Here is a 55,747-nt window from a genome sequence, read left to right as displayed (position 1 = left end):
CGCCGTTCTGGATGTCCATTTCCTTGACGAACTCCTGCGAGTAGCGCATAGCCTGTTTGATCTGGCCGAGCTGGGCGGCCATGTCCTGCGCTACTCGGTCGGTGGCGAGGTCGAAGAAATACTTCTTGTCGGGGTCGCCGCGCAGGATGTTCATGGCGGCCCGCATGCCGGAACTGGTGCGTTTTACCAGCGTGTATTCGTCTTTCAGCAAGCTGACCTTGAACTTGCTGTTGTCGATTTGGCGCAGGGCGGCCTTCAGAATCTGGCGCATCACGAGGCTCACGTTGGCCGTGGTGGTGAGCATGGGCGTGAGGCGGTAGTTATACTCCTGGAGCTGGGCGGCGCGGGAGGCGTAGCTTTCGGCGGCGTCTTTCTCGCCCTGGCGGGTAGCCGAGGCCGCCAGCGCCAGGTACTCCTGCATCTGATTCTGGTTGTCGGTGAGCTTGCGTTTCACCAACTCGTGTGCCCCTTCAATGTGGCCGACTTCGCCCTCCATGTTGCGGGCTTCCTTCTCGGTGTTGCGGATGTAATCTTCCATGATACCGATGGGGTCGGTATTAACGAAGATGCCCGCCGCCGTGCGGAAGATGCGCTGCCCGGCGTACCACAGCCCCGCCTTCACGCGCCGGTTGGTGACCAGCAGGAACAGGGCGAACAGCACTCCAAGCCCAATTCCGAGCTTCACGGTGTCGAACACGATGTCGACGAGGTAGGGCACGATGATGCCCCAGCTATACACGCCGGCCCCCACAAGGCCAGCCAGAAATATCCACCCCGCCACTTTTTCGGGCTGCTGCCACTTCGGCAAGCTGGTCGGTTGATCGGTAGGAAGTAGCGTGTTCATCGGGGAAAAGGTGTTTTGGTGATTGGAAAAGTGGTTGCGCCTTCCTCAAAGGCGATGCGGACCAGAATCCAAGACCAATGCCGATTCCCGATATTCGAGTTAACTTGTGAGTAACTAATTGATAATCATACAGAAGAAATAAAATAAGCCCTCGGATATAGTATCCAAGGGCTTTGGTAACCCTTCCAAAACGGAAGGGTGCTTTCCAGAACGGTGAAGTGCAGGGGAATAGAAGCTCTACTAGGGAAGTAGACTTCTAGCGTTCTAAGGCGTTAATTTTAAAGGCCAGTGTGAGCACGCGAGGTAGTTGATACGAACGTCTTGCATTCGGTCCTCCTCAAACAGCACAACCGGGTAGAGACGTCCTACCTGGCGTTTCGGCGTTGAACGACCGGTACTACCTTGAACCATCCGGTCGAAACAACGTCAGCAACGCCGGGACGCCAGGTATGGCGTCTCTACTCCGTTGCAATAATTGAATTAGCTACGCTTGCAGTGGATTTTTACCGTCCAATGTGCCCTCGCTGCGCAGCACTTGAAACCGGGCAAATAGCTCCTCACCGTACCAATTCTCCTGGCGCGTTAGCTTGATGACGTCGCGGTGAGTAGCGTCGCGGTAGGCGTACTGCTGCATCTTTTGGGTTGATTCCCACACGCTGAAGGTGGCTTGGCGGATGATGGGCAACTCGCCGAGGCCAATGGCGACGCGCACGCCGTCGGCGCGGGCCAGGGCCGCGCTGGTAGGGGCCACGTATTGCCAGAAGCGCCAGGTTTTCTGCCACCGGATAGAGGCGCGGGTTAGCACGGCCACGGGCGCATCGTCGGGCACGACGGTGCCGGGGGTAAGATAATCGAACGGCTTCACGCCGTCCCAAAGGCCGTGCGACTTCAGGGGCAGCAAGTCCAGCGTCCAGATTTCAGCGCTTCGCTCGCGGTACTCTTGCCAGAGCGGATGTTCGGCAAAGAAGGTGGCAGCAGTTTCCGCCGAGTCCCATACGGCTAGTAGGCCATAGCGGTGCAGGTTAGGCCACAGCCCAAAACCGTTGGCCGCTCCACTGCCCGCCAATTTGAAAAACTGCAAGCCGGCCACGCGCTGCAACTGAGGGGGTGAGGTACCCATCTGGGCTAGTCCCCACCGTTTCTGATTGGGACGGAGCGTGAATAAAGTGAGAGTGGTAAGCAAGTAAAGTAGCTTTAATCTGGCAGTAGCGGCGTGCATCGGATACCACTGGGTTTTCGACGCCTATCAGTGACAGCGCCGCCGTAATTCCTGCACCCCGGACGAGCCCCATAACAACAAAGAAGGGGCGGAATTGCTTCCACCCCTTCACAGATAGCTCAGAAAGACACTTAGGGTTAGGTTGTTGGTGGGTTGGGTTGGTCAGACAACGCATTCCTTTTACTCGCTTCTACAATTAGGTAACCTATCCTAGAGGCGGTAGCAGGGCGGCGTTTCGGGTTGATGATCGAAATTTATTAGGGCTTTACCTGGACATGCTCATCACCGCTAGGCTGATACCGCTCGCCAGTGGCTACTGCTTTCACGTAGCCGAAGGCCCGTACCAGCACATTGCTCGGCTGGTCCCAATACTCGCCCCGCACAATATCGATGCGCAACAAGGCAATGTTGGGATCTTCGGGGCCCTTCGGGAACCACGCCCGCAGTCCTTCCGACCAATACTTTTTGATAAGCTCGGAGTTGGTGGTGACGGTTGCCGTGCCGGAAACCGACACGTAGAGGTTATCGTCGGGCTTGGAATAATTAAGGCTTACGTGCTGGTCTTTTTTGACCTCGTAAATTTTGGCTGAATCTTTTTCGGTGTAAAACCACAGCGTGCCGTCGTTTTGCGGCTCTTGGGTGTACATGGGGCGGCTGTGGAGAGTGCCATCTTGCTCGGCAGTAGTCAGCATGGCAATCTTGATGTCCTTGATGCGCTTGATCAGCTCAGTTACATCGTGACTAACGGCAACTTGCTCGGCCATAATTTCAGGGTTTTGGTAGTGTAGGTTGGAGCTAAGGAATACGGCTCTACCGTACGAAGGTTCCCGCGCAGCGCTTCATATAACCCTGGCGGCGTACTTTAGGCGCTATATGAACTTCCTGGCCCACTTGCTGCTCTCCGGTTCGCCTGCCACTACCCCCAATTACAACGACATAGTAGTTGGCAATTTCGCCGCCGAAGCCGTGCGCGGCCGCACTGCGCTTGCCACGTATCCGCCGGCCGTGCAGCGCGGCATCCGTCTGCACCGCTTCATCGACTCGTTCACCGATGCGCACCCGCTCGTGCGCCGCACCACCGCCCGCCTGCGTACTGCCGGCCTCGGCAAATGGGCCGGCGTTGTCTCCGATGTCGGCTTCGACCACTTACTGGCCCGCGACTTCGCTCAGTATCACTACGATGCCACCGAACCGCTGCCTGCCTTCGCCGAGCGCCAATACGCGCTGCTTCACGCCCGCCGCGAGGAACTGCCGGAGCGCCTGCAACACCTGCTCCACTACATGCGCCGCGACGACTGGCTCAGCGGCTATGCCCATCCGGCCGGGCTGGAGCAGGCACTAGTAGGCTTAAGCCGCCGCGTGCCAGCCGGGGCCGTGCTGGCCACGGGCGCCGCCGCGTTTTTGGCTGAACTGCCCACCTATGAGGCTGATTTCAAGGAGTTCTGGCCGGAGCTACGGGCGGCGGTGGAAATCGTGCTGGAGTAGTTTTCTCTATTTTTGAGTGGTCTCGTTAAGAGAGGTACACAACGTGTATGCTTTAAAACAAGACCACTCCAAACTAGGAATAAAAAACGGGGCCAAGTGGTCCCGTTTTTTATTCCTAGTAAGTACACAAACCTTAGTGACCCTCGTGGCCGCCTTCGCCGTGCACGTGGCCGTGGTCTAGCTCTTCTTGGGTGGCTTCGCGCACCTCGGCTACTTTGCCGTCGAAGTGCATCACCATGCCAGCTAGGGGATGGTTGAAGTCCATTTTGACAGTGTCGGAGCCGATTTCCACCACTTTGCCTTGCATGTGGTGGCCTTGGTTGTCGGCCATGGGCAGGAAGTTGCCGACTTGCAGCATCTCCTGGTCTACCTGGCCGTCGATTTCAAATACATTCTTCGGGATATCGACTACGGCTTGGTCATCGTACTCGCCGTAGGCTTGCTCCGGGGTGAGCGAGAAGGTGAACGAGTCGCCGGCTTGCTTACCGTCGAGTTGGCGCTCAAACTCCTCGGGGAGGCCGCTCTGGCCGAACAGGAACACCATGGGCGCATCCGCTTCGGCCGATTCTACGAGCACTTTTTCCTGGTTGTCATCGGTCACGCTCAGGTCGTAGGTGATGGTGACGACTTTGTTTTCGCTGATTTGAGCCATACTGCAGGGGACGGGTGAGTCCTGGTGTGGGTTGGAAAATAGGGTTCGGGCGGCTAGTTACGGAAATGACCCGAAATTCTAGCCCTCTACGGATGATACTCGAACCTGAGCGAATGGGTTTTAAGCAAGCAAAATTTTGGCATCCGCTAACGACCTTATCGGTAGCTCGTTAAGCTTAGCAATGAAATCGTTCTACGCTGATAGCCTGCCTTTGCAGTAACCGCAACATGAAAACCAACTTCCTTCCCCTGCTTCTTAGCGGCGCTCTGCTAGCCGGCTGCCAGTCCAATACCAGCCCCGAAACGCCCACCACGCCCGAACTGCCCGCCATGCCCGGCGACTCCACCACAACTCCGGCGGCCCCCGACACCATTGCCAAAATTGGTAGCCCCAAGCTGCTGCACACCCTCGACGACGCCCACAACACCCCTGATGGGCTGGCCCTGGCCCCCAACGGCAACCTGATTCTGTCGGTGCCCAATCTAGCCGACAATTCCAAGCCGGCAGTGCTCATGGAAATGACCGATACCAGCCTCAAGCCCTACCTCAGCAACCTGCCCGTAGAGCCCACCACCAAAAAAGCCGCGCCCATGGATCTGGCGTTCGGCCCTGATGGCAACCTCTACTACGCCGAAAATCAGTATGAAAACAGCAAAGATTTCAAATCTAGGCTGATGCGGGTGCGGGTAACGAACGGCAAACCCGGCGCCGTAGAAACGGTGGTCGATAACTTTGCGCTGGCTAACGCGGTGGTTTGGAAAGGCAACAAAATCTACGTGACCGACAGCCAATGGGACCTGCCCGACAACGACAAAGGCAGCGCCGTGCTGGCCTTCACCCTGGCAGAGCTCAACAAAGGCACCGTGCACCTCAAGCCCAAAACCATGGACCCGCACGTCCTCACCACCTTCACCACCCAAGTCAATGAAACCGGCGTGGATAACGGCGCCGACGGCCTCGACTACGACAGCCAGGGCAACTTCTATACCGGCTCGTTCGGCGACGGTACGTTCTACAAGATGACGATGAAGCCTGATGGCACGCTCGCCAAAAAAGAAGCCCTGACGCTCACCGGCAAGAAAATCCCCTGCATCGATGGCCTTGTCATCGACCGCAAAACCAATAAAGTTTACGTCTGCAACTCCCGCGAAAACGCCATCAACGTCATCAACCTGAAAGACAACTCCGTCACAACCCTGGCCCAAAATGGCGACACCGACGGTACCAACGGCCTCCTCGACCAACCCGCCGAAGTGCTCCTGAAAGGCAACCGCCTCTACGTCTCCGACTTCGACAAACCCGAAAAGAACTTTATCAACAAGAAGTCTGATGCCCCGCACACCATGTCCGTAATAGAGGTAGCGCAGTAGTTATTCTTGATATAATTGAAGAACTAAAAGGGATTTGGAACTAGAAATGCGTAAAGAAAGGCCCGCTGAAGATTCAGCGGGCCTTTCTTTGTACACCACACATTAACTGTGTTAGAGCTTAAGGTTATTGCAGCTCCCAGGCCGTGCGGTACGCGCCAATACTTTCGGTATAATCCAGAAACGCCTTGTAGAACGGGTGCGAGCCGAGCGTGGAGGAATCGCCGACGATGAGAAGCTTCTTGCGGGCGCGGGTCATGCCGACGTTCATGCGGCGGATGTCGCTTAGGAAACCAATGTCGCCTTGGGCGTTGCTGCGGGTGAGGCTGATGGCAATGATGTCGCGCTCCTGGCCCTGAAACGAATCGACGGTGCCCACGCTCAGCATGCGGTGCTCCATGAGGCCGGCCAATTCGTTGTTTTGCTCAACGGCATCCTTGAGGTAGTTGATTTGGGCGCGGTAAGGGGCAATAACGCCGATGGTCAGCAAATCCTCGGTGTGGTCGGCCGCGTCATAAGGCTCTAGTAGCTGCGCCAGTCGCTTAAGCAGCAGGTCGGCTTCCTCGGGGTTGGCAATGGAGCGGCTTTCGGCAATGCCGAGCTCCTGGAAGCCAAAACCGGCCGTATCCAAAAACTCTACGGCTTGGTCGGGCGCGAAACGGATGTCGTAGTCGGGCAAGTCGGCGTGGGCCACGGTGGGAGCGGCGCGCAGCTGGCCGTCGTAGAACTGCTCGGAGCTGAACTCCATGATTTGCTCGTGCATGCGGTACTGTACTTCGAGCATGCGGGCAGTTTCGGGCTGGCGCAGTATGCACTTCTCGAACAGCGTTTCGCGCAGGCCATCACGGGCGGCTTTCTCGCTTTTGACGGTGGGCGGCAGCTGCTGGTGGTCGCCGGCCAGTACCACGCGGTTGCCTTTGGTTATTGGAATCCAGCAGCCCGGCTCCAGCGCTTGAGCGGCTTCGTCGATGAAGATGGTTTCGTAGGTAAGATGGCGAATGGCGCGGTTGGAGGCGCCCACTAGCGTGCAGGTAATGACTTGCACCTTGTCCAGCAAGTCCTCGGTGATATAGCGCTCCAGGTTGTCGGAATCCTGCAGCATCAGGTGAGCCTGTTCTTTCAGTATGCGGCGCTGCTCCCGTTCTTCCCACCCAAAATGACGCTTGAACTTGCCGGCCATTTCGCGGTACTGCTCGGCGGTCTGGCGCATGCTTTTCAGCTCGCCGTAGCTTTTGTGCTCCATGATCTGCGCCTCCAGCGTGTGGTGCAGCAGCAAGTCCGACACCCTGGACGGGTTGCCCATCCGAATCACGTTCACGCCGCGCTCGGCCAGCTTTTCGGTCAGCAAATCCACGGCCGTATTGCTCGGGGCGCACACCAACACCCGCCGCTCGCGCCGAATGGTTTCCAGGATGGCCTGCACCAGCGTGGTGGTTTTGCCGGTGCCGGGCGGGCCGTGGATGATGGCCACATCCTTGGCCGCCAGCACGTGCCGCACCGCCGCCAATTGCGACTCGTTGAGGGGACTTGGGTAGTAGAGCGTGGCTTCGTTTTGGGGGCGGAACTGCGCAGGTTTGGCGCCGAGCAGCACGTCGCGCAGTTCGGCTAGGCGGCCGTCGAAGGCGCCCATCACCTTGCCCAAAGCGTACTCCATCTCGCGGTAGCTGACCTCGTCGAAAGTCAAATCCACGCCGAGTTTACCTTCTTCCACCCAATCGGGGAGGTCTTCTTTGGTGGTGGCGAGCAGGATTTTATTGCGCTTGACGGCCGTAATCACGCCGTTGAGCGTAGGCCGGTCGGAGCCGGAACGGCCGGGGATATTACCAAACAAGGCCGCGTTTTTGCCTACCTGAAACAGGTGCAGGCCGTTTTGCGAAGCCGGGCGTTCCAACTCAATCACGAGCTTGCCGCCGAAGCCGATGTCTTCCTTGATGATTTTGACGGGATACCAGGTCAGGCCGCGCTGCTGGCGCTCAGCAATGCTGGCCTTGGCGTTCTTGATTTTGAATTGCTCGAGGTCCTCTTGCTGTTCCAGCTTCATGAGGGCCTGCACCTTACGCAGTTCTTTCTCTAGGGCGTACGGGTCGGTATACGTAGGTTGTTCAGTCAACAGAGTGGTCGTAGATATTCGTTGATAACAACGAAAACGGCAAATTGGTGGCTGAAGGTCAGAGAGATTTTTGGAATAAGCCGTTAGTTGTAACTCACTAGCTCTGTATGATACCGCTGTACTCTCCCATCAGCACATCACAATGAAGCTTCATGCCCCCGCCAGCAACACTTCCGTCGAAAGACCTAAGTGTTCGTGTAAGGCTTTCCATCGTTTTGGCGGTGAGCTCACGCTTGCGACTCAGAACTTCACTTACCCGGAAGCCACTGCGCTAAGTCACGCTGGCGCAGGCCCTGCTCCTGCATTTTGTATTTAATGTATTCGAGCTGACAAGTCTTACGGAGGAGCCAGCAGAACAGTGTAGAGACGCCACACTTGGCGTCTCGTCGTTGCTGACGTTGTTGGTGCAGTCACAGTCGTTCAACGACGAGACGCCAAGTGTGGCGTCTCTACACTGTTCTGTCAGGCAACTGAAAAAGCTTTTTTAGAAGTTGAGCTGCCTCACGGCCGTGGCTGTGGCGTGTAGGTCGGGCCGACGGCGCGGGGGCCCTGCGGCGTCCAGGAAAGCCGGTCGATGCAGAGTTGCCGCTCTTTCATGCCCTTGTTCCAGGCGTGGTAAACCAGGAACTCGGTTTTGCCGTCGGGGCCCATGATGTGGGAGTGGTGGCCGGGGCCGCGCACTTTGCCGGGTACCTGGTGCAGCACCCGGGCCCCGTTTTCGGCCCCGGCGTCGGAGTAGGGCCCCAGGATGGAATCGGCCACGCAATAATCAACGCCGTACCGGTCGGTGAGGAAGTTAGCGCCGCTGTAGAAGCAGTAGTATTTGCCTTCGTGGCGGCGCAGGAAAGGGCCCTCCAGCGTGTGCCACTCGGCGAAAGTGCGGTTGTCATAGAGCGGCATCACCCGGTTTTTTTCGAACACCGTCCAGGGGTGGCGGGCCCGCATGACGGTGCGGCTCTCGCCGGCCAGGCGCGTCATGCCCACTAGCTTATCCACGGCCAAACCGGTGCCGGGGAGGTAGCCGTTGTCGGTGTCGGTGAAGTCGCGGGCGTAGAACAGGTACCACTGGCCGTCGGCGTCGCGGTAGGGGTGGGCGTCGATGGTGAACTTGCTTTCGGGCACCTCAAGCAACGCGGCCATCTGATAAGGACCCGCGGGGTTTTTGCTAGTGGCCACGTGCAGGCGGTGGCCCACGGTGGCCGCTATGGCGCCGCCGCCCATCGAGTAGTACATGTAGAACGTGCCCTCGTGAAATACCACTTCCGGCGCCCAAAAATCGGCCCCTTCCGCTCCGGCAGGCGGTACTAGTGCCCCGCCCGCCGGCTTCCAGTCCACTAAGTTCGGCGAGGTAAGCACCGTGAAAATCCGGTTGTCGGGGCGGGTACGGGCGTTTCCGGTGGTACCGAAAGCATAGTATACGCCCTCATGTTGCAGCACGAAAGGGTCGGGGAAGGAATGCGGGTACACCGGATTGGTGTACGTGCCTTTCTGGGCGGACTGAAGGGGAGAGGCTTCCAAGAACAAGGGTAGGGAAGCGAAGCCTAAAGCAGTGGTTCGCAGAAAAGAACGGCGGGAAGTTGGTGAATGAGGAGGCATAGCAGCTACAGGAAGTGATACTGCAAGCAAAGGTGAAAACTAATAGGATAAGACCAATAGCATTTAGAAGAGCACACGTAAACATGGAGAAATAATACTTGTTCAGGTGCAAAGCTTTATACTTGAAGAAATACTTATTAATAGTAAATATCCAATGCTTACCTTCTGATTGAGCTACAAAAAAGCTATAGGACAGTAAGTTCGATGCTCGAGTACGAGGCCTATTAGCAAGAATGAAATTATCATGGAGTTAATGCTTAGTAGCTAATTCAAGCGACTTGAGCACAATTGATAATTAGAATACCACTACATTTGGCTTGTATTTACTTGTTGATTACGTGTTAGCTCCGCAGTAGGGTTGCTAGTTGATGTGGGCGGTACGCTAAAAATTTTAATTGTCTTTTCCCAGCCTTTTCCTAGTTGAATCTGTTAAGGGCTCGCCAGTCGCAAACGTTTGTGGCTAAATGTTGATTTCTTTCCTAAACCCAATCCCTAAATTCCCATGAAATACCCTATACCTAAACCAAACCGCTACGCTTTGCCAGCCTTGCTGAGCTGCCTGCCTTTGGTAGCCGGCACCCCCTTGGCTCTGGGCGCTGAGCTGCCCGTTAGTACCTCTGAAACTACCCTGAGTGCCGACATAACGGTGACGGGCCGAGTAACCGATGAAAGAGGGGACGCCTTGCCCGGCGTGAACGTGCTAGTGAAAGGAACCTCTAACGGTGCCCAAACCGATGTAGAGGGCCGCTACACCCTCGCCGGCGTGCCCGACAACGCGACGTTGGTGTTTTCTTACGTGGGCTACACGGCCAAGGAAGTGGCAGTTGGGGGGCGTACCACCGTTGATACGCCGTTAACACCCGATACCAAGGCCCTCAACGAAGTGGTTGTGGTGGGCTACCTGACGCAGGAGCGTCAAAACGTAACAGGCTCGGTATCGTCGGTGACGGCGCAGGAGGTGCGCCGCGCCCCCGTGGCGAGCGTGGGCGAGGCCATTCAGGGCCGCTTGCCGGGCGTGACGGTAACCAACTCCGGCCAGCCGGGACAGGCGCCGAACATCAACATCCGGGGCCTGGGCACGGTAGCCAGTGGCAGTGGCCCGCTCTACGTTATTGATGGCCTGTGGGTGCAGAACCAAAGCGGGCATCGCGACTTCAACCCCGCCGATGTGGAATCGGTGCAGGTGCTCAAGGATGCGGCGTCGCTGGCGCCGTACGGGGCCTCAGGCGCCAACGGCGTTATTATCATCACCACCAAGAAAGGCAAGGCCGGCATCCCGAGCATCAGCTTCAGCGCCAACGGCGGGGTGCAAAACCTGGTGAAGCGCCTCGACCTAACCAATGCCCAGCAGTGGGCCGCCATCAACAACCAGGCCTACGACAACTCGGGGCAGCCGCGCCAGGCTTTCGCGGCCAACATTCCGGCCGGCGTCGATACCGATTGGCAGGAAGAGTTTTTCAAGCAGGGCTCCATTCAGGACTACAACCTGGGCTTTTCGGGCGGGGGCCCCAACTCCACCTTCAACTTGTCGGGCGGCTACTTCAAGCAGAACGGCACGGTGCAGGGGCCGAAGTTCGAGCGCTACACGTTTCGGGTGAACACCGGCTTCAACCGCGGCCGGTTCCGCATCGGCGAAAACGCCCTGCTCTCCCGCGCCAACCAGACGCGGCTAAACGTAATACCGTTTTACGGGTCGCCGTTTTTCAACGTGGTGCAGATGCTGCCCGTCAATACGGTCCTCGACCCAACCGTACCGGGCGGCTTTGGCATCGGCAACGGCAACGCCAACACGTTTGGCTTGAACCCGATTGCCGCGCAAAATTTGCTCAACGATACTGGCACCTCCAACCGGCTGCAAGGCAACGTGTACGGAGAAGTGGATATTTTCAGCTTTCTGCGCTACCGCCTCAACCTGGCCACCGAGTACCACGGCTTCCACGACCAGCAGCGGCGGAAATACGGCGTTTGGCGGCAAAACGACATCACCCAGCTCTCCAACTTCGGCGATAGCCAAGGCAATGAGCTGTTCGGTATGGCCGAAAACACGCTCACCTTCGATAAGAATATTGGCCAGCACAACCTGACCGCCGTGGCGGGCTACAGCCGGCAGCGTTTCCAGCAGGAATTTACGCGCGGCGTCAATTTCGGCTACGGCAACGGGCCCACCTATTTCTGGGCCTTGGATGCGGGCAGCCAAACGCCGCAGGCCATCGGCTCGTCCTACGTGTGGTCGAAAGAGTCGTTTTTCGGGCAGCTTACCTACGACTACGACCAGCGCTACCTCGTAACGGCCGCTTTCCGCCGCGACGGCTCGTCGCGCTTCGAGCCTAGCAACCGCTGGGGCAACTTCGGGGCGGCCTCGCTGGGCTGGCGGGTATCGAAAGAAGCGTTTTTCGCGGATGTAACGGCGGTTTCCAACCTCAAGCTTCGGGCCTCGTACGGCCGGCTCGGCAACGACCAAATCAACACCGCCTACGGGGGCTCGTATCCGTCGCAGGGTTTTCTGAACACCAACGCCAACTACGGCTTTGGGGGCGTGGTGCAGAACGGCGGCATTCAAACCAACTACGCCAGCACGGGCATTCAGTGGGAAGACCGCCGCACCACCAACGTGGGCCTAGATGCGGGCTTCCTGGAAGATCGGCTGACTTTGTCGGCCGACTACTACGTGTCGCAGACCTTCAACGCGCTGATCAACCCCAACTTGCCCCAAACCCTCGGCAATGCCGGCGACAACCCGTTCCGCAACCTGGGCAAGCTCGAAAACAAAGGGTTTGAATTGCAGCTCGGCTACTCGGAAACCAAAGACAAGTTCCGGTACGGCGCCACAGCCAACCTAACCACTATCAAGAACACGGTGCTGGATTTGGGCACCACCGGCGCCGAAGGCGCAGGCGCTTCCAACTTCTTCAACGGGGGCTTCGGCAACGCTACCCGCACCGAGGTCGGCTACGAGATTGGCTCGTTCTACCTCTATCAGTTCGATGGCATCTACCAAACCGGCGAAACCAACATCCCGGCTGATTTGCAAGCCGGCGACGTGCGTTACCGAGACACCAACAACGACGGCCAGATCAGCGACCTGGACCGGGTGCATGTGGGCCGGGTATTCCCCAAACTTCAGTACGGCTTGAATTTGAGCGCCGGCTACGGCGGCTTCGACCTGACCGCCTTTTTCCAGGGCGTGCAAGGCAACGACGTGCTGAACCTAACCAAGTACCTGCTCGACCGCACCAGCGACAACAGCAACTACCGGGCAGATTTCAGCCCCTGGACGCCGACCAACCCTTCCACCACTACGCCCCGCGCCATTAAATCGGGCGGTTCGGTGAGCAGCTTTGCGGCGGGCTACAACGCGCGGGTGAACTCGACGCGCTGGCTGGAAAACGGCTCGTATCTGCGCCTGAAAAACGTGCAGATCGGCTATACGTTCCCCAAAACCCTGCTGGAGCGCTCGAAGTACATCGGCTCGCTGCGGGTGTTTGCCACCGGCCAAAACGTGTTTACGGTGACCGACTACACCGGCTACGACCCCGAAACGGTGGGCAGCGGCACATTCGGCACGCTCAACAACAACCTGGCGCGGGGCATCGACGAGGGTTCGTACCCCAACCTGCGCTCGTTCACGCTGGGCATTCAGGCGGGCTTCTAGGGCCGCTTTTCCTCTCATCTTGATTAACTCCTGATATGAAATCCTCATTAATAACGCGGCTGGGTTTGGCGGGAACCTTGTTGCTGAGTGCCACGGCCTGCGAGAAAAACCTGCTCGACCAAGTAAACCCGAACCTGCCCCTGGTTGAACTCTCGTGGCAAACCAGCGACGACGCCATAAAAGGCTCCAACGCCTGCTACGCGGGCTTGCAAGGGCTGGGTATGTACCGGCGCTGGCTGAACTTCGCCTTCGATTTGCGCGACGACACCGGCTTCAGCCAAAGCCCCTGGGGCGAGCTGGCCGACTTCACCAAGTTTGTGCAGTCCAACTACGATTTCGAGGTGTCGAGCAACATCTGGCGCGACCATTACCGCACTATTTTCCGCTGCAACCAGGTCATTGACCGGGTGCCTACCATTCAGGGCATGGACGCCACGCTGCAAAAGCGCATTGTGGCCGAGGCAAAGTTTCTGCGGGCCTTGTCGTACTTCAATCTGGTGTCGCTCTACGGCAAAGTGCCGCTGGCGCTGCAATACTCCACCGAGCTAAACCAGACCTTCCAGCAGGGCACCGAAGCGCAGATCTGGGACCAGGTCATCAGTGACTTGCAAGCCGCCCAAACCGATTTGCCCGCTACCTATCCGGCCAGCGAAGCCGGCCGGGCCACCAAAGGTGCCGCTACCACGCTGCTCGGCAAGGCCTACATGCAAAACCGGCGCTGGGTTGACGCGCAGGCGCAGTTCGCGCAGGTAACCAACCCAACGAGCGGCTACGACCTGGTTGCGTACACCGATAATTTCCGCCACACAACCGAAAACAACCGGGAGTCTATCTTCGAGGTGCAGTTCTCGGACGAGAAGAAAGGCGGCAACGACGCCGGCAACGGCCCCGATGCGACGTCGTCGCAGGGGGGGCAACGGTCCCAGTTCTGGGGCATTCCCGGTACTCCCAAAACAGCCACCAGACCGGAATATCCGGGGGCCGGTTTTGGCGATGGTGAGGTGCGGCCGTGGGTGGTCCGCGAGTTTTTGCAGGAGCCCACGGCTGCCGGGCAGCGCGACCCGCGCCTGGCGGCTACCGTGTTCTACAACCGCCGCGACCAGACCCTATTCCCTGCCACGCTGCCTGTTGATGCCGATACCTTGGTCTATGGCACCGGTTTCCTGACCCGCTACGGCCAGGATGCCCGCAACCGGACCCGCGTGTACTGGCGCAAGTATGCCACCGATTACTACCGCACGTTCGAGGACTTCGATTCGCCCATCAACCAGCGCGTGCTGCGCTTTGCCGATGTGTTGCTCCTGCAAGCCGAAGCGCTCAACGAGCAGGGCCAGACGGCCGCGGCCGTTCCGCTCATCAACCGGGTACGCCAGCGCGCGGGTTTAACGCCGCTGGTAGCGGCCAACTTCACGCAGGCAAGTTTGCGCGCCCAGATTATGCACGAGCGGGTAACCGAACTGACGGGGGAGGGCGTGCGGTGGTTTGACTTGCAACGCTGGAATTTGCTGGGCAGCCAAACGACCATCGACCAATTGAAGGCGCGTGACTCGGACTTCAACAATTTCCGGGCGGACCGTTCGCGCCTGCTGCCGCTGTTGCAGTCGGAAGTGGACTTGAACAAGCTCGCCCAAAACGACAACTGGTAAGTTAGTTGCCACTTACCTTCCGTAACAGCCGCCCCGGCCCTGGTCGGGGCGGCTGTTTTTTTCGGGTGTATCCTGTTCAGTTCGCTGTTCAACTTATTTTGTCGTAGTTATCTGTTCGCTTCTCCTGCTTGCCATGCTTCCCATCCCGCTTTGCAAATCCCTGTTCGTCGCGCTGCTGCTAGCCCTTTCGTCTTGCGTGAAAGACAAGGCCTCGCCTTCCGTTCCGCCGACCGGGCCCGTAACGGAAACCACCACCTACCGTAACCCGGTGCTGGCTTCCGGCCCCGACCCGTGGGTGTTTGAGAAAGATGGTTTCTACTATTACATGCACACCACGGGCGGAAATCTAACCTTGTGGAAGACGGCCAAAATGTCGGAATTAGGTTCGGCGCCGCGCAAAGTCATCTGGACACCGCAGGCCACGGGAGCGGCCTCACGGGATATTTGGGCCCCGGAAATTCACTTTCTCGACGGCAAATGGTACGTGTATTTCACGGCCGGACCCGGCAATTGCTGTGGCGGCCAACGCATGTGGGTGCTGGAAAATGCCGCTGCTGATCCTACCACCGGCACCTGGGTCGAAAAAGGCCAGCTGGCCGTACCGGGCCAGGATTTGTGGGCCATTGATGGCACCATTCTCGAACAGAATGGCAAGCGGTATTTGGTATGGTCGGGGCAGGAGGCGGGTTCGGTGGAGCAGCGCCTCTACATCTGCCAGATGAGCAACCCCTGGACCCTAACCGGGCCGCGCGCGCAACTCAGCCGCCCCGAATTCAGCTGGGAAACCGTTGGTGAGCCGAAGGTGAACGAAGGGCCGGAAATCCTGAAACACAACGACAAAACGTTTCTGGTGTACTCGGCCAGCCACTGCAACACCGATTCCTACGCGCTGGGTTTGCTCACCGCTTTCAGCACCGCCGACCCCATGAACCCCGCCGCCTGGAGCAAGTCGAGCACGCCGGTATTCACCCAAGACCCCGCCGACCGAGCGTACGGGCCGGGGCACAACACCTTCTTCAAGTCCAAGAACGGGCAGGAAGATTGGATACTCTACCACGCCAACGCCGAGCCTAACAAAGGCTGCGGCGACGCCCGTAGTCCGCGCATGCAGAAATTCACCTGGAACGCCGACGGCACGCCTGATTTTGGTACGCCTGCTCCAATTGGTGTTTCTTTGCCCGAACCAGCCGGTGAGTAAGTGTTAAGAGCCTATATCGGAATGACAACCCACTAGTTGGATAGCTTCTAAATACTCTTAATCATACTGCTGTTCGCCTCATAAATTCCCCTCGTAATTGTAGCTCCTTCATGGTAACAACCAGCAAGATCAATCTGACGCTCGGTTTTGCCTTGTGTCTGCTCGGCGCCTGCCAGCAAACCAAGACCACCGTCGTCACTACTCCCACGTCCACCCCCGCCGAGACCATAGCGGAAGTGGAAGAGCCCGCTATTTCCATCGTCAACCCGGTGCTGGCCGGCGACTTTCCCGACCCGTCCATCACCAAAGTAGGCGACACCTACTGGGCCACGGCTACGTCTTCGAACTGGGGACCTATGTTTCCGCTGCTGAAATCAACCAACCTAACCGATTGGGAATTAGCCGGGCATGTGTTTCCTAAGGAACTACCCGCCTGGGCCGATTACTACTTCTGGGCCCCGGAAATCAGCCAGGAAGGCAACAAAACCTACATCTACTACACGGCCCACAAGAAAGGCGGCAACTTAGCTGTGGCCGTAGCTGTGGCCGATAACCCGGCCGGCCCCTACCGCGACCTGGGCCCGCTGGTGGGGCAGGAGGTGGGCTCGATTGACGGCTTCCCGATGCGCGACGAGAAAGGCGAGCTGTACCTGATCTGGAAGGAAGACGGCAACAGCCGCAACCTGCCCACGCCCATCTGGGCCCAGCGCCTCAACGACGAGCATACGGCCCTGCTCGGCGAGAAAAAAGAGTTGTTCCGCAACACAGCCCCCTGGGAAGGCAACCTCGTGGAGGGTGTGTCCATGATCAAGCGCAACGAGTATTTCTACGCCTTTTATGCCGCCAACGGCTGTTGCGGGCACACTTGCACCTATGGCACCGGTATTGCGCGGGCCAAGAGCCTGCTCGGGCCCTGGGAGAAGTATGAGAAGAACCCCATCCTCACCAAAAACGACAAGTGGGCCTGCCCCGGCCACGGCACCGTGTTCAACCGCGGCAACCGCTGGTACATGCTGCACCACGCCTACGACACCCGCAGCTTCGAGTTTGTGGGCCGCCAAGGCGTACTCAGCGAGTTCACCTGGACCGCCGACGGTTGGCCCGAGTTCCGCGGTGGTTCCGTACCTGCCAATCCCGCCCCCCTAGCCGCCCGCGACCTAAGCGACGAGTTTGATGGTCCCACGCTGTTGCCGTCGTGGCAGTGGCCAGTAGAGGAGCGCCCCACCGTGGCCGTGCGCGGCGGCCAGCTGCAACTCACGGCCCGCCCGCAGCACAGTGGCGCGGTCCTGGGCCAGCACACCACCACTGCCGACTACACCGCTACCACTACGTTGCTGAACCCGGCCACGCTGCCCGCGGGCACGGTAGCGGGCATTGCCGCCCACGGCGACCCGGAAAACACGTTGGCTTTGACAGCCGGTGGCGGCAAGTTGCAGCTCTGGCAATTGGAAAAAGGCAAGCAGAAAACGATAAGTGAAACCAAGCTGCCAACCGCTGCCGCCCTGACTTTTCGCTTGAAAGCGGAAAACGGCAACCAGTTCCGTTTCGATTACAGCGCCGACAACGGCAAAACCTGGCAGGCCCTGCCCGCCGCCGGCGCCGCGGCCATCAACGGCGCGTACCTGCCGCCCTGGGACCGGGGCGTCCGCGTGGGCGTATTGGCCCGCGGGCCCGTTGCGGCCACCGCTACCTTCGAGCGGTTTGCGCTGGATAGCCAGTAGAAGCTTCGCTGAAGCTGTTTGGGAAGTCGCCTCTGCATGACGTTCTCATGGTTCGTTCTGGTAGAGCATAGCTCCTTCTAATTCTAGTAGAACCATTCCCTGGTGAAACCAAAAAGCGTCTGGGCATATTTGCCTAGACGCTTTTTTATGGGCAACACAACCTACCGTGCCTCGACTGATACTTCTGCTGTTGACATTCCCTCAGTAGTAGCTCGCAGTGTGATTTTTCCGGTTTTCTCGCCAGACTTCACCACCACCAGCGCGCGGCCCTGCCAGGCGTTGCGCTGGGGACGCTGGTAGCTTTCGGTGCTGATGGGGTTGGCGTTGCCGACCCCGACGATGGTGCCCGGGCCACTTAGCTCGAACTTCAGGGCGTTTTCTGCTTTTGGGTGGCGGACGCCTTTGCTATCGACTAGCTCTACGGTGATGTAGCTAAGGTCTTGGCTGTTGGCTTTGATGGCTGGGCGGTCGGCGGTGAGGGCGAGGCGGGCGGGTTGGGTTGCGGTGCGTAGTGCGGCGGTGCCAACCTGCTTTTTGCCGTTGCGGCCAATGGCTTTCAGTTCGCCGGGCTGGTAGGGCACGGTCCAGGTGGCAGTGTACTGGGTGGCGCGGGTGGTGGGCTTGATGCCGAGGCTTTTGCCGTTTAGTTGCAGCTCGACTTGCTCGCAGGAAGAATACACTTCCACGGTCAGGGGCTTGTTTTCCTGGCCGGGCCAGGTCCAGTCGGCCAGTAGGTCGCGCCATTCCCATTTGCTCCACTCTTCTTTGGTAGAGTTTAAGGGGAAAGAGGGCGTGGGCGGCTTCACGAAGAGAGAAACCTGATTCTGTTTCCAGAGGGCGTCGCGGTAGTAGGATTGGGGCCGTTTCCAGCCGCAGATGTCGATGTCGCCGCAGAAGGCCAGGTTCCAGGGGTAGAAGTTCTGGTACTGCCAGTAGCCAAGCCAGCCAATGCTGGCTTCGCCGATGTAGTCGAAGGCGGTCCACACAAAGTCGCCGATTACGTAGGAATGGTCCAGCGTTTTCATCCAGCTGTCAAAGGCTTCGAGCGGGTACGTTTCCGAGCCGTACATCACCCGGTTAGGCAGGCGGGCGTGGTCTTGGGCGTAAATATCCTTTTGGTGATGGTCGCCGCCGGCGGCGTAGTTGTAGCCGGCCACGTCGAGTTCGGCGAAGTACGGGTCTTTGTCGGGAGCAAGGCCGTTGACGGCGGCCGTAATGGGCCGGCTCGTATCGAGGGTGCGGATGAAGTCGGCTAGTTGGCGGGCGGTTGTGGCGCCTTCGGGTTTGCCGCGCTCGGGTATCTCGTTGCCGAGGCTCCAGAGGATGATGCTCGGGTGGTTACGGTCGCGCAGCACCATGCTGGCCACGTCTTTTTGCCACCACTGATTGAAGTAGAGACTGTAGTCGTAGGGATTCTTGGCTTCCCGCCACTGGTCGAACGCCTCGTCGATAACCAGCATGCCGAGTTGGTCGCAGGCGGCGAGCAGGGCCGGGGAGGGCGGGTTGTGCGAGCAGCGGATGGCGTTGTAGCCGCTGGCTTTCAGTAGCTCGATTTTGCGCTCCTCGGCCCGATCGTAGGCTTTGGCGCCCAAGGGACCGTTGTCGTGGTGGAAGCAGCCGCCTTTCAGCTTCAGTGTCTGGCCGTTCAAGCGGAACCCGTTCTGCGTGTCAAACGAAATCGTGCGAATGCCAAACGGCGTTTCCTGCTGGTCGAGCAGCTGCTGGCCTTGGTATACTTCCGTAATGGCAGTGTACAGCGCCGGCTTATCCACTGACCACCGTTCCGGCGACTTCACGGCCAAGGTTTGCTTAACCGAGGCCGCGGCCCCTGCTGCTACGGTTTGCTTGGATTCGGTGCGGGCCACTTCTTTTCCTTGGGGGCTGCGGAGGCGGGTAACCAGCGTGAGTTGAGCGGGCTGCGCGCTTTGGTTGAGCACTTGCGTTTCCGCCTTCACTTGCGCCGAAGTGGCGGTGATTTCCGGCGTGGTCAGGTAGGTGCTCCACTGCTCGAGGTGCACCGGCGCCTGCACCGTGAGCCACACGTGCCGGTAGATGCCCGAACCCGAGTACCAGCGGCTGTTCGCGCCTTCGTTCTTCACTTCCACGGCCAGCACGTTGCTTTCTCCGAACTTCACTTTGTCGGTCACGTCGTACCAGAAGCTGGTGTAGCCGTACGGGTGTCGCCCCAGGGATAATCCGTTCAGCCACACCTCGGCGTTCATGTAGATGCCGTCGAACTGCAACTGCACGCGCTGGCCTTTTTGGGTGGCGGGCACCGCGAAGGTTTTGCGGTACCAGCCGGTGCCGCCCGTCGTGAAGCCGCCGCTGGTTTGGCTAATAGCATCCGGGTTGAAAGGCGAGGCAGTGCCCGGTAGGTCCGCTATGCTCCAGTCGTGGGGCAGGTCTACGGGTTGCCACTTGGCATCGTCGAACCCGGCCTTTTCCGCGCCCTGCGCTCCGCCGCGGTGGAAGCGCCAGCCGGCATCGAAGAGGGTGGTTTTGGCGGGGATGTTCTGCGCTTGCACAGCGGAAGTTAAGAGCAGCAAGACGAAGGCGAGCGTATGTTTCATAGAGCAGCAAAGGCAGGGGCTTGAAGGCGAATGTACAGCCTCCGGCCCTAGCGCGGTACTTGTATACCCTTGCTTAGCGTTGGTGCCGTTGGGTTCGTTGCCTGCTGTAGCGCGAAGCCTGTGCTTCGCGTATCGTCGAACGATGGGGTAGCGCTGCTACAACCTATGCCATTCAACAAGCGAGCAATCCAAAGTTGGCGTTACTGTCATTTGATTACAGCAACGATACGCGAAGCGCAGGCTTCGCGCTATACCAGCCTCAGCTCCCGGCCTTGAATGGCGGCGGCCATCAGCTCCGGAAACTGCGTGGGCGTGCAGGCGAAGCTGGGAATATCGAAGGCGGCCAGCTTTTCGGCGACGCGCCGGTCGAAGCTGGGGGCGCCTTCGTCGGAGAGGGCCAGCAGGGCCACTACCGTGACGCCCGCGGCTTTAAGAGCGGCTGCGCGTTTGATCATCTCGGCCTCGTTGCCGCCTTCGTACAAGTCACTGACGAGGACCAGAATGGTATCGGTGGGGCGGGTAATGAGTTGCTGGCAGTAGGTGAGGGCCCGGTTGATGTCGGTGCCGCCGCCGAGCTGCACCCCGAACAGCAGATCCACCGGGTCCTGTAGGTTTTCGCTGAGGTTGACCACGGCGGTATCAAACACCACCATGTGCGTTTTCACGGCTTTAATGGAAGCCAGCACCGCCCCAAAAACGCCCGCATACACCACCGACGAGGCCATCGAGCCGCTTTGGTCCACGCACAGCACGATTTCCTTCAGGGCTTGCCCGCGCCGCCCGAAACCTACCAGCCGCTCGGGAATGATGGTGCGCTGAGCCGGCTGGTAGTGCTTGAGATTCACCCGAATGGTGGCGCCCCAATCTATTTCGCGGTAGCGGGGGCGCGGGTTGCGCACGGCCCGGCTGAGGGCGCCCTGCACGGCCTGCCGGAGCGGGTTCGAGAATTTCTGTTCTAGCTCGTGCACCACTTTGCGCACCACTTCGCGGGCGGTGTGCTTCACTTTCTGCGGCATCACCCGGCTCAACGATAGTAGCGTGCCCACCAATTGCACGTCGGCCTGCACGGTGCGCAAGATTTCGGGCTCCATCAACAGTTGCTGCAAGCCGAGGCGGTCCATGGCGTCGCGCTGCATGACGGCCACCACGTCGGCGGGGAAGTAAGTGCGAATGTCGCCGAGCCAGCGGCTCACGCGCGGGGCCGAATTGCCGAGGCCGGCTTTACGCTCTTTGCTTTCCTGCTCGTCGTAGAGGGCGGTTAGCACGTCGTCCATGCCCTGGTAGTCGGGCGGGAACGGCGTTTGGTTGTCGGCGTCGGCAGCGGAACCGAGCACCAGTTTCCAACGGGCAGCGGATGAATCGGGCATAGCGGGTAGTAGCGGCGCAAGCAGCGGAATAATTCTACTCGAAAAAGTCGCCGGGGTCGGTTTGGCTGAGGTATTTGTTGAGGCTACCGAGGTCGGCAAAAATAGGGTGGACCAGGCGCAAGAACTGCTCAGCGGCGGCCCGGCTGTCGGTGTAGGCGCGGAAGATTTCGCCTTCGCCGGCTAGCTCTACATGGTCGAGCAGGTCGGGGGCGTGCTCTTCCAGGATGGTTTCAATATGCTCCGCCCACGAGGCGCCGCTGCCGCTGAAGCCGTGCTTCTCAAACACGTTGTAGTAGTCGTCCATCTCCGAGAGGTCCACTGCAATCCGGTACTTGCGCTCGGGGGTTGCGTGTTCCTGTAAATCGTAGACGACGAAAGGGAAATAGGTATTTGCCATTGACTGAAAGGTACTAGGAGTTGCTAGCTTACGCCTGATCCACCTTGAAAAATGCTTGTCATCCTGAGCAAAGCGAAGGACCTTCTCCTGTGTGGACGGCTGACGCACCAACGTCTTGTTCTAACATGATAAGGTCCTTCGCAAGCTCAGGATGACAGGCGGATTTGGTGTATATGAATTTAAACGCCAAACGCACCACTTCATCACTTCACCTCCCATACGGGCTGTTGGCGCGGTATTGGCGCTCGAATTCTTCGCGGGAGCAGATGGTCTTTACGTCCACCATCCGGTCGAGGGAGAGGATGCCGTCGAGGTGGTCGATTTCGTGTTGGAGCAGTTCGGCCAGGTCGTCTTCGCGGCCGGCGTGGGTTTCGTGCCACTCGCCCGTTAGGTCTTGGTAGCGCACCGTAATCCACTCGTAGCGCTCCACTTGCATGAAAATGGACAGGAAAGACAGGCAAGCGTCCCATACTACCATCTTTGCCGGACTGTGGGCCACAATGCTCGGATTGATGAACGGCCACACCGGCCGGCCCGGCAGCCGCAGCAGCACCACACGCCGCAAATCGCCAATTTGAGGGGCCGCAATGGCGCGGCCATAGCCGGTGGTTTCGCGCCAGTGCGCCACGGTATCCGTCAGGTCCGTTACGAGGGCCGCCACGGCCGGCGCGGTAGGATCTGGGACGGGTTGGGCTAGTTGGCGCAGAATCGGGTGGCCGAGTTGCAGGATGTCACGAACGGGCATAGACGTTTCTTTTCGGTAAAAGCTAGAGCGGTTATTGGTTGAGGTACTGATTGGCCGAGGTGTAGCGCGAAGCCTTTGCTTCGCGTATCGGGAAACGTCGTTATGGAGGCGGAGCCACGTCAACGGTGCCGTGAAACGCGAAGCAAAGGCTCCGCGCTACCCCCTCTACGCCAACCGTACCGACTAGTGTTTTACGGCTTGCAGCAGCTGGCGCAGGTCGGCGGCAGTGTACACATTGCCGCGCGTAACTACCGTGTTGATCTTGCGCAGGTTGGTGATGTTTGCCAGTGGGTTTTGGTCTAGCAGCACCAGGTCGGCGGCTTTGCCCACCCGAATGGTGCCGGAGGTTTTGTCGGCTTTCAGAAACCGGGCGCCGTTGATAGTGGCCGCTTGCAGGGCCTGAACAGGGGTTAGGCCAGCTTGCACCATCAGTTCCAACTCGCCAAGCAAGGAGGTGCCAGGATACACGTAGGAGTTGGACGCGCCGCTGTCGGAGCCAGCCAGCAGCGTCACGCCAGCTTTTTGCATAGCGGGCACCAAGGTCGTGAACTTGGTGCCGAGCTGCTTATTGAAGGCGCGGGTGGCGGCGGATTGCGCGCGGGCGCCGGCCAAGCGGCGGGCATAGGTAGCTTGGATCTTGGGGTCGATGTAGGCGAGCAGCGTATCGCGCGAGTGGTCGGTTTCGGGGAGTGCCGCCAGCAGCTTCTGGATGTAGAGTGTGGGCACGACGGCGGTTTTGTTGGCTACCAAGGTTCGGTAGAGGCGGGTGGCGGTGGCGGGGTCGTAGGTACGGTAGATGGTGGGCAGCACGGCAAACAGGCCGAGCGGCTTGGGAGTGCTGAGGCTGTTCTGAACGGCTTTGGTGATGCTGTCTTCCTTGGCGGAACAGCCTTTAAACACATAATAGAGGTGCTCGGAGGCATCGAGGCCCCGCTCCGAGGCTTCCCGCAACGTGGCCGTGTAGGGCATGTGGCCGGTGGTGGTCAGGCCCCGTTTTTCAGCGGCGGCAATGGTATTGAGGAAGGCGTCGCGCGAGATGGTGCTTTCGTAGAGCTTCACGTAATCCACTTTCAGAGCTTGCAAAGAGTCCAGCGCTTTTTCAATCTGCGCGGGCGTCTCGACTTCCAGCGAACCGGCCCAAAACGCCTTTGGGCCATCTATTTTCGGGCCGGAGGTATAGATGGTAGGGCCGGCCAGCCGACCCGTTCGGATTTGCTCGCGCCAGGAAAAAACGGCCGGCGTTAGGTCACCACCCGCGTCGCGCACCGTCGTGATGCCGTGGGCCAGGTAAAGCGGCAGCAGGTTGCGGTTGGCCGTAATCAGCGAATCGCCGCCCCGGAAGTGCACGTGCATGTCCCACAAACCCGGAATCAAGTATTTGCCGCGGGCATCCAGGGTTTTTTTGGCGGCCAGTGAGGCCGTGGTCGACTTGCTTAAGCGTTGAATCAGGCCCCCGCTCACGCCGAGCGTTTGATCGGGCAGCACCCGGCCGGTTTCCACGTCCACCACGTTGGCGTGCGTGATGACGAGGTCGTAGGGCGCTTGCGCAGGCTGTCGGTTGGCAAATCCTGCGGCTAGCAATGGTAGCGTGCAAGCAAGTAGGCGGTAGACGAGTTTCATAGAAAGAGTTAGAAAGGAGCGGCAACTAGGTAGTGAAATCAGTTGGTTGCCAGAGGCTGTAGCGCGAAGCCTAAGCTTCGCGTATCGTTAAACGACTGGTCCTAACAACCGACCCTGCACCGCGTCATAGCAACAACATCGTTCAACTTAAGCAACGACACGCGAAGCGCAGGCTTCGCGCTACAGCCTCTGGCAAGTACTTATACGCCGAGGGTAGGGTGCACAATCACTTAAAACAACGCCGCTACCTGCTGCGCCAGCACCGTGACGCTCATTCCGGTCATAATCAGTACAACGGCCACCCCGAAAGCTGCCAGCCAGAGCGGGTGCCGGTAAGCGCCAACTACGTCGGGGCGATAGGCGGCTACGAGCAGCGTACTGAGCGTAATGGGCAGGATGAAGCCGTTGAGGGCGCCGGCCCACACCAGCAAACTGACGGGCTTGCCGACGGCAACGAACACCAGCGTCGACAACACGATAAAGCCGATAATGAAGCGGTTTTCGTGGGCGGCAACGCTCGGTAGCAGAGACTTCAGGAAGGAAATAGAAGTGTAGGCCGAGCCGATAATCGAGGTAATAGCCGCCGCAAACATCACCACCCCAAACAGCTTGTAGCCCACCTGCCCGGCCGCCAGTTGAAACACCGAAGCCGTCGGGTTGCCGGCGTCGATGGCCAGCCCCTGGCTTACCACTCCCAACGTGGCCAAAAACAGAAACACCCGAATCAGCGAGGCCACCGAAACGCCCATAACAGCGCTCTGCGTTACTTGGGGCAGGGCGGCGGGGCCGGTTATGCCGGCATCGAGCAGGCGGTGGCCGCCGGAAAAGGTGATGTAGCCGCCCACCGTGCCGCCCACCAGCGTGATGATGGCGGTGAGGTCGAGGCGAGTGGGGGCCACGGTGCGCAGGGCCGCTTCGGCTACGGGCGGATTGGTGGTAACGGCTACGTAGATGATAATCAGAATCATAACCAGCCCCATGATTTGGGCAAACCGGTCCATGACCGGGCCAGCCTCGCGCACCAGGAAGACAGCCACGGACATGGCCGCCGCCAGCACCGCGCAGGTCGTGACGGAAAGGCCCGTGAGGACCTCCAGGCCAAGGCCGGCGCCGCCCACGTTGCCGATGTTGAAGGCCAGACCGCCGAGCACGATAAGGGCGGAAATAAAACCGCCGAGGCCCGGCAGTACCCGGTTGGCAATATCGGGGGCCCGCATTTCCGACACCGCAATAACTCGCCAGACCGTCATCTGCACGCCGATATCCATGAGGATGGAAGTCAGAATCACGAAGCCGAAACTGGCTCCTAAGGATTGAGTGAAGACGGTGGTTTGGGTTAGGAAACCGGGGCCTACCGCCGAGGTAGCCATCAGGAAAGCGGCGCCTATAAGTACGCCCCATTTGCGCGGCGGCCTCATGCGGTGGGGTTTCGCAGGCCCACCTGCACGCTGATTCCTTGCTGCTGCAACGCGGCCCGAATCTGTTGGGCAAACTCCAGCGCGTGCGCTCCGTCGCCGTGGAGGCACACCGTATCGGCCTGAATAGCCACGGTTTCGCCCGATAAGGCTTGCACCTGGCCTTCTTTCACCATGCGCACCACTTGGTTGATGGCCGCCGTGGCGTCGGTAATGAGGGCGTTGGGCTGGCGGCGCGGGGTGAGCGTGCCATTAGGCTGATAGGTGCGGTCGGCAAACACTTCGTGGGCAGTAGCCAGGCCGAGCTTCTGGCCGGCACTGATCAGGGCGCTGCCGGCCAGCCCGTAGAGGCAGGCTTCGGGGTGCACCCGGTACACGGCTTCGGCAATGGCTTCGGCCAGGGCGGGATTCACGGCCGCCATGTTGTAGAGGGCACCGTGGGGTTTTACGTGGTGCAGGGTGCCGCCCTCGGCCCGCACAAAGGCCTGCAAGGCGCCTAGTTGGTAGACGGTCATATCATAAACTTCTTCGGCGGATACGGCCATTTCGCGGCGGCCAAATCCCACCAAATCGGGGAGGCCGGGGTGCGCGCCGAGGGCCACTTGGTGCTGTAAAGCCAGCCGGACCGTGCGCTTCATAGTGGCCGGGTCGGCGGCGTGGAAGCCACAGGCAATGTTGGCGGACGTAACGAAGGGCAAAATAGCTTCGTCGTGGCCCAGGGAGTAGGCGCCGAAGCTTTCGCCCATGTCGCAGTTTAAATCAACGGAGTAGGTTCCACTCATGAAGGAGGCAAAGTAAGCTTAAGGGCTCGTTGGAGTTGGTGTAACGTGCGTTCTTGGTGCAGATAAGCTAACTGAGCTTCTGTTAATGCTACTTCCTGAAAGCGAATCCTGCCACCCAATGGCAACTGGGCCAGGTGGGAAAAGTCGGCGGAAATCACCTGCGCTAGGCGCGGGTAGCCGCCGGTAGTTTGGTGGTCGGCCATCAAGATAATAGGAATGCCCGCCGCCGGCACCTGCACCGTGCCGAAGGTAACGGCCGTGGAGAGAATTTCCTGGTGGTTGTGGCGCCGCAATTCCGGTCCTTGCAGGCGGTAGCCCATCCGGTCGGAACTCGGCGTTACGGTGAATTCCTGGGTCCAAAAATCCTGCTGACTGGCCGTCGTAAACCGCTTGTACTCCGGCCCCCGAACAGCGCGGATAGTAGCTACCCGCGTCGGCGACCCCGGCCACGAGGGCGCGATGCTCCAACTGGCCGCCACCCACGCCCGGGCAGGGTGGCGCGCCATAAGCAGCTGGCGCAGCTGGCCGCCTATTTCGGTTGGTCCGGCGGCAGGTACCACATCGTCGGCTTGCAGGGCGCGGCCCTGGAAACCGCCAATACCGGCCCGCAAATAGGTGGACCGACTCCCTAGTACTTCCGGCACCGCCAAGCCTCCCGACACGGCCAGGTAGGCCCGGCAGCCCACCCGAACTGCTCCGAAAGCCAGCTCGCAGCCGCGGGTTACGGCCACGGGCCGCCGCATCGGCAGGGGCTGGCCGTTGAGGGTAGGCGAAAGGTCGGCACCGGTGAGGGCAATCAGGTGGGCGGCTTCAAACCGAATAGTGGGTCCGCGCAGCGTGATTTCCAGCCCCGCCGCGCCTTCTGGATTGCCAACCAGCAGATTGGCCTCGCGCAGGGCCCGGGCGTCCATCGGGCCGCTCACAATGACGCCGGCTTGGCGGTAGCCATAGCGGCCCGCATCCTGAATGGTGGTCAGCATCCCGGGCCGAATGATGCTAAGACTCATGCTCCTGCAAGTGGTAATACTCTGGTTCGGTGATGGGCACAAACCGTAGCCGCTGCCCCGCCCGCAGCAAACTCGGCGACGTTGCTTCGGGCGTAAACAGGCGCCGCGGCGTGCGGCCAATTAGCTGCCAGCCGCCCGGCGTGGGCAGGGAGTAGATGCCGGTTTGCTTGCCCGCAATACCCACCGAGCCGGCCGGCACCTCGGCGCGAGGCTGGTCTTTGCGCGGGGCCGCCAGTAACTCGTTCAACCCTCCCAAATATGGAAATCCAGGGGCAAACCCAATCATGTACACCAGGTACTCTGGCTTGGTGTGTAGGGCCACCACTTGCTTTGGCGTCAGGGCCGTGTGGCGAGCCAACCACTCTAGATCGGGCCCGAAACGGCCGCCGTAGCACACCGGAACCTCCACTACCGGCGAGGCGGCTCCGCTAGCAGGGGCGGGCACATGGCGCAGTAGCTCCTGCAAGTAGCTGGCTACCGTTGCGTACGGGTCGAGGCGGCCGGCCTTGCTGGCCAGCCACGGGTTGTAATACACGGTGAGCGTAGTAAAAGCAGGTACGTACTCCAGAAAGCTGGCAAACGGATGCTCTTCCAGATAAGCGCCCACGGCCTGGATGGTGCGGTGAATGGTCGAGTTAATGGCGTCGCCGAATTGCAGCACGATGGCCGAATCGCCGAGCGGATAGAGCTGCACTGGGGTTTCGGCGGGAAGGTTGCCAGGTGGAAAGATCATGGAGTATTGTAGAAACCGTACGTGTACTTCTTGGGTAGCGCGAAGCCTTTACTTCGCGTTTCGTCGCCCGCGGCAAGCCGCCCCGCCGTCCCGCCCCAAAACGCGAAGCAAAAGCTTCGCGCTACCCCACGAACCGCTGTAAATAACGCCGCTGGGATATAATCTTTTAGCTGCGGCAAAGAAAAACCGTTTTAAGCTGGTACCAAGACAGCGCCGTGGAGAGGCAGCCTTGCGTCTCTACGGCGCTTCGGCAGTAGCTCGACCAATCAGCGGACGCTGAAACTGCTTTATCTTGGCTTTTCGACTTGATGGCCGCCCCTAATGAAGCTTCAAAATAGCACCTACCTGTTCGCCGCGACCTTTGCGCTAACCTTTTGCGTTAGTAGCTGCGTGAAAAAACCAACTGTTGCCGACTCCAAGCCGGTGCAGGCCCCGCCCGCCATGGCGGTTGTGCCGGGCGTTAGCTTGGAATTAACTCAGGACCGCGCCCGCCGCATTTCCCGCTTAGGTTACGAGTTGAAGCTAGCGGTTCCGGCCAGCAAAGACGAGCCTATTGCCGCCTCAGAAACCGTTACGTTCCACTTGGCCGGTGCAGACCAGCCGGTGCAGCTCGATTTCAAGGAACAAGCCGACCACTTGAAAAGCCTGACCATCAACGGGAAGCCCGTGGTTGTTGATTTTCGGGAGGAACACTTGGTGCTGCCGGCTGCCAGCCTCAAATCCGGGCTGAATCAGGTTGAAATCAACTTTATTGCCGGCAACCAGAGTCTGAACCGCAACGAGGATTTTCTGTACACGCTGCTCGTGCCCGACCGCGCCCGCACGGTGTTTCCGGTGTTCGACCAGCCCAACCTGAAAGCCTCGTTCACGCTAGCCCTCACGCTCCCCAAAAGCTGGCAGGCCCTGGCCAACGGTCCCTTGCAGGATTCCACCGTCACGGCGGAGAGCAAAACGTTCCGTTTCGCGCCCTCGGATACGATTAGCACCTACCTGTTCTCGTTTGCAGCCGGCAAGTTCACGCGCATTACGCGCAGTATGGCGGGCCGAGAAATGCAGTTTCTGCACCGCGAAACCGATAAAAACAAGGTGAAGCTGAGTCTGGACCCCATCTTCCAGATTCACGCCGACGCGCTGAAGTTTTTGCAGGAGTACACCGGCATCCCGTATCCGTTTCGCAAGTTCGACTTCGTGGCCCTGCCCGATTTTCAGTACGGCGGCATGGAGCACGTAGGCGCCATCGACTACAAAGCCAGCACGCTCTTCCTGGACGAAGGCGCCACCCAAGACCAGAAAATAGCGCGTTCCAACCTCATCAGCCACGAAACCGCGCACATGTGGTTCGGCGACCTGGTGACCATGCAATGGTTCAACGATGTGTGGATGAAGGAGGTGTTTGCCAACTTTATGGCCGACAAAATCACGCAGATAGCCGTTGCCAACTCCAACTACGACCTCAAGTTTGTCATCGACCATTATCCCGCGGCCTACGGCGTAGACCGTACCACCGGCGCCAACCCCATCCGCCAGGACCTAGAAAACCTGAAGGACGCCGGCTCGCTCTACGGCAACATCATCTACCACAAAGCGCCCATCATGATGCGGCAGTTGGAGCGGCTGATGGGGGAGGAGCCGTTCCGCCAGGGCCTGCAAGCGTACCTCAAGAAGTACGCCTTCGGCAACGCCACCTGGCCCGACCTCATCCAGATCCTCGACGCCCGCACCCCCGCCGACCTGCACGCCTGGAATCAGGTGTGGGTGAACCAGCCCGGCCGCCCCCTCTTCGACTACGACCTGCAAACTAGCAACGGCAAAATCACCGCGTTGCAGCTCACGCAGCAAGCCGAGGACAAGTCCGACCGGCTGTGGCCGCAGCTGTTCGAAGTGCTGCTGGTGTACCCGGATCGGGTGAAGGAGCTGACCGTGAACATGAACCAGCGGGAGGTGGCGTTGCCTGCCGCAGTTGGAGAGGCCGCGCCCACATTCATCTTGTTTAACTCGACTGGCTTGGGCTACGGCGTTTTCCCGATTGACAAGCAACTGACCGCCCACCTAACCAAGCTGCAAAACCCGGTGGCCCGCGCCACGGCCTACGTCAACTTCTACGAGAACATGCTCAACGGCCGCGCCGTAGCGCCGCAGCAACTGCTGGAGGTATATCGCCAGGTGTTGCCGAAAGAGAAGGAGGAACTGAACATCAAGCTGCTGACCGGCCAAGCCACCGATATTTTCTGGCGGCTGCTCAAGCCCGAGGAACGGGTAGCCCTGGCTCCGGCGCTAGAGAAAGAGCTGTGGCAAATGATGCAGCAAAACCCGGCGCCCAACTCCAAGAAGCTGCTCTTCAAAGCCTATCAATCCGTAGCACTAACTAAGGTGGCACAAACGCGGCTCTACGATATCTGGAACAAGCAGCAGGCGCCTACCGGCATCAAGCTCACCGAAGACGACTACACCGCGCTGGCCCTGGCCCTGGCCGTGCGCGACTACCCCGCCGAAACGCCCATCCTGCCCGCGCAGCTAGCCCGCATCCAGAACCCCGACCGCCAAAAGCGCATGCAGTTCCTCGTGCCTGCTCTCGCGCCCGATGTAGCCACGCGCGACGCCTTCTTCGCCTCACTGAAAGACGAAAAGAACCGCGAAAAGGAAGCGTGGGTGGTTTCGGCGCTGGCCTATTTGCACCATCCGCTGCGCGCCGCTACCTCCGAAAAATACCTGCCCGAAAGTTTGGCGCTGCTCGAAGAAATCCAGCAGACCGGCGACATATTCTTCCCGTATTCCTGGCTGCAAGCTACCCTCGGCTCCTACCAGACGCCCACCGCCGCCCGCACCGTGCGAGAGTTTCTGGCCGCGCATCCGCAGTACAATCCCAAGCTGCGCGCCAAGCTGCTGCAAGCCGCCGACGACGTGTTCCGGGCCGAAAAGCTGGTGATGTAACAATCAACTCGAAAAACCGGCTTCCTCTTCTGCCCCAATCAGCTAGCTGGACTGCTTATGTATTTATTATATATTTGCCTTGCTTTTCTGAGGGCCTAACGCTAAATCCTGCTTGTTCAAGGAAACGTGCAACGAGACCCGCAAGGTTTGCGCCAATGGATTGTTCCTTGAATTAGGAATCAGGTAAGCTCCGTCGATGCCGAAGGCCCGGTACCGTCCGCCGACCCCGAAACTCAGATAGTTCCGGTCGCCCTTTTTAGGGTTCTCGTAGAAATAGCCAGTGCGCGCAAACACGGCGTTCTGGTAGACGTACTCCAGGCCAGTAGACAAATTGATTTCGCGCAGCTCCTCTCGGAAGCCGCCGGGGGCATCACTGAACGAGCCAAACACGCCGGCAGCAAGTCCTTTAGCGCGACGTCTATCGTTTTCCTCTTTAACGCGGGCGTCTCTGGCTGCTATTTCGGCAGGAGTAGTAGGAGTAGGGCCTTCTTCGTAATAAGGGCTAGGTACCAAGAGCTTGTTGGCATCCACCACGAGCGTCAGTTTGTGAGAGGCGCTGAATGTCCGCGTGAGGGCCGTGCCGATCTTCAGGTTTGTAGGTAAAAAGTCACTTTGAGACGGATTGGTATAGGTCATTTTGTTGCCAATATTGGCAACAGAAGCGCCGAGCGCCAGGGTGTAGCCATTGGCACCCGCTGGTATGTCTTTGGTGTAGTAGACGCCCAAATCCATAGCCACGGCGTTGCCCGGCTTGGCATCGGCGCCAACCAGCGTGAGAGTGGAACGAATGTAGCGTGCTGTAGCGCCCACCCCCAGATGCTCACCGAATTTACAGCCATAAGAAACACTGTAGGCCGTCTCGTTACCACGTATTTGGACGGCATTGGGAAATAGCGAACCAAGGTCGAAATACATCACGCTGGCGCCCAAAGTGGAGCGCTGCCCCAGCCGGCCATACCCTGATAGATACCACAGGCCTCCTTTCCGCGTGATAGAACTTAGCCACGGCGAATAGGAGGGTGAGAAACTGAAACGGTCTGGCGCGAACCCAAGCTTACCCGCGTTGAAGTAGGCCGCGTTGGCATCGGGAGACGAGGCCACTCCGGCTTCGCCCAGTGCGGCCGAGCGCGCATCGGGGCTGAGGGTCAGAATCGGAACAGCCGTGCTAAGCGTTTGAGGCGTTTGTTGGGCAGTGGCTAGGAAGGGTGTGCCTAGTGCACAAAGCAACAGAGCCCCATAGTGGGCCAGCGGTGAATAAGTCATAGAGCTTGCTGAAATAATAGGATGGATAAGAAAGCAGTTGCAGCTAAGCTGGGCAGCAACTCTATAACCTATTAGAAACATCAGATATTGTACCCAGGCAAAACTTTAGCTGGGGTTTGTGAGCAGTCAGGTGGTATGATTATTCCAGGCCGTCATGCGTCGTTGCGCGCCGCATGCCGTTCCTCTGGCTCCCTGTCTTCACCCCATTATCCTAGCTGCCACTAGAACCCCAGTAGTTCCCGTAGCATCGGCAGCACCCGTTGTCCTCGCTCCCAATCGAAATCTTCTGCCACTGCGTGAGCAACTACGAGCTTACCGCCTTGCACGGCCAGTTCCAGAAGCTGGCGGCGCTCCGGCCCGCTGAAGTCGGTGAAGGCGCGGCGCAACAGGGGCACGATTTCGCGAAACGTGTCTTCGTTCAGCTCACCCAGCCATTGGTCGAGCAGGGCGAAGAGGGGGCGGTGGTGGAGCAGAAGTTGGCCGCTGCCGCTCAGGAAGCCCTCAATCCAGGCGGTGGCGTAAGCGGTAGGCTGCGCGGGAGCCAGGGCCAGCCCAAGGGCTGTGCCGGCGTCTTCCGAGGAAAGCTGCTGGGCATCGAAGAGCAGGCGGCCAGCAGCCCCGGCCAGCAAACCGGAACTGGCGGAGTTGCGGAGCACCCCGGTCAGGGCCGCGTACCAGTCTGCTTCCTGCGCAGTATCCTGAAGCAGCCGAATAGCCTGGTGCGTGGCTTCGATGCGCGGTAGCAATTGGCGGGCCGCGTCGTAATCGAGGCCGGTGCAGGCAAGGGGCAGTCCGATGCACAGGCGCGGTATGAGGTGGTGGACCACCTGCGCCACCTGCGCGGTTTCGGTGCGGCGCACATTGCCGTAGCGCAGCACGTTTACGAGCGGCGGCAGGGCGGCCAGTAAGTGCGTCGCGTCGCGGGTGCTGGCCGAAAGGGTTTCCAGGCGGGCCACCAGCGCCAATATAGCGGGGCCGAGGTCGGCTTGCAACGCTTCTTCCAGCAGGTGGCTTATGGTTTCGAGGTCGGGGGCCTCAGTGGCGCGCTGGCGGGCGCGGCCCACGGCGGCAGCCAGAATGGTATTGCCCCAGCGGCCGGCGTCCAGCACGCGGAGGGCATATTCGGGCTGCCATTGCAGTTCCCACAGCTCGTGGAAAGTGCCGGCTTTGCCTTGCGCGCGGCGCGGCTGGCCCCACGGCACGTCCAGCAGCCGCAGCCGGTGCAGCAAATGGCTGCGGCCTAAATCCAGCTCCTTGCGCAAATCCAGGTCGAGGGTGCGGGCGGCGGCTTCGGGCTTGAGGCGGGTAAGGCGCTGTTGCTGCGCCAGATCCTGCTGCAAGGGCGTGGCGGGCAGCTCAGTGGGTACTTCGCCCATGCACACCCCAATCACCAGTTCCCGGTGCACCAAGCTCAGCGCCTCCTCGTAGCCACCGCCGAGAACAGCCACGGCCGCTTCCTGCAACTCCTCGATGCCCGGCAGCGCCCGGCTCCGCACCGCAGCCAGCGTTTCGGCCAGCCGGACTCCCTCAATAGCATGCGCCGACGAAGCATCTAGGTCCTGCCCGCGCAAGAGCCGCGCCGCCCGCACCATCCAGTGCGTTACCACTTCGGTGTGTTGCTCGGTGAACAGCAACTCGTACCAGGCCGGCGACAGCACGCCTGCCCCGTAACCCGAACTGTACGAAAGCCGCTCGTAGGTCCACGGAATCCAGGTGGCTTCGATTGGTACTTTCTTTAAGCCTTTGAGGAGGGCTTTGTCTTCGCGCTTCAGCAACTCGGGTTGCAGCACGGGCGCGTGCCAGGCCCCGCACACCACCGCTACGCGCTGGTAGCCTTGCTTGAGCGTGTTGCGCAAGGTCTCGCGCATGAAGGCTTCGCGGAGCAAGGTTTCCGGGCTCTCCGGCAAGGCCAGTTCCTCGCGCAAGGCCGTCATCATATTCAGCACCGCCTCGAAGGTATTGGCGTGGCCGGCGCTGTGCTCGAAGCGCAACTCCCACCACCGCTCCCCGTCGGCGTAGCCATCCAACTCCGCGAGGTAGGAAATAGGGTCGCGGCGGACTTGCTCAACGGGCGCCTCACCCCCTAGCCCCCTCTCCGAAAGAGAGGGGGGACTAGCTTCTAGCTTTTTTTCTAGCTCTAGTTTTGCTGGTACCTCTAGTTCCTCGGGTGCTGTCACCTGTTCTTGCACCTCCAGGTTAGCACTAGTAGCTAGTTCCTCCTCTCTTTGGGAGCTAGGGGGTGAGGTCCCCGCTGGCACATCCTCCACAGCATCGGGCAGCGCAAACCGCAGCGCGGCCGGCAAATCCATGCAGCGCAGATGGGCGCCGTGCTCGTGGCAGTAGCGGAGCACCTGCGTTTCGGGCGAGAAGGAAGCAAAGGGCAGAAACGAAGCCTGCTGGTACTGCTTGGGATTGTAGAGCAGCAGCGCCACCGGCAGCCGCAGGTCCGGGTGCTGAATGATGGTTTGCACGGCCGCTTCGCCATCGGCGGGGCATTCGAGCAGCACGATGTCGGGCCGGAACTCGTGGAGGGCTTTGCGCAAACTGGCAGCGCTGCCGGGACCGTGGTGGCGGATACCGAAAAGGCGGAGGTCAGGCGTAGGCATGGTGGCGGATAGGAGGATGCCGGTAATATTTTCAGGCAAAAAGTTAGGGCCATTAGTTAAAGCCTTTTTCTGAGAGTAGCTTCCCAAATTACCTTCCGGCTACCCTACCTGTTGACCACCAACTCAGTGAGAATCCGCGGCGGCTCTCGTTTTGTTGTTCGTCCGGCCTCCCTAGGCTCCCCCGGTGCCAGCCTATGCGAGCTAATTGAAAAGCTGGGAACAAACGCAGTGCCGGCCGCGTTGGATTCAGCCAAAAAGAAGTGCTATCTTTCCTTTTATGAGTCCAAACAATCCGAGCAACGAGCATGGTATGCAGCCCGAAATCAGCGCCTTTACCGAGCTGCTACACCAGCAGGGCGTGCATGCGGCCTTGGATTACCTCAATAGTCGAACTCCGCACCGCTACACGGGTCTTTTTCGCTTCGACGGCGACACCTTGCGCAACGAAGTTTTGTTTGACCGAAATCAACCAAGTGTACGGCAGGGAGCAGACGTGCCGATGGCGGTTACGTACTGTTCGCTGGTTGGCCGCCAGCAGGCGCCACTAGAAATCCTGGATGCCACCACCAACCCGCTGGCTAGCGGGGTGGATACGCCGGTTATCTCCTACTGCGGCGTGCTTATCCGCGACGCCTACGGGCGAGCGTACGGCACGCTTTGCCACTACGATCTGCAACGCTGCCAGGAGCGCACCACCGACCTGCCCCTGCTCGAAGCTGCCGCCCAACTGCTCTATCAGCAACTCCATCCAACGGAAGTGAACGTCCCTGAGTAAGGTAAACTACCTCCCTGTTTCTTGTTTTCTTGCCTGATTGTGACGCTGCCTTCCCTGGCCTCGGCCGGGGAATCGCGGCTGGCGGGGTTCAGTGTGGCGTTATTCGGCCGTCAGATACTTTCGTTTTGGTTTGCCATTAGTTGCCGTAGCAATTCCCGGCCGCGGTGCAATTGTGCTTTAATAGTGCCAAGCGGAAGCTGCTGCCGCACGGCTATTTCCTCATAGGTTAGCTCCTCGAAATAGCGCAACTGCACTAAACACCGGTATTTAGGGGGCAGCCGAGCAACGACCTGCCGCAGACCGTCCGAGCGCTGAAGCTGAATGAGCGCCTCTTGCGGCGTTGGCGCGTCATCGGCATAGTCGAAAGCCCACTCGTTTGCGGTATCCGTCTTCTTCACGCTGTGCAGAGAAACGGTCTTGATGCGCCGACGCCGCACAAAGTCGATGCAGTAGTTGGTGGCGATGCGAAACAGCCACGTACTGAAAGCAAACAGAGGCTTAAAAGTGGGCAAATACCGAAAGGCGCGGGTGAAGATTTCCATCGTCAGATCTTCCACCGCTTCCGGTTGACGAATGATGCGCAGCACAATTCGGCGCACTGAGGGGGTGTAGATGGTCAACAGGTCCGCGTAGGCTTTCTCGTCCTGCTCCTCCAGAATCCGCCTAATCAAGGCGAAATCGCGCCGGGTGATAGCCGAAAAGGGCAGGGGTGAACCAGGCTGGCCCCCAAGGGAGACGGGTCGGTCTGGGGCAGACATTGCCGATGACGTGGTTGAGTTATTTGCCATAGCAGTAGGAAAAGCAAGCACGCAGGCTAGAAGCAGCCGAGCGCGGACCTGGGGCTACTAGTAGTGACTCTGTAGTCAATGGCAAGTAGCCTGCAAAAATCTCTGAGCCAGTGCGATAATTAGAGAAGGGAGGTGAATCGTTGCGTTCCGATGGCTTGGTGGTGTAGTTTGGTTCGTGCCCCGGCCCTATAGGACGGGACAAACGTGGCCTGCTACCGCACGGCAAGCAGCGTCAGTAGTCTGCCAAATGGGCTCTCGCAGCCTCTCAAATGACTTTCTACGCACAAGCACACATCTCGCAAGGTGCGCAACGTGTGCCGTTCCGACTCCAAGATGTCAATTCCGAAATGCTGCTCCAGCCATTCCACAAAGGCTGTTTGTGAGGCCCACCCCAAGTGCAGATCGTCGGTCAGGTGGGCGGGCCGGTGCCAAGGTTCTAGCGGATAGTCTGTTTTAGCTAGCTGAAAGAGAACTTGTTGTTGAATAGCAGAGCGCATCAGAAAGGGATAAGTGAACAAACAGCCGGTGCCAGCCAGCCGACGCTTACCGTGGGTACTCGTATTGTAGTATAAACAACGCACTGCACCAGCCCAGCGTCAGGAATAAGGCGGTGAATCCGCTCCATTCGTACCTGAACTCGCCGATAGCGCGGACGAACGATAGCCCACGTCCGGCATAGCCATGGAAAGAAGCAGGGGAGCCGAGGCCGGCTCTTCAGCAGGCGGGCATACGGCTTGCCGGCGTAGAGTTGCGTGCCAAAGAGAAGCTACAAAGAAGCTAATCCGATGATGAGTGCCGCTAGCAGGACCTGTAAGAACAGCAACCGCAGCGCATAGAACACCAGGGAGCGGGAGGGAAAGCGAAGATTCGGCATGGGACGTATTCGTTACAAGCGGCAAGTACCTCCCTTTGCTTTGGTAAGGCTATTGCAACCAGGGTCAGGCAGCTTAATTAAGGGGTGAAGCCACCCCGAAGCTGCCTGAGTGCTAGCGCGGTGCGCGGTTTAACTTCAGCCGGCATTCACCCAGGCTTTGAGTTCGGTCACGCGTGGCTTGCTTACGATGACGGCTTCGCGGGCGGCGGGCCGCAAGTGCACCAGCATCCGGCCGTTGTAGTAAGGCTCTAGTTCCACCAAGCTAGGCCGGGCAAACAGCACCTGACGATTGGCCCGGAAGAAGCGCGAAGGGTCAACTTGGCTTTCCAACTCATCCAGCGTATGCTCTATCTGGTATTCCTGCCCGGCTTGGGTGGTCAGAAACACCAGCCCGTGCCGAATAGCAAAATAGGCGACGTCGGTGGCGGCCACCGGGACAAGCTTGGTTTTATGCGGGATCAGCCAGCTGGCTTTGAAGTGCGTGCCGCCGCCATTCAATTGCTGCTGTACGCTCCGCAAAAGCTGCGTGAAATCAGGCGGGGCGGCCGTTGGGGCGGTGCCGGGTTGCCCGCCCTGGCGCAAGGCATCAAGTTTATCGAAGCTGCGCTGCAAATCGGCCCGGGTCAAGGGCTTGAGTAGGTAATCGACGCCGTTGGCCCGGAAGGCTTCCAGCGCGTGCTCGTCGTAGGCCGTCGTGAAAATGACCGGACTCGTGACGGTGGTCCGCCGGAAAATCTCGAAGCTGTTGCCGTCTTCGAGGTGAATATCCATGAAAATCAACTCGGGGGCCGGATGCTCTTCCAGCCACCTCACCGCTTCCTCCACCGATTCCAACTTGTCTAGAACCTGCAACGTCGGCCGGAGCTCTTTCAGTAACCGCTGTAGCGAGTGGGCCGCGGCCTGTTCGTCTTCGATGATGAGCGCATTCATAAGGCAAATAAATAAGAGCGAATGTCGGGTTACGGGGCTAGTTGGGTGGTTTCGGGCTGGCCGGCTCCAAGGATGATTCGGGCAGCGGGACGCACACGCGAAATTCTTCGGCATCTTCTTCCACCAGCAAATTGGCTTGGTGCAGAATACGGACGCGGTTGGCCAGATTGCGCAGTCCTACTCCGCTGCTCGGTTCCTGCGTGATACGAGGACGGCGCGAGTTGCGAATCCACAGCGAGTTTGGCTGCCCCATGGCCACTTGGATTCGCAAAGGATAGTGGCGGCTGACGGCGTTGTGCTTCACGGCGTTTTCCACCAAGGTTTGCAGAGCGAGCGGGGGTACGAGGCGGCTGAGCACGTCGTCGGGCAGGTCGATTTCCAGGCGAAGTCTCTCGCCGAAACGCATCTGCAACAGATACATATAGGAGCGCAAAAAGGCAACTTCATCGCGCAGCGGCACGGCATCCTGAGCCCCGTATTGCAGCAAATAGCGGTATACGTGCGACATTTCCTCTACGAAGCGTTCCGCGGCGTCGGGGTTGTCGTGAATCAGCCAGCGCAGCGTAGAAAGTGAGTTGAACAGGAAATGCGGGCTGAGCTGCTGCTTTAGGCTTTCGTAGCGGGCCTGGAGCTGCTCTCTTTTCAGGTATTCATTTTCCTGCGTCAGGCGGCTACTGCGCTCGTTTACTTCAATAAAGTAATCGACCACCAAAATGGTGACGGCAAACAGCAACGACGAGAGAAGCGTAAGCCCCCAGGAAACACTTTCCCGGCCATAGCCCAGTCGCACAATAATCAGGCGCAGCAGCGTTCCGAGGGGGGCTGCCAGCAACAGGTTTAGCCCAACTCGGATGACAAGGTTGCGGCGCTGGGGTTGCCGGCGCAGCCAGCGCTGCACGGCGGAATTGCTGTAGCGCAGAAAGTAATTCAGGGCCAGCATCAAGTCGGTGAAGAGCAAAGCTTGCGCAAACTGAAGCCCTACGTGCACCGGGGTGGCACCAGGCTGGCGCAGTTGCCCGGGCAAACTCAGCAATGCCATGGCGACACCCGTCAGAAAAGTGATCCGCAGATACTGGCGCGGAGCAATGAGGGCGGGAGCGGCCGCACGAGGCGGGCCGGAATCCGGGGAAAGCGGCATGGTGGAAAGAACTAGGAGAGACAGTACGTGGGCTTGCGCACAAAACCAAGTCGGGTAGCCACATCAACTACTACGCGGCCGGTTGCAATCTTACGGAATAGCGGCCAGCAACCGGGGGCCGCCACTACCGGTGCAAACCGCCGCCCTCAACCGACCGGTCTACTTGCTGCTTTTGCGCGCGAGAAGCATCCGTGCTGTTAAGTACGCTCGCAACTCACCGTGCAGCAAGCAGAACCAACCCGAAGGCAGCGAACCAAGGCCTGAACTCGCCCATACGTACCCTGAAGGCGCAGACGTAACGTGGTAGGCCGGCTGGGCAGCCTGTAGCTGGGAGAAGTTGCCGGGTTCTTCTAATTTCCGCCAGGGGAGTGGGCCCCGTCATTATCCGATTACCCAGTTTTTAAGGCAAGGACAGCTAAGCTACTGCGCACCACCGCTTTCGTTGAGAGCGGCTACGGGTGGATTGGGCAACTAATTAGGCGAATTCAGTCAGGTTTAGGTTCTCGTTGCAGGGCTGCTCACGTTGTGGTGTGCAACCGTCCGGCTACCCGGCTTGAGAAGTACAGCTCGGCCACCTGCACCGCTGTGCTCACTTTTCAGCAAAGCTTGCCACCGAGCTGAACAGGGTCAACAACCAATTCCAGCAGTTTCAGGCCGCCACCGACCTCTAGCAGGCGCTGGGCGGCGGCCGGCAGCAGCACCTATTCTCTTTATTTTCCTGATCCATGGCCGATAAAAGCGCGTTTGCACCTGTCGCTCCTGGCGTTTCCCGGCTTAGCTGGGGACAGTGGATTTCACTGAGTGTCGGCTTGTTGCTTCTGCTGGTCGGACTTGGCTTATGGGCCCTGGACCCCTGGCTGCGCCGTCTGCTAGAAAAGCAGGTCGCCACGCAGTCGGGTGGGCGCTACGAGCTGCGAGTAGGTGCCTTGCACACGCGCATTTGGCAGGGCACGCTCCAACTCCGCAACCTGCGCCTGCGCACGCGGACCGGCCACGAGCTCAGCGCCGAAGCAACCCGTTTACCCGTTGTGCGCCTGGAGCTGGCCCGCTTGGATGTGCTGGGGGTCGGGCTCTGGCAAGTGCTTCAGCGCCAAATAGTACCGGTTGACTGCCTTGCGCTGGATTCCTTATTTGTTCGGGTTTCCTCGCCATGGCCGGCTGGGAAAAGCCCCAACCTGCCTTTGTACCGGCAACTCCCCTTCGGGCTGCCGGGGGTACGGGTTGCGCAGCTGAGTGTCCGGCGGGTGCAGGCGGCTTACCGGCCACTGGTCGAAGATTCCATTTCCTTCCGGCGCGGCGATGTTGTGCTGCGCGACGTATTACTCAGCCAAGCTGGGGCTGCTGATACGCAACGCCTTGCCTACGCGAGGACGCTGGCAGTTGGGCTAACGGGTGGTCGAATCGTGGCCTTCAAGCATCAGCTAGCTTTGGGCGCCATCCGGTTTTCCTCGCGCCGGCAGCGGCTACAGCTCGATTCCCTGGTGGTGCATCCCCTGCAACCCGTCAGCGACCAGCGTACCCGCGAGCCTCGCCTTGCTGTGTTGCTGCCGCGCCTGGTAGCCGCCGGTTTTCGGGCCGAACGGCTCGCCACCCGTCGGCTGCATGCTGATACCCTCCGCCTGACGGCGCCGCGCATAGGCTTGGCGGCCCCAACCGTGACGCCCAAGCCCTTGCACGAAATGCTGGCCCCTTGGCTGCGGCAACTCACCCTCACGCACTTCGCGCTAACGCGCGGCTCCCTGTATATCCTGGGGCTGAAACAACACCCCAATCTGCAAGATATTGCCATTCGCGGCACCGATGTGCGAATAGACAGCGCCAGTGCCGGCGCGGCGGGCCGGCTGTATTACGCGCGCAACTGGCGGCTGCACACCGGGCCCATCCGTTCCCTGCTGGATGGGCCAGATTACAAGCTAGCTTACCGGCAGCTGGATCTGGAAACCAAAACCGGCAAGCTCGTTATTCAGGGTCTTCATGTGCTGCCCACCTTGTCGGCAACGGCCCTGAACCGGCAGAAAGGGTATGAAACGCCGCACATCACCGCCTTGCTGCCTTATGTTGCCCTGCACGGATTTGATTTTCCGGCTTTCACCCGGCGAGGACAGCTGCGCATGCAGGAGCTAGAAGTGCGGGCAGGACGGTTGCAGGTGCTCAGCGATGGCCGCTTTCCCCCCGACCCCAGAACCTCCGCCATGACGCCCGAGGCCCTGGGCAAACTGCCTTTCCGAATGGATATCCGCCGCGTGACGCTCCGCCGGGGGACGCTGTATACCGAGTACCGGTCTGCCGACAATCCGGTGCCGGGCCGCCTGAGCTTAACCCGTTTCTCGGTTACCCTCACGAATATCACCAACGACCCTCGCCGAATGAACGCGGCGCACCCGGCCATCGGGCACGCCACGGCGTGGCTGCAAAACCGGTGCCGGGTGGACGTAAAGCTGGTGGCCAACCTGCTGGCTACCAGCGGAGCGCATCGCCTGAGCGGCCGGTTCGGGGCCGCCCCACTGGCTATTCTTAATCCGATGACGGCGGAAGTGGCGGCGCTGGCTATTCGCAAAGGGCAGGTGCAAGCCATTCGCTTTGCGCTCGACTTCAACCGCCGCCGCGGCTGGGGTACCGTGTGGGCTCACTATTCCGATTTGAAAGTGACGATGCTGAAAGCCCGCGGGCCCAAGCGGAAAAACCTGCTTACCCGGGTCGGTACCACGTTGCTCAACGGCCTCGTCGTGCGCGACAACAACCCGCGCCGGGGTAAGCTGCTACCGGGTCGGGCGCGGGCCACGCGCAACTTGCAACACTCGGTTTTCACGGTCTGGCAACATAGCTTGTTTGTGGGGCTGCTGCACAGCGTGGGCGTGCCGGCCCAGATAGCGCAGCAACTCATCGAAGACGAATAAGGGAGGCACCCCAAGTAGCTAGCGGGCGGTTCCGTTTGTTGTACTCAAAGTAGGGTGGCAGGGTCTCTGGCCAACCCTTACCGCTTAATTGTTAGGAACATGATGAAATGGTTGTTTTTAAGCGTAGCCGCTCTTTGGCTGTCTTCAACTCCTGCGGCCGGGTATTCCGTGCTGACTCACTTGGCCACCGTAGATGCCTGTTGGTACGAACACCTGATGCCGCTGCTGACGCAACGCTACCCCGGCGCGACGCCCGAAGAGTGGAAAGCAGCCAAAGCCAATGCCTACGGCGGCTCCATTATCCAGGACCTGGGCTATTATCCGTTTGGGTCCGAGCTGTTTAGCAACCTCACGCACTACGTGCGCTCGGGCGACTTCGTGCGCAGCCTGCTCAACGAGGCCCAGGACCGCAACGAGTACGCGTTTGCGCTGGGAGCGTTGGCCCACTACGTGGCCGACATCAAGGGGCACTCCGAGGGCACCAACCGCGCCATGCCGTCGGTATACCCGGAGTTGGCGGCAAAGTTTGGGTCGAGTATCACTTATGAAGAAGCGCCCATTCAGCATACGCAGCTGGAGTTTGCCTTCGACGTGGTGCAACTGGCCGCCGGGCGCTACCGCGCCAGCGACTACCATAACTTCATTGGCTTTGAAGTCAACAAGCCCGTGCTGGAACGTGCTTTCCAGAAAACCTACGGGTTGGAGCTGGGCCAAGTGCTGTTCAACGTGGACTTAAGCGTTGGCAGTTTCCGCTTTGCCGTGCAGCAGCTCATCCCAACGGCCAGCCGGGCCGCTTGGCACGCCGAGCGCAAAAACATCTTGCGCGCCAGCCCCCGGGCCCGCCGCCGGGAGTACGTGTTCCGGCAGAGCCCGCGCCAGTTCCGCCGCGAGTTCAAAATCCCCTACCAGCGGCCCGGATTCGGGGCGCGCCTGCTCTCCAAGGTGGTTCAGGTGTTGCCCAAAGTAGGACCACTTCAGCCGTTTGCCTTTCGGTTGCCGACGCCGAAGGCCCAAGAGTATCTCAAGCAGAGCTTCGTGACCGTTGTAGCCGATTACGGTACGGCCATCACGCGCGAGCAGCAGGGGGACAGCACTTCCTTGCCGCTACCTAATTACGATTTCGATACGGGCCTGGCTACGAAGGTAGGCGAGTACGAATTGGCCGACGAAACCTACGGCGAGTGGCTGCGCCAACTGGCCGACCACAAGTTTGCGGGCGTAACACTGGGCCAAAAGCAGCATCTGGTTCGTTTTTTCGGGAAGCTGACGCGCCCACCCGTAGCGGAAGACGAGCGGGAAGCGGCCACTTTAGTTGAAACCCGCGAGGCATTTCGCCGCTTGCAGGCGTTTGAGCCAGCTCAGGTAGCCCCGGTTTCTCCGCGCTAATCCTTCAGCATTGGGTGTGCCGAAGCTTCGGTACACTTAGCGAAGTGAAATCCGTTACTTTTCAAGAGTCTAAGACGCCTAAAGGGCCTAGACCTGCTAAAGTCCCGGCTGCCAAACAGGAGTTCTCTGCTTCAACAAGGACGGCCACTGGTTGCCACTCGCAGCCTTGGCACGCATTAGTATAAAGCAACCCCTTAACTTGAACAGCCGATGGATACGCTGAAAAAACGCTTTCTTGTGCTTGCGAGCAGCATCATTACGTTGGTTCTGACCTTGCTGCTGGGCTGCAACGGCCCAGACCGCACCGCCGCTACCGCCAGCGTAGTCGCCGCCCCGCCCGCCCCCGACGGTTGGGCCCTGCTCAACTTCACCAAGGAAGATAGCATCAACCCTATCCTGGGACCGAGCACGGCCGGCCGGTTCTTCGACCCCATTCTTAAGCAGCAGGTGCAGTGGGAAGACAAGGACGTATTTAATCCGGCCGTCGCGGTGAAAGACGGCAAGGTGTACCTGCTCTATCGGGCCGAAAACAAGGCGGGCAAGTTCGCCAAAACTTCGCGCATCGGGTTGGCTATCAGTTCCGACGGCATCCACTTCACCCGCGAGCCCGCTCCCGTGCTCTACCCCGACAACGATGCGCAAAAGAAATACGAGTGGCCCGGCGGTACCGAAGACCCGCGCCTAGTGGAAAGCGAGGACCACACCTACTACCTGACCTATACCGCCTACGACGGCGACAAGGGGGCGGACCGTAACCGGGCGCGCCTGCACGTAGCCTCCTCGCGCGACTTGCGGCACTGGACCAAGTACGGCAGCGTGTTTGCGCAGGCGGCCGGCGGCAAGTTCGTGGACAAGTGGAGCAAGTCAGGCTCCATCGTTTCGCGCTACCAAGCTGATGGCCGCATTGTAGCCACCAAAATCAAGGGCAAGTATTGGATGTACTGGGGCGACAACCAAATCTGGTTGGCTACCTCCGACGACCTGATTCACTGGACCCCGCTGGAAATGGCGGCCGGTGAAAAGCGGCCCGTGCCCCTGCGGGGAGTGGCCCTAACTATGCCAACGCTGAAGATTATTTTGCCTACCCGCGAAGGGTATTTCGATAGTGATTTGGTGGAGCCTGGTCCTCCGGCCATGCTCACCGAGCAGGGTATCCGGCTGATTTACAACAGCCGCAACGAGCCGGGATTCGGCGACAAAGCCCTGCCCGTGGGCACCTATGCCGCCGGCCAGGCGCTGTTCGACCGCACCGACCCCACCAAGCTGCTGCGCCGCACCGACCGGTATTTTATGCGCCCCGAGCGCCCCTACGAAACCACGGGGCAAGTAAACCAGGTGGTATTTCTGGAAGGCTTGGCCCGGTTCAACTCCCGCTGGCTGCTATACTACGGCACGGCTGACTCGAAAATAGCGGTTGCTACTCGGCCGGTAAAGTAGATGGGTCTTCGGGGCGTCGAAGGGCTTAGGTCATCAAATTATCCAACTTGATTTATTTGATTGCTCTGTTATAACCGGAATTAATATATCTGCGCTTTCTAGAAGGTTCTTAATCTCACTTGTCCAATCTTGGCCAGGCAGAACATCTTGTATTGTGCTAATAATATCATGTCGTGAATTTTGTAATTGCTTTCTCAGTCGAGATACAAGTTGTGCATCTCTGCTAGAATGGGATAAGAAAATTCGCATGATGTAAGTGTGTTATTTTAACGATGACATTTCAGTGAACTCTATTCCACTACCTCCCGGCAGGCCCGGTACAAATCCTTCCAGCCCTCGCGCTCTTTCACTACGGTTTCCAGGTATTCCAGCCACACGATGCGGTCCTGCACGGGGTCTTTCACCACGGCGCCGGTGAGGCCGGCGGCCAAGTCGTGGGCGCGGAGGCTGCCGTCGCCGAAGTAAGCGGCCAGCGCCAAGCCGCTGTTCATGACGGAAATGGCCTCGCCGGTACTAAGCGTGCCGCTCGGGCTCTTGAGCTTGGTTTTGCCGTTCTCGGTCACGCCGCTGCGTAGCTCGCGGAAGATGGTCACGAGGCGGTTGATTTGCTCGACGGCCGGGGCTTCCACGGGCAGCTGCAAGGATTTGCCCTGCTTGGCTACGCGGGTTTGCACGATGCGCACTTCCTCGGCCAAGTCGGTGGGCAGGGGCAGCACCACGGTGTTGAAGCGGCGGCGCAGGGCGCTGCTGAGCTCGTTCACGCCCTTGTCCCGGTCGTTGGCGGTGGCTACTACGTTGAAGCCGCGCGTGGCCTGCACCTCGGTGGCTAGCTCCGGGATGGGCAACACCTTCTCGGAAAGCATGGTGATGAGCGTGTCCTGCACGTCGGAGGGAATGCGAGTGAGTTCTTCGAGGCGCACGAGGCTGCCTTCCTGCATGCCTTTGAACAGGGGCGAGGGCACCAGGGCCCCCAACGACGGCCCTTCGGCAATAAGGCGCGCGTAGTTCCAGGAGTAGCGGATAGCGTCTTCGCTGGTGCCCGCCGTGCCCTGCACCAGCAGGTTGGAATGCCCGCTGATAGCGGCCACCAGATGCTCGGAAACCCAACTCTTGGCCGTGCCCGGCACGCCCAGCAGCAGCAGGGCCCGGTCGGTGGCGAGAGTGGCAACGGCAATTTCCATCAGCCGCCGCTGCCCGATATACTTCGGCTCGATTTCAAACCCGTTGTCGAGCTTGCCGCCCAACAAATACGTGACCACTGCCCAGGGCGAGAGTTTCCAGTTGGTTGGCTTGGGCCGGTCGTCGGTGGCGACCAGTGCGGCTAGCTCTTCGGCGTACAGAACTTCAGCGTGGGGGCGGAGTAGGGTATCAATTGAATTGTCGGACATGGAATTAGAACGGAGGAAATAGAGATTTCGAAATTTTGACTTAGGGCGAGAAAGCTGGCAACACTAGTTCTCGGTGAGAGAGGCTTCTAAATCAGCTTGAAAGCGGAGGGTATCGATGAAGGTTTGAAATTGGACTTGGTGGAATTCGTGGGCTTCCGGGATGGACTCAAGGAAGTTGATAACCCAAAGGGCATCGGCGGGGTCTAGCACGTGGGGGAGTGTCTGGCTGACGAAGTAGCCGAAGCGGTACTGCTCGCGCGGCAGGAAGGGCAGGGCCGCGGTGTGGGCCGTGCGGTGGGCTACCACGTCGAGCGCGGCCTGGGTGAGGAGTCGGGGCCAAGGGCCTGGCAGTATCTGGGTTTGTTCCAGCGCCTCCCAATCCGTGTCCCAGTCGATGGTGGGGCGCTGCAAACGGAGCAACAGCGGCTCAAGCAGGATTTCCTGCTGAACGGCTGGGGGCACTAGTGCCAGCAGCTTCGCGAGCGGCAACTGAATTCTTGCTTCACTGAGTTGCTTTTGCTGGTGGAGCCAAAGCCTTACAAATGCCGCGGCCCACTCCGCCGCCTGGTGGGTGATAGTGCTCAGGGCCCAGCAAGCCAGCAGCGGCAGCGCCCATTCCGAATCTAGGGCTAGCGCTAGTAGTTCGTCGGGGGTGAGGTGGAAGTGGCTGGTCCAGCGGCGTACGGGCAACAGGGCCAGTATATTCCCCAGGCGCACTGCGCCAGCGCCGACGGTTGCGGCGTTCTGATGGCCGGCAATGGTGTAGGCATACTGGTCGTTTTTCTCTTCTATGCCATCAGTGAGCCAGCTTTTGTCCCAGGTTGCTGGCAGTGTTACTTCCAGCGTATTCTTGCCCAGGCCCAACAGGGCGCGTTTCACTTGCAGCAGCCCCTCAGCCCGCGCCCATAGGCGCTCTACCAGTGCCGCGCCGGGTAGCTGCACCAGCAAAGTGGCGGCGTGGCGGCGCACTTCCTGGCCCCGGGCCCGAAGCAGCGTTTCCAGCACTGGTTCGGTATCAGGGTGCAGGTGGTTGGCTAGTATTTCCAACAACATTTCCTGCCCTTTGGCGGGCTCGGTGGGGAGTGCGGCCAGCAACAAGGCGCGGGCCGCGTCGGCGTTCTGCCCGAACCGCGCCAGCAGCCAAGCCCGCCGCTCCGCCAGGGTGCCGGTTTCCCAGCGCTCAAGGTTGGCGTCGTCGGAGGTGGGCGGAGCTAGCAGGCCGTGCCACTCGGGGTTGAGACTCGCCAGCCAGCGGCCCCGCGTGCCGGCCACCGGCCCCAGCACCGCGGCAGTGTCGGGGGAGCGGGCGGCGTAGCGCAACAGGGCGGCAAGAAGTGAATCGGGCACCCGGCGCCCAGCGGCGGCGGCCCGGTGTAGGTAGTTGGGCAGCAACTCCACAAACAGCTCGTCTACCACCATCCGTTGCAGACAGGCAGCACTGAGCGGGCCGAGTGGGGGCAGGGGATCGGGCGGCGCCGGTGTGGGCGCGGCTACTGCCGCTGCCGGTGGTTGGTGGCCGGCTCGCCGCATCAGGGCCAACGCCCCGGCAGCAAGTAGCACTTGTTTCTCGCGGTCCTCGTTGCTGGCGGCTTCGGCAGCGCCAAGTACAGCGGGCACCAACTCACCGCTCTGGCGAGTGCCGAGCAGCGCTACGCGGAGCAGTTGAGGCCACGAAGGCTGCGGGTGGGAAGTGGTCATAGAATAGAGCGGCGATTATTTCTGCTTCGAGTTCAAGCTTCTGGTTGCTTCCAACTACTCACCGGCGAAGTAAGCCAACAAATGAAATGTGCGGCCGTTCCACTCACCAAACACTTGGATGGGCTGGCCGCCGCTTTGCGCCAATAGGTGCCAGCCGGTTTCCGCTTCCAGGCGCAGCGGTAGAGCTACCGATTCGGTGGCGTGGTGCAAAACCCACGCGTCGTCGGGGGGGAGATAGGTGGGCAGAACATCCCGCAAGGTGGCCGGCCACTGCCGCAGCCAAGGATGCCGGGCCAGCGCCGTGGCATACTCGTCGAGAAGTTCGGTCGGGCTTTGGCCGGGCGGATCGACGTTGGGAGGCGCTGGGTTCAGCGAGCGGAGAGCAACGGGAATAGCGCGCAACGCCAGCAGCCCCGGGTAGAATACCAACTCGCCGGCATACACGGCGGCGGGTACCAAAGAGGTGGCGAAACGCTGGCTGCCAAACGCATACTCCAACACCAAGGCGTAGCGGCCAGTGCGGCGCCCCCACAGCCAGGCGCGCCGCACCGTTAGGCGCTCTTCTTCTTCGGTGTGCAGGCCCACCACCTGCCATTCATCGGCCACGGCGGGTTGGCGAGCGAGCAGGTCTTCCTTCTTGCTGTTGACCCCCACCTGTTGCAGAATCTCCTCGCGGGCCTCCGGCGTTTGGTGGTCGAGGCGCTGAAAGGCGCGCAGCAACAAATACAACTCGCCGAGGCGGGCCAGCAGGCGTTCAGGCCAGTTGGGGCCGCTGTGGCAAAGGCCCGGCAACTCCCGCACTCTGCTTGCCAGCCCAGGCAGCTGGTTGTCGATGAGGCGCGCCGCGGGAACTTCCCAGTAGCTGCGGGGCTGGCCTTGGGCTACGGCAGTGCCAGCCCGTATCAGGTCGAGCAGCCAGTCTTCCAGCTCGGTAGCACCCTGCGCCATGCGGCTCAGCCGCTTTTGCAGCGCTTGGTTGGTTTTGGCGGGGTCTTCTGCTACTGCACTTTCTTCGGCGGGGTGCAGAGTAGTTAAGGATTCCTCCCTGGCCTCAACCGAGTTTGGGGTGGCTTTGGTGATTTTTGGGTCTTGGGCTTGCTGGCGCTTTTCCAGCCATTGTGCCACCCAAGCCGGCGGGGTGGTGCCACCAAATAGCTGCGGCTGGCGGGCTAGCAGCAACAGGAGGCCAGCGCCGTGCTTGCACGGAAACACGCGGCTCGGGCAAGAGCACTTAAAGGCGGGCTCGGTTAAGGCTATGCTGGTTTGGTAGGGCTTGGAGCCACTGCCTTTGCACTCGCCCCAAGCGGCGGCGGCCGTCTGGCCAAGGTTGTTCCATTTGGTGGGGCTGGCTAAGTCCAGGCCCCGTTTGAGGGTGCCGGAGTCGGTTAGTAAGGCGCGGGCTTGTTCTTCAGTCCAGGTCAAGTCGGCGGGGAATATGCCCGCCGAAGCGGGAGCGTAAAACCCGGGCAAAGTAGCGGTTCAGACCGGAAATTCCGCGCCGCAACGCTCGCATTTGTGCAACGTAGTGCCCGCATAAAACAGTTGTTTCCACCACGCCGGATGCGCGCTGAGCGGTGGGTCGGGCGTGCCGCACTTCGGGCAGCGCACTGTCCGCAGGCGGGTGCGCTCCGTTTCAAAGGCTTCCACCGTTTCCCGCGCCGCTTCGGCCTCTGTTTCTTCTATCCAGAGCTGGTAGTACATGCCTTCCCCGTAAGGAAAAGTAGGCGGGCCGGCTGATTTCACCAACGCTATTATATCTATATCCCGCAAGTCGTGGTAGAGCGCCACCGCCTCAGCATACGTTAGGTAGTCGGCAGCGGAAACAAGCATGGAATGAGAAGGTTAGAGAAAGTGCGCATCCTGAATGCTGACATGAACGCAACCAAAGCGAGCGTAGAGACGCAACACTTCGCGTCTCGGCGTTGAGCGATTGGAGCTGCATTGTTCTAGGTAAACAACCTCAGCACCGCCAAGACGCGAAGTGCGGCTCTCCACTCGCTCAATGAATCAAGTCATCGGCTACATAACTACTTCCGGCGGCGCTGGGGGCCCGACTGCTGGCCGCGCAGCTTCACCACGTAGCCAAGCAAGCCTAAACTCAACACGGCCAGACCAGTGGCTAGTAGGTCGCGGCTGGTGCGTTCCTGTATGGCTTCTTCGGCGGTGGCTTGCAGTTCCACGAGCTTCTTTTGGCGCTGTTTGTCGCGGAGTTGGAGGTTGGCAATCTGGTTTTCTAGGTCGTAGAAGCGCTGTTGGGTGCTGCTTTGGTCGGTGCGGGCCACCGTGACTTGCTGCTTCACCTGCTGGTTTTCGGCCAGGATGTCGGCGGTGCGGCGCAGGGCGGCAGCCTGTACGGCGCGCACGATTTCGGTGTCTTTGCGGACGATGCCTTTCAAGGCGGCTACCACTTCTTCGAGGTCGCTCTTGCTTGGTTTGTTGCCGAACAGACTGTTGCGTTGGGCACTGGCTTGCTCGTACTGTTGCACCATCAGCTCCCGTTCCTTGATAAGCGGCGTCAGCGGGTCGGCGGGCTGCATTTCAGTGGGAGGCGTTTCAACAGCGGGAGTTTGAGCCTGAGCGGTGAAAGACAGGAAAAAAAGAAAAGGGAGGAGACGTTTCATACCTGCAAATATGCGCGGACCTTATTTCCCGCGCAGGAACGCAAAGTTTTTGGCCGAGTAACGCAGAGAAACGCCTTCCGCGTGCGTCCGCCCAATTTTCTGCGCTATTCTATAAGAACCAATGCTTGCCTAACCGCCCAGCGCCGGTACCGGCTGTCGAATCTCACGCGGCCGATGCCGATAGAATGCCAGAATCAGAATCGGGAGCAACGTTAGCTCGGCTACCACGCCAAACAGCAGCGTCAGCCCGATAAGTAAGCCCACGTAGAACGTGCCGTCGAACGACGAAAAAATCAGCGTAGAGAAGCCGCCCACCAAGATCAACGACGTAACAATGACGGCTTTGCCCGCCATCAGATACGTGTGGCGCACGGCCTTGAATAGATTGGGCTCCTTGAGCAAAGTCAGCTTGAGCTTGCTGATGAAGTGAATGGTATCATCAACGGCAATGCCGAAAGCAATGGTGAAGATGATGCTGGTACTCACTTTCATACTGACGCCGGCCAGCCCCATCACGCCGGCCACAATAAGAATAGGCACCAGATTCGGAATAAGCACCACCAGCGTCATGCGCAAGCTCCGAAACAACGCCAGCACGATGAGCGTCACCATCACAATGTCGATGCTCATGCCCGTTATCATGTTGCGGGTGAGGGTCTCGTTGTTCTTGTCAATGAGGTTGGCCGAGCCCGTAAGGCGGGTTTGCAGAACCCGAGGGTCGGTATTTTCGCGCAGGAAAGTGCGCAGCCCAGCGTTCAGCTTATCGGCCCGAATGCTGCCCACGTCCGGCATGCGGCCCGTCAGGCGGCCTTCCGAGTTATCGGGCAGCACCAGCGCCCGAAACTCGGGCTTCTTGCGAAACAGCCTGATTTTAGAGGTAATACGCCGTAGCTCCGCCTCGGAATCGGGCAGGCGGTACTCGCTGAGCAAGCCACCGTTCAGGGCCTTGCGCACCGATTTGACGAGCGTGACCGGCGAGGCCACGAAGTTCAAACCGAAATCCTGCGTTAGATACCGCTCAATCTCTTCGGTTTCGCGCAGCACCGCTAAGTCGTAGATGGTGCGGCCGGGGGCGGGCTTCAGGTCCAGCTCGAAGGGCCGGACCCCGGCAAACTGCCGCTCGAAAAACTGGAAATCCAGCTTCACCGGGTCGTTCTTGGAGAGGTCGTCGAGCAGGGCGGAGTTGATGCGAATGCGCGAAGCCGAGGCCACCGAGCCAATCAGCAGCAGCGCACTGATGCCTACCACCCACTGCCGCCGCGCCAGTACGTTCCGAAACAGCTGCCCCAGCACCCGGTCCCAACTGTGGCCATCTTCGCGCGGCACCCGCAGCTGCGGCTTGCGCAATAGCAGCAGCATGGCCGGCAGCAGCGTGAAGCTCAGGGCAAACGTGAGCAGCACCGCAATGCCCGTAAAGAGCCCGAAATTATAAATCGGCCGAATCGTGCTGGTCATCAGCGTAAAGAAGCCGATGCTGGTCGTCAGGGCCGAAAGCCCCGAGCCAAACCCCGATTCCTTGAGCGCAATCCACAGCGAGTCCTTCTTACTAGCGCCATAGCCCAGCTCGGTTACGTAGCGCGTGATGATGTGAATGGTATCCGACATGCCCACCACGAACAGCATCACCGGCAGCAAAGCCGTCATCAAATCAATGCTCACGCCGCAGGCACTCATCAGCCCAAGGCCCCACAAGATGGCGCCCAGCACCACCACCAGCGGCAGCACCACGCCCCACCACGTCCGGAAGGTGAGCCACAGCAGCCCCGTCACGAGTACCACCGAGAGGCTCATAAACACGAGCAGCTCCATTTGCAGGCGGTCCACGAACACCGATTGAGCCACCATCTTACCGGCCATGTGGTACTCGCTTTCCTGGAAGTCCTGGCGCTTCAACTCCGTGCGCACCGCCGCCAGCAACGAGTCGCCGGGCGGCTTGCTGAGGTTGGGCGAGGTCTGGAAGAGCACCGTCACGGCGCGGGCATCCCGCGAAATCAGGTTGCCCACCAGCCCCGGCGTGCGGTACACCAGGGCCGAGTCCTGCGCCCGGCGGCTGGGGTCGTGGGGGTTCAGATACGGAATGTTGAACACGCCCAGGCCCTCTACCACCGGGTTGCTGGCCGTGGTGGGCGAAGAAACCTGCGTTACGTGCCGCCGCTGCGCAATAAAGCGCGTCAGCGAATCGACGCGGGCCAGAAACCGGGGCTCGAACACGGTTTGGCCAGTTGGGGCTTCCAGGCCGAGCAGCACGTAGTCGTTGTCGTTGCCGAAGCGGGCAGAGTACTGCTGGTAGTAGTCCAGGTCCGGGTCGCCGGCGGGGTAGAAGTCGTTGAAGTTGTAGTTGAACCGTAGCTGCGCCACGAAAAACAACGCCAGCCCCGACACCAGGGCCAGAGCGAGCAAGACACTGTAACTCAGTTTACGAAGCGGCATAGAGGGTACCACCAAGCTCCAGCTCAGTGAATCGTTGAACGACGAAATAACACGCCGTGGCAACAAAGAACGTTCGACGAGGCGCAAAGCTGGAGCTAGGCGCAACTTTGTATGACCTTATTTGCTACCTTAGATTCGGCGGCTATCAAGGGTAAGGCACAGGGAAGCCAACCGCCGTTTTCCTCGTTTTGTTTCCACTTTCATTGTAATAAGCTTATGAAAAACGTACTGCTTGCTCTCGCCTTATTCGCCTTCGTAGGCACGGTTTCGGCCAACGGCGATAAAGACACCAAGAAAAGCAAAAAAAGCGTAGCCAAAACGGAGTGTTCGGAAGCGCAGAAAACCGCTATGGGCGGCTCGTGCTGCATGAAGAAAAGCGCCAAAACCGCGGCCGTAACGCCCGCGCCGACGGTTGCCCCAGTGGCGAAGTCGTTGTAGGAATGAAGAGAAAACAGCAATCCAACAGCCCTGGCTTACCAAAGCCAGGGCTGTTATTGTTAATACTTCTGCTTGTTGGTAATAGTGCTTTAGCCCAGACGTCGTTCAATCGATGGGATGCACAGCCAATGCCTACTCCTAAGCCAACTGCATCTGCTAAACAACGAGGTAGTCAGATCGTCCAGGCTAAAGTGCGGCAGGATTCGCTAGCTAGAATCCAACAGGTGCGCAATGATTCGTTGCGTCTCGTTGCCGATTTGGCTCAAATACCTCTTTTGCCCCGAGGCATTGGGCGGCGGATAAAAGAAAATCAAACAGTATCTGGGGATAACAATTACTACGAATACATACGGAAGGGAATTCGGTACCCTAGCGAAGCAATACGTGCTGAAACAGAAGGTCAGGTAATTATGCGCCTGAAAATCAATACCAGTGGTAACGTGGTTAGTGCTATTGTCATAGATAATACAATTCCACCAGCCAGCGTAGGGCGAGATGAAATGGTTCGACAAGCTGACTTTTTACTTCATCAGTTGCGGTTTGAGCCTGCGGCTAGCAATACTGAGGAAGAACTTTCAGTTGCCTATAAAATACAATAAGGAACAAGACCCTTTTGTGAGCGAAGTAAAAAATGAGAATATGCGCTAAGTCCACGTAAGGCCCTGAGGCTATACCAGCGACTAGACGCTGTAATAATTTCAAATATTCATAAGCAAACATGAGAATCGCCAATCTGTGGATTTGACCTCTTCCGTTCAAGATTGCTAAGGTTTAGCTAGCAGGATTCAAATGGTAGATTAGTTCTACCTATGCACATTTTCACTGCCAGTTGAAATATGCGCTTGTTTGTAACCTTTCAGTAAATGGTAGGTGTCCCGCAAAAAAATACTCTCTATGGCTGTAAACTGCGGTACCCTAGTCGCCTGTATGTTCATGTTGGTAACCCAATTTGCCTCAGGGCAATCGACTGCACCGGCAACGGGTGGCAATGCCAAAAACCAGCTAGACCTAGTTGTGCAGCGGGAGGGGGAAGCCTTCCTAAAAGAGTTAACCCGAGTGGGGCTTTCGATAGGGATTATCAAGAACAAGCAAACCTACTTCTACAACTTCGGCACCACCGAAAAAGGCACGAGCAAGGCTCCAACCCAAAACACCATCTACGAAATTGGCTCGATCAGCAAAACGTTTACTAGCCTTTTGCTGGCTCAGGCCGTGGGGGAGAAGCGGGTAAGCCTGAATGATGACATCCGGAAGTACTTGGTTGGGGCTTATCCTAATCTAGCTTATGCAGGCAAACCAATCAGATTGGTGCATTTAGCCAATACCACGTCTTCCTTGCCCGACAACCTGCCCGACCTCACTGGTATGCTGCAACAAGCCAATCCCGATTCTATTCCGTTTATTATTCGCAAAGCTTCCAGCCGCTACACCAAGCAGAACTTCTTCGACGACCTGCACACCGTTACGCTAGATACCGTGCCTGGTCTTGTTCCTCGGCATTCCAATGCGGGCGCGCAGCTGTTGGCCTACATCCTGGAAAACGTTTACCAGACCCCGTATGAGCAGTTGCTGGAACAATACATCGAGAAACCACTTCAGATGCAGAGTGCCGCTAGCGCAAAAGCCGGCCACAAACTATTAGCTGTTGGGCACGATGAAAAGGGAAATCGAATGCCTTACCACTCCCTGGAAAAAATCGAGCCGTCGGGTGGTTTGCGCTACAGCGCCGCCGATATGGTGAAGTACCTAGCGCATCAGCTCGCCGAAACCGATAAAGCCGTTGCCTTAAGCCACCAGCCGACATGGGGAAGCCTAGAGGAAGAGGCCATCGGCTTGAATTGGAGCGTGCTTGAAACCACCGACAGCAAACGCAAGCTTCTGCACACGGGCGGCACCTTTGGCTTTGCCAGTTATTGCGCTTTTTACCCAGATCTAGGTTTTGGCATTGTAGTATTGGCCAACGAATCAGACAGGGCCACGCAGGGCCGACTGTGGGCAATGGCAGCCCAGATAGTGGAAGG

Annotated in this window: 42 protein-coding genes (1 of these 42 cut by a window edge); 14 read left to right on the top strand and 28 right to left on the bottom strand. The window is 59.4% G+C overall.

Going from position 1 to position 55,747, the window contains the following annotated elements:
- From ACFE7X_RS09610 to ACFE7X_RS09600, 3 genes are all read right to left on the bottom strand, one after another.
- A partial coding sequence (locus tag ACFE7X_RS09610) for a PspA/IM30 family protein (protein WP_375435461.1) occupies positions 1–844 on the bottom strand: 844 nt, incomplete at its 3' end.
- A 484-nt stretch (positions 845–1,328) separates the two neighbouring features.
- Positions 1,329–2,027 carry a spheroidene monooxygenase gene (locus ACFE7X_RS09605; RefSeq protein ID WP_375435460.1) on the bottom strand — a complete coding sequence of 233 codons (699 nt, stop codon included), beginning with the start codon at positions 2,025–2,027 and terminating at the stop codon, positions 1,329–1,331.
- A gap of 293 nt (positions 2,028–2,320) precedes the next feature.
- A complete protein-coding gene (locus tag ACFE7X_RS09600; RefSeq protein ID WP_375435459.1) occupies positions 2,321–2,827 on the bottom strand; it encodes a pyridoxamine 5'-phosphate oxidase family protein in 507 nt (168 codons plus the stop codon).
- A 109-nt stretch (positions 2,828–2,936) separates the two neighbouring features.
- Here ACFE7X_RS09600 and ACFE7X_RS09595 point away from each other — a divergent pair, with 109 nt between their 5' ends.
- Positions 2,937–3,548 carry an ACP phosphodiesterase gene (locus ACFE7X_RS09595; RefSeq protein ID WP_375435458.1) on the top strand — a complete coding sequence of 204 codons (612 nt, stop codon included), beginning with the start codon at positions 2,937–2,939 and terminating at the stop codon, positions 3,546–3,548.
- A 133-nt stretch (positions 3,549–3,681) separates the two neighbouring features.
- Here the strand turns inward: ACFE7X_RS09595 and ACFE7X_RS09590 are convergent, their stop codons facing one another.
- Positions 3,682–4,200 (bottom strand): peptidylprolyl isomerase, encoded by a 519-nt coding sequence (locus ACFE7X_RS09590; RefSeq protein WP_375435457.1) that lies wholly within the window; start codon positions 4,198–4,200, stop codon positions 3,682–3,684.
- Between the two features lie 227 nt (positions 4,201–4,427).
- Here ACFE7X_RS09590 and ACFE7X_RS09585 point away from each other — a divergent pair, with 227 nt between their 5' ends.
- On the top strand, positions 4,428–5,570 hold the full coding sequence (locus ACFE7X_RS09585; RefSeq protein WP_375435456.1) for a hypothetical protein: 1,143 nt from the start codon (positions 4,428–4,430) through the stop codon (positions 5,568–5,570).
- Positions 5,571–5,694: 124 nt separating this feature from the next.
- Here the strand turns inward: ACFE7X_RS09585 and ACFE7X_RS09580 are convergent, their stop codons facing one another.
- On the bottom strand, positions 5,695–7,677 hold the full coding sequence (locus ACFE7X_RS09580; RefSeq protein ID WP_375435455.1) for an AAA domain-containing protein: 1,983 nt from the start codon (positions 7,675–7,677) through the stop codon (positions 5,695–5,697).
- A gap of 501 nt (positions 7,678–8,178) precedes the next feature.
- Positions 8,179–9,273: a glycoside hydrolase family 43 protein gene (locus ACFE7X_RS09575; RefSeq protein WP_375435454.1), complete on the bottom strand. Its 1,095-nt coding sequence runs from the start codon at positions 9,271–9,273 to the stop codon at positions 8,179–8,181.
- 502 nt (positions 9,274–9,775) lie between these two features.
- Here ACFE7X_RS09575 and ACFE7X_RS09570 point away from each other — a divergent pair.
- From ACFE7X_RS09570 to ACFE7X_RS09555, 4 genes are all read left to right on the top strand, one after another.
- Entirely contained in the window at positions 9,776–12,925 is a 3,150-nt protein-coding gene (locus tag ACFE7X_RS09570; protein ID WP_375435453.1) for a SusC/RagA family TonB-linked outer membrane protein, read from the top strand.
- A 35-nt stretch (positions 12,926–12,960) separates the two neighbouring features.
- Positions 12,961–14,571, top strand: a complete 1,611-nt coding sequence (locus ACFE7X_RS09565) for a RagB/SusD family nutrient uptake outer membrane protein (protein ID WP_375435452.1) — start codon at positions 12,961–12,963, stop codon at positions 14,569–14,571.
- Between the two features lie 133 nt (positions 14,572–14,704).
- Positions 14,705–15,769, top strand: a complete 1,065-nt coding sequence (locus ACFE7X_RS09560; RefSeq protein ID WP_375435451.1) for a family 43 glycosylhydrolase — start codon at positions 14,705–14,707, stop codon at positions 15,767–15,769.
- Positions 15,770–15,879: 110 nt separating this feature from the next.
- Positions 15,880–17,490: a family 43 glycosylhydrolase gene (locus ACFE7X_RS09555; protein WP_375435450.1), complete on the top strand. Its 1,611-nt coding sequence runs from the start codon at positions 15,880–15,882 to the stop codon at positions 17,488–17,490.
- 161 nt (positions 17,491–17,651) lie between these two features.
- On the opposite strand, the gene ACFE7X_RS09550 is transcribed toward ACFE7X_RS09555, so the two are convergent.
- The 9 genes from ACFE7X_RS09550 to pxpB all read right to left on the bottom strand — a co-directional run bounded on the left by ACFE7X_RS09550 (position 17,652) and on the right by pxpB (position 28,126).
- Positions 17,652–20,060, bottom strand: a complete 2,409-nt coding sequence (locus ACFE7X_RS09550) for a glycoside hydrolase family 2 TIM barrel-domain containing protein (RefSeq protein WP_375435449.1) — start codon at positions 20,058–20,060, stop codon at positions 17,652–17,654.
- A 248-nt stretch (positions 20,061–20,308) separates the two neighbouring features.
- Entirely contained in the window at positions 20,309–21,427 is a 1,119-nt protein-coding gene (locus ACFE7X_RS09545; protein WP_375435448.1) for a VWA domain-containing protein, read from the bottom strand.
- Positions 21,428–21,461: 34 nt separating this feature from the next.
- Positions 21,462–21,824 (bottom strand): Imm51 family immunity protein, encoded by a 363-nt coding sequence (locus ACFE7X_RS09540; RefSeq protein WP_375435447.1) that lies wholly within the window; start codon positions 21,822–21,824, stop codon positions 21,462–21,464.
- Positions 21,825–22,032: 208 nt separating this feature from the next.
- Positions 22,033–22,569: a peptide deformylase gene (locus ACFE7X_RS09535; protein WP_375435446.1), complete on the bottom strand. Its 537-nt coding sequence runs from the start codon at positions 22,567–22,569 to the stop codon at positions 22,033–22,035.
- A gap of 183 nt (positions 22,570–22,752) precedes the next feature.
- On the bottom strand, positions 22,753–24,189 hold the full coding sequence (locus ACFE7X_RS09530) for an amidohydrolase family protein (RefSeq protein WP_375435445.1): 1,437 nt from the start codon (positions 24,187–24,189) through the stop codon (positions 22,753–22,755).
- A gap of 230 nt (positions 24,190–24,419) precedes the next feature.
- Entirely contained in the window at positions 24,420–25,607 is a 1,188-nt protein-coding gene (locus ACFE7X_RS09525) for an NRAMP family divalent metal transporter (protein ID WP_375435444.1), read from the bottom strand.
- Positions 25,604–26,386 carry a LamB/YcsF family protein gene (locus ACFE7X_RS09520; RefSeq protein ID WP_375435443.1) on the bottom strand — a complete coding sequence of 261 codons (783 nt, stop codon included), beginning with the start codon at positions 26,384–26,386 and terminating at the stop codon, positions 25,604–25,606. The genes ACFE7X_RS09525 and ACFE7X_RS09520 overlap by 4 nt, the downstream gene beginning before the upstream one ends.
- Positions 26,383–27,393, bottom strand: coding sequence for a biotin-dependent carboxyltransferase family protein (locus tag ACFE7X_RS09515; protein ID WP_375435442.1), 1,011 nt, complete (start codon positions 27,391–27,393; stop codon positions 26,383–26,385). The genes ACFE7X_RS09520 and ACFE7X_RS09515 overlap by 4 nt, the downstream gene beginning before the upstream one ends.
- Entirely contained in the window at positions 27,383–28,126 is a 744-nt protein-coding gene (gene pxpB / locus ACFE7X_RS09510; RefSeq protein WP_375435441.1) for a 5-oxoprolinase subunit PxpB, read from the bottom strand. The genes ACFE7X_RS09515 and pxpB overlap by 11 nt, the downstream gene beginning before the upstream one ends.
- A 321-nt stretch (positions 28,127–28,447) precedes the next feature.
- Here pxpB and ACFE7X_RS09505 point away from each other — a divergent pair, with 321 nt between their 5' ends.
- A complete protein-coding gene (locus tag ACFE7X_RS09505) occupies positions 28,448–31,057 on the top strand; it encodes a M1 family metallopeptidase (RefSeq protein ID WP_375435440.1) in 2,610 nt (869 codons plus the stop codon).
- 66 nt (positions 31,058–31,123) lie between these two features.
- Here the strand turns inward: ACFE7X_RS09505 and porV are convergent, their stop codons facing one another.
- Both porV and ACFE7X_RS09495 read right to left on the bottom strand, forming a co-directional pair.
- The gene (porV, locus tag ACFE7X_RS09500; RefSeq protein ID WP_375435439.1) at positions 31,124–32,320 is read right to left on the bottom strand and encodes a type IX secretion system outer membrane channel protein PorV; all 1,197 of its coding nucleotides are present in this window, start codon (positions 32,318–32,320) and stop codon (positions 31,124–31,126) included.
- Between the two features lie 221 nt (positions 32,321–32,541).
- Entirely contained in the window at positions 32,542–34,926 is a 2,385-nt protein-coding gene (locus tag ACFE7X_RS09495; protein WP_375435438.1) for a DUF5682 family protein, read from the bottom strand.
- Positions 34,927–35,203: 277 nt separating this feature from the next.
- On the opposite strand from ACFE7X_RS09495, the gene ACFE7X_RS09490 reads away from it, so the two are divergent.
- A complete protein-coding gene (locus ACFE7X_RS09490; RefSeq protein WP_375435437.1) occupies positions 35,204–35,701 on the top strand; it encodes a hypothetical protein in 498 nt (165 codons plus the stop codon).
- Between the two features lie 110 nt (positions 35,702–35,811).
- On the opposite strand, the gene ACFE7X_RS09485 is transcribed toward ACFE7X_RS09490, so the two are convergent.
- The 4 genes from ACFE7X_RS09485 to ACFE7X_RS09470 all read right to left on the bottom strand — a co-directional run bounded on the left by ACFE7X_RS09485 (position 35,812) and on the right by ACFE7X_RS09470 (position 39,431).
- Entirely contained in the window at positions 35,812–36,489 is a 678-nt protein-coding gene (locus tag ACFE7X_RS09485) for an RNA polymerase sigma factor (RefSeq protein WP_375435436.1), read from the bottom strand.
- Between the two features lie 212 nt (positions 36,490–36,701).
- Positions 36,702–36,986, bottom strand: a complete 285-nt coding sequence (locus ACFE7X_RS09480; RefSeq protein ID WP_375435435.1) for a hypothetical protein — start codon at positions 36,984–36,986, stop codon at positions 36,702–36,704.
- Positions 36,987–37,498: 512 nt separating this feature from the next.
- Positions 37,499–38,293, bottom strand: a complete 795-nt coding sequence (locus ACFE7X_RS09475; RefSeq protein WP_375435434.1) for a LytR/AlgR family response regulator transcription factor — start codon at positions 38,291–38,293, stop codon at positions 37,499–37,501.
- 37 nt (positions 38,294–38,330) lie between these two features.
- Positions 38,331–39,431, bottom strand: coding sequence for a sensor histidine kinase (locus ACFE7X_RS09470; protein WP_375435433.1), 1,101 nt, complete (start codon positions 39,429–39,431; stop codon positions 38,331–38,333).
- A gap of 725 nt (positions 39,432–40,156) precedes the next feature.
- On the opposite strand from ACFE7X_RS09470, the gene ACFE7X_RS09465 reads away from it, so the two are divergent.
- From ACFE7X_RS09465 to ACFE7X_RS09455, 3 genes are all read left to right on the top strand, one after another.
- Positions 40,157–42,328, top strand: coding sequence for a hypothetical protein (locus ACFE7X_RS09465; protein WP_375435432.1), 2,172 nt, complete (start codon positions 40,157–40,159; stop codon positions 42,326–42,328).
- Positions 42,329–42,427: 99 nt separating this feature from the next.
- Entirely contained in the window at positions 42,428–43,714 is a 1,287-nt protein-coding gene (locus ACFE7X_RS09460; protein WP_375435431.1) for a zinc dependent phospholipase C family protein, read from the top strand.
- Positions 43,715–43,924: 210 nt separating this feature from the next.
- The gene (locus tag ACFE7X_RS09455; RefSeq protein ID WP_375435430.1) at positions 43,925–45,151 is read left to right on the top strand and encodes a glycoside hydrolase family 130 protein; all 1,227 of its coding nucleotides are present in this window, start codon (positions 43,925–43,927) and stop codon (positions 45,149–45,151) included.
- Between the two features lie 33 nt (positions 45,152–45,184).
- Here the strand turns inward: ACFE7X_RS09455 and ACFE7X_RS09450 are convergent, their stop codons facing one another.
- From ACFE7X_RS09450 to ACFE7X_RS09420, 7 genes are all read right to left on the bottom strand, one after another.
- Complete coding sequence (locus tag ACFE7X_RS09450; RefSeq protein WP_375435429.1) at positions 45,185–45,400, bottom strand: toll/interleukin-1 receptor domain-containing protein; 216 nt, start codon at positions 45,398–45,400, stop codon at positions 45,185–45,187.
- A gap of 41 nt (positions 45,401–45,441) precedes the next feature.
- Entirely contained in the window at positions 45,442–46,539 is a 1,098-nt protein-coding gene (locus tag ACFE7X_RS09445) for an AAA family ATPase (protein WP_375435428.1), read from the bottom strand.
- 63 nt (positions 46,540–46,602) lie between these two features.
- Positions 46,603–48,237, bottom strand: a complete 1,635-nt coding sequence (locus ACFE7X_RS09440; RefSeq protein ID WP_375435427.1) for a DUF5691 domain-containing protein — start codon at positions 48,235–48,237, stop codon at positions 46,603–46,605.
- A gap of 54 nt (positions 48,238–48,291) precedes the next feature.
- Complete coding sequence (locus tag ACFE7X_RS09435; protein WP_375435426.1) at positions 48,292–49,707, bottom strand: hypothetical protein; 1,416 nt, start codon at positions 49,705–49,707, stop codon at positions 48,292–48,294.
- 9 nt (positions 49,708–49,716) lie between these two features.
- Entirely contained in the window at positions 49,717–50,067 is a 351-nt protein-coding gene (locus ACFE7X_RS09430; RefSeq protein ID WP_375435425.1) for a hypothetical protein, read from the bottom strand.
- 197 nt (positions 50,068–50,264) lie between these two features.
- Complete coding sequence (locus ACFE7X_RS09425) at positions 50,265–50,858, bottom strand: hypothetical protein (protein WP_375435424.1); 594 nt, start codon at positions 50,856–50,858, stop codon at positions 50,265–50,267.
- Between the two features lie 129 nt (positions 50,859–50,987).
- Positions 50,988–53,288 carry an RND family transporter gene (locus tag ACFE7X_RS09420; protein ID WP_375435423.1) on the bottom strand — a complete coding sequence of 767 codons (2,301 nt, stop codon included), beginning with the start codon at positions 53,286–53,288 and terminating at the stop codon, positions 50,988–50,990.
- 216 nt (positions 53,289–53,504) lie between these two features.
- Here ACFE7X_RS09420 and ACFE7X_RS09415 point away from each other — a divergent pair, with 216 nt between their 5' ends.
- The 3 genes from ACFE7X_RS09415 to ACFE7X_RS09405 all read left to right on the top strand — a co-directional run.
- Entirely contained in the window at positions 53,505–53,726 is a 222-nt protein-coding gene (locus ACFE7X_RS09415; RefSeq protein WP_375435422.1) for a hypothetical protein, read from the top strand.
- Between the two features lie 2 nt (positions 53,727–53,728).
- Entirely contained in the window at positions 53,729–54,325 is a 597-nt protein-coding gene (locus ACFE7X_RS09410) for an energy transducer TonB (protein ID WP_375435421.1), read from the top strand.
- 334 nt (positions 54,326–54,659) lie between these two features.
- On the top strand, positions 54,660–55,747 hold the 5' portion of the coding sequence (locus ACFE7X_RS09405) for a serine hydrolase (RefSeq protein ID WP_375435420.1). 364 nt of this gene lie beyond the right edge of the window; the window shows 1,088 of its 1,452 coding nt (coding positions 1–1,088); it begins with the start codon at positions 54,660–54,662; the stop codon falls past the right edge of the window.

Origin of the sequence: uncultured Hymenobacter sp. (assembly GCF_964242765.1) — a bacterium.
Classification (GTDB): domain Bacteria; phylum Bacteroidota; class Bacteroidia; order Cytophagales; family Hymenobacteraceae; genus Hymenobacter.
This window is presented reverse-complemented; position numbering and strand designations above follow the sequence as displayed.

Excerpts from the sequence above, each read along its gene's own strand:
- ACFE7X_RS09600 (WP_375435459.1), bottom strand. The coding sequence starts at position 2,827 with ATGGCCGAGCAAGTTGCCGTTAGTCACGATGTAACTGAGCTGATCAAG.
- ACFE7X_RS09595 (WP_375435458.1), top strand. The coding sequence starts at position 2,937 with ATGAACTTCCTGGCCCACTTGCTGCTCTCCGGTTCGCCTGCCACTACC.
- ACFE7X_RS09590 (WP_375435457.1), bottom strand. The coding sequence starts at position 4,200 with ATGGCTCAAATCAGCGAAAACAAAGTCGTCACCATCACCTACGACCTG.
- ACFE7X_RS09585 (WP_375435456.1), top strand. The coding sequence starts at position 4,428 with ATGAAAACCAACTTCCTTCCCCTGCTTCTTAGCGGCGCTCTGCTAGCC.
- ACFE7X_RS09575 (WP_375435454.1), bottom strand. The coding sequence starts at position 9,273 with ATGCCTCCTCATTCACCAACTTCCCGCCGTTCTTTTCTGCGAACCACT.
- ACFE7X_RS09570 (WP_375435453.1), top strand. The coding sequence starts at position 9,776 with ATGAAATACCCTATACCTAAACCAAACCGCTACGCTTTGCCAGCCTTG.
- ACFE7X_RS09565 (WP_375435452.1), top strand. The coding sequence starts at position 12,961 with ATGAAATCCTCATTAATAACGCGGCTGGGTTTGGCGGGAACCTTGTTG.
- ACFE7X_RS09560 (WP_375435451.1), top strand. The coding sequence starts at position 14,705 with ATGCTTCCCATCCCGCTTTGCAAATCCCTGTTCGTCGCGCTGCTGCTA.
- ACFE7X_RS09555 (WP_375435450.1), top strand. The coding sequence starts at position 15,880 with ATGGTAACAACCAGCAAGATCAATCTGACGCTCGGTTTTGCCTTGTGT.
- ACFE7X_RS09550 (WP_375435449.1), bottom strand. The coding sequence starts at position 20,060 with ATGAAACATACGCTCGCCTTCGTCTTGCTGCTCTTAACTTCCGCTGTG.
- ACFE7X_RS09545 (WP_375435448.1), bottom strand. The coding sequence starts at position 21,427 with ATGCCCGATTCATCCGCTGCCCGTTGGAAACTGGTGCTCGGTTCCGCT.
- ACFE7X_RS09540 (WP_375435447.1), bottom strand. The coding sequence starts at position 21,824 with ATGGCAAATACCTATTTCCCTTTCGTCGTCTACGATTTACAGGAACAC.
- ACFE7X_RS09535 (WP_375435446.1), bottom strand. The coding sequence starts at position 22,569 with ATGCCCGTTCGTGACATCCTGCAACTCGGCCACCCGATTCTGCGCCAA.
- ACFE7X_RS09530 (WP_375435445.1), bottom strand. The coding sequence starts at position 24,189 with ATGAAACTCGTCTACCGCCTACTTGCTTGCACGCTACCATTGCTAGCC.
- ACFE7X_RS09525 (WP_375435444.1), bottom strand. The coding sequence starts at position 25,607 with ATGAGGCCGCCGCGCAAATGGGGCGTACTTATAGGCGCCGCTTTCCTG.
- ACFE7X_RS09520 (WP_375435443.1), bottom strand. The coding sequence starts at position 26,386 with ATGAGTGGAACCTACTCCGTTGATTTAAACTGCGACATGGGCGAAAGC.
- ACFE7X_RS09515 (WP_375435442.1), bottom strand. The coding sequence starts at position 27,393 with ATGAGTCTTAGCATCATTCGGCCCGGGATGCTGACCACCATTCAGGAT.
- pxpB (WP_375435441.1), bottom strand. The coding sequence starts at position 28,126 with ATGATCTTTCCACCTGGCAACCTTCCCGCCGAAACCCCAGTGCAGCTC.
- ACFE7X_RS09505 (WP_375435440.1), top strand. The coding sequence starts at position 28,448 with ATGAAGCTTCAAAATAGCACCTACCTGTTCGCCGCGACCTTTGCGCTA.
- porV (WP_375435439.1), bottom strand. The coding sequence starts at position 32,320 with ATGACTTATTCACCGCTGGCCCACTATGGGGCTCTGTTGCTTTGTGCA.
- ACFE7X_RS09495 (WP_375435438.1), bottom strand. The coding sequence starts at position 34,926 with ATGCCTACGCCTGACCTCCGCCTTTTCGGTATCCGCCACCACGGTCCC.
- ACFE7X_RS09490 (WP_375435437.1), top strand. The coding sequence starts at position 35,204 with ATGAGTCCAAACAATCCGAGCAACGAGCATGGTATGCAGCCCGAAATC.
- ACFE7X_RS09485 (WP_375435436.1), bottom strand. The coding sequence starts at position 36,489 with ATGGCAAATAACTCAACCACGTCATCGGCAATGTCTGCCCCAGACCGA.
- ACFE7X_RS09480 (WP_375435435.1), bottom strand. The coding sequence starts at position 36,986 with ATGCGCTCTGCTATTCAACAACAAGTTCTCTTTCAGCTAGCTAAAACA.
- ACFE7X_RS09475 (WP_375435434.1), bottom strand. The coding sequence starts at position 38,293 with ATGAATGCGCTCATCATCGAAGACGAACAGGCCGCGGCCCACTCGCTA.
- ACFE7X_RS09470 (WP_375435433.1), bottom strand. The coding sequence starts at position 39,431 with ATGCCGCTTTCCCCGGATTCCGGCCCGCCTCGTGCGGCCGCTCCCGCC.
- ACFE7X_RS09465 (WP_375435432.1), top strand. The coding sequence starts at position 40,157 with ATGGCCGATAAAAGCGCGTTTGCACCTGTCGCTCCTGGCGTTTCCCGG.
- ACFE7X_RS09460 (WP_375435431.1), top strand. The coding sequence starts at position 42,428 with ATGATGAAATGGTTGTTTTTAAGCGTAGCCGCTCTTTGGCTGTCTTCA.
- ACFE7X_RS09455 (WP_375435430.1), top strand. The coding sequence starts at position 43,925 with ATGGATACGCTGAAAAAACGCTTTCTTGTGCTTGCGAGCAGCATCATT.
- ACFE7X_RS09450 (WP_375435429.1), bottom strand. The coding sequence starts at position 45,400 with ATGCGAATTTTCTTATCCCATTCTAGCAGAGATGCACAACTTGTATCT.
- ACFE7X_RS09445 (WP_375435428.1), bottom strand. The coding sequence starts at position 46,539 with ATGTCCGACAATTCAATTGATACCCTACTCCGCCCCCACGCTGAAGTT.
- ACFE7X_RS09440 (WP_375435427.1), bottom strand. The coding sequence starts at position 48,237 with ATGACCACTTCCCACCCGCAGCCTTCGTGGCCTCAACTGCTCCGCGTA.
- ACFE7X_RS09430 (WP_375435425.1), bottom strand. The coding sequence starts at position 50,067 with ATGCTTGTTTCCGCTGCCGACTACCTAACGTATGCTGAGGCGGTGGCG.
- ACFE7X_RS09425 (WP_375435424.1), bottom strand. The coding sequence starts at position 50,858 with ATGAAACGTCTCCTCCCTTTTCTTTTTTTCCTGTCTTTCACCGCTCAG.
- ACFE7X_RS09420 (WP_375435423.1), bottom strand. The coding sequence starts at position 53,288 with ATGCCGCTTCGTAAACTGAGTTACAGTGTCTTGCTCGCTCTGGCCCTG.
- ACFE7X_RS09415 (WP_375435422.1), top strand. The coding sequence starts at position 53,505 with ATGAAAAACGTACTGCTTGCTCTCGCCTTATTCGCCTTCGTAGGCACG.
- ACFE7X_RS09410 (WP_375435421.1), top strand. The coding sequence starts at position 53,729 with ATGAAGAGAAAACAGCAATCCAACAGCCCTGGCTTACCAAAGCCAGGG.